This window comes from Streptomyces sp. NPDC036764, assembly GCF_055609385.1.
This window is the reverse complement of sequence record NZ_JBVJPT010000014.1, coordinates 224,665-280,753: the sequence shown is the minus strand read 5'-3', so window position 1 is coordinate 280,753 and position 56,089 is coordinate 224,665. Positions and strand designations below refer to the sequence as shown.

Annotated in this window: 48 protein-coding genes and 2 pseudogenes (2 of these 50 running past the window's edge); 19 read left to right on the top strand and 31 right to left on the bottom strand. The window is 71.7% G+C overall.

All coding sequences use genetic code 11. From position 1 onward, the window contains the following. The 3 genes in view from ACZ69Q_RS36995 to ACZ69Q_RS36985 are tightly spaced (at most 9 nt apart) and all read right to left on the bottom strand, a layout consistent with a single transcriptional unit that may run on beyond the window. A protein-coding gene (locus ACZ69Q_RS36995; protein WP_471050853.1) for a DUF742 domain-containing protein crosses the window boundary here: on the bottom strand, nt 1-224 show its 5' portion. The gene continues 172 nt to the left of window position 1, outside the view; only the first 224 of its 396 coding nucleotides appear in the window; the start codon lies at nt 222-224; the stop codon falls past the left edge of the window. Between the two features lie 9 nt (nt 225-233). Further along, on the bottom strand, nt 234-671 hold the full coding sequence (locus tag ACZ69Q_RS36990) for a roadblock/LC7 domain-containing protein (RefSeq protein ID WP_471050850.1): 438 nt from the start codon (nt 669-671) through the stop codon (nt 234-236). Then, complete coding sequence (locus tag ACZ69Q_RS36985; protein WP_471050847.1) at nt 668-3,511, bottom strand: nitrate- and nitrite sensing domain-containing protein; 2,844 nt, start codon at nt 3,509-3,511, stop codon at nt 668-670. The genes ACZ69Q_RS36990 and ACZ69Q_RS36985 overlap by 4 nt, the downstream gene beginning before the upstream one ends. 422 nt (nt 3,512-3,933) lie before the next feature. Here ACZ69Q_RS36985 and ACZ69Q_RS36980 point away from each other — a divergent pair, with 422 nt between their 5' ends. From ACZ69Q_RS36980 to ACZ69Q_RS36970, 3 genes and pseudogenes are all read left to right on the top strand, one after another. Beyond that, the gene (locus ACZ69Q_RS36980) at nt 3,934-4,524 is read left to right on the top strand and encodes a hypothetical protein (RefSeq protein ID WP_471050907.1); all 591 of its coding nucleotides are present in this window, start codon (nt 3,934-3,936) and stop codon (nt 4,522-4,524) included. Nucleotides 4,525-4,700: 176 nt separating this feature from the next. After that, nucleotides 4,701-5,861, top strand: coding sequence for an N-methyl-L-tryptophan oxidase (gene solA / locus ACZ69Q_RS36975; protein WP_471050845.1), 1,161 nt, complete (start codon nt 4,701-4,703; stop codon nt 5,859-5,861). Between the two features lie 68 nt (nt 5,862-5,929). Then, nucleotides 5,930-6,733, top strand: a pseudogene (locus ACZ69Q_RS36970) (APC family permease); the annotation flags it as partial. 141 nt (nt 6,734-6,874) lie between these two features. On the opposite strand, the gene ACZ69Q_RS36965 reads toward ACZ69Q_RS36970, so the two are convergent. The 4 genes from ACZ69Q_RS36965 to ACZ69Q_RS36950 all read right to left on the bottom strand — a co-directional run bounded on the left by ACZ69Q_RS36965 (nt 6,875) and on the right by ACZ69Q_RS36950 (nt 14,866). Further along, entirely contained in the window at nt 6,875-11,518 is a 4,644-nt protein-coding gene (locus ACZ69Q_RS36965; protein ID WP_471050842.1) for a hypothetical protein, read from the bottom strand. A 56-nt stretch (nt 11,519-11,574) separates the two neighbouring features. Then, nucleotides 11,575-12,456, bottom strand: coding sequence for a hypothetical protein (locus ACZ69Q_RS36960; protein WP_471050839.1), 882 nt, complete (start codon nt 12,454-12,456; stop codon nt 11,575-11,577). Between the two features lie 61 nt (nt 12,457-12,517). Continuing rightward, nucleotides 12,518-14,044 (bottom strand): hypothetical protein, encoded by a 1,527-nt coding sequence (locus tag ACZ69Q_RS36955; protein WP_471050836.1) that lies wholly within the window; start codon nt 14,042-14,044, stop codon nt 12,518-12,520. A gap of 126 nt (nt 14,045-14,170) precedes the next feature. Then, entirely contained in the window at nt 14,171-14,866 is a 696-nt protein-coding gene (locus ACZ69Q_RS36950) for a GntR family transcriptional regulator (protein WP_471050833.1), read from the bottom strand. Nucleotides 14,867-15,000: 134 nt separating this feature from the next. Between ACZ69Q_RS36950 and ACZ69Q_RS36945 the strand changes: the two genes are divergently transcribed. The 5 genes from ACZ69Q_RS36945 to ACZ69Q_RS36925 are packed head-to-tail and all read left to right on the top strand — an operon-like array spanning nt 15,001 to nt 19,396. After that, on the top strand, nt 15,001-16,293 hold the full coding sequence (locus ACZ69Q_RS36945; RefSeq protein WP_471050830.1) for an MFS transporter: 1,293 nt from the start codon (nt 15,001-15,003) through the stop codon (nt 16,291-16,293). Next, on the top strand, nt 16,290-17,129 hold the full coding sequence (locus tag ACZ69Q_RS36940; RefSeq protein ID WP_471050827.1) for a putative hydro-lyase: 840 nt from the start codon (nt 16,290-16,292) through the stop codon (nt 17,127-17,129). The genes ACZ69Q_RS36945 and ACZ69Q_RS36940 overlap by 4 nt, the downstream gene beginning before the upstream one ends. A 28-nt stretch (nt 17,130-17,157) precedes the next feature. Continuing rightward, complete coding sequence (locus ACZ69Q_RS36935) at nt 17,158-17,916, top strand: LamB/YcsF family protein (RefSeq protein ID WP_471050826.1); 759 nt, start codon at nt 17,158-17,160, stop codon at nt 17,914-17,916. Then, complete coding sequence (locus ACZ69Q_RS36930; protein ID WP_471050823.1) at nt 17,913-18,530, top strand: 5-oxoprolinase subunit B family protein; 618 nt, start codon at nt 17,913-17,915, stop codon at nt 18,528-18,530. Before ACZ69Q_RS36935 ends, ACZ69Q_RS36930 begins: the two co-directional genes overlap by 4 nt. Beyond that, entirely contained in the window at nt 18,527-19,396 is an 870-nt protein-coding gene (locus tag ACZ69Q_RS36925) for a 5-oxoprolinase subunit C family protein (protein WP_471050820.1), read from the top strand. Before ACZ69Q_RS36930 ends, ACZ69Q_RS36925 begins: the two co-directional genes overlap by 4 nt. Nucleotides 19,397-19,652: 256 nt before the next feature. Here ACZ69Q_RS36925 and ACZ69Q_RS36920 read toward each other — a convergent pair. The 3 genes and pseudogenes from ACZ69Q_RS36920 to ACZ69Q_RS36910 form a co-directional block, all read right to left on the bottom strand. After that, a pseudogene (locus tag ACZ69Q_RS36920) lies at nt 19,653-20,483 on the bottom strand (SGNH/GDSL hydrolase family protein); the annotation flags it as partial. Further along, complete coding sequence (locus tag ACZ69Q_RS36915; RefSeq protein WP_471050817.1) at nt 20,480-21,640, bottom strand: glycosyltransferase; 1,161 nt, start codon at nt 21,638-21,640, stop codon at nt 20,480-20,482. The pseudogene ACZ69Q_RS36920 and the gene ACZ69Q_RS36915, both read right to left, overlap by 4 nt. Continuing rightward, a complete protein-coding gene (locus tag ACZ69Q_RS36910) occupies nt 21,637-22,767 on the bottom strand; it encodes a glycosyltransferase family 4 protein (protein ID WP_471050815.1) in 1,131 nt (376 codons plus the stop codon). Before ACZ69Q_RS36910 ends, ACZ69Q_RS36915 begins: the two co-directional genes overlap by 4 nt. Here ACZ69Q_RS36910 and ACZ69Q_RS36905 point away from each other — a divergent pair. Beyond that, nucleotides 22,669-22,887: a hypothetical protein gene (locus ACZ69Q_RS36905; protein WP_471050914.1), complete on the top strand. Its 219-nt coding sequence runs from the start codon at nt 22,669-22,671 to the stop codon at nt 22,885-22,887. The genes ACZ69Q_RS36910 and ACZ69Q_RS36905 overlap by 99 nt on opposite strands. Before the next feature lie 78 nt (nt 22,888-22,965). Here the strand turns inward: ACZ69Q_RS36905 and ACZ69Q_RS36900 are convergent, their stop codons facing one another. Both ACZ69Q_RS36900 and ACZ69Q_RS36895 read right to left on the bottom strand, forming a co-directional pair. Next, on the bottom strand, nt 22,966-24,384 hold the full coding sequence (locus tag ACZ69Q_RS36900; RefSeq protein WP_471050812.1) for a HEAT repeat domain-containing protein: 1,419 nt from the start codon (nt 24,382-24,384) through the stop codon (nt 22,966-22,968). A gap of 299 nt (nt 24,385-24,683) precedes the next feature. After that, nucleotides 24,684-25,076 carry an ankyrin repeat domain-containing protein gene (locus ACZ69Q_RS36895; protein ID WP_471050810.1) on the bottom strand — a complete coding sequence of 131 codons (393 nt, stop codon included), beginning with the start codon at nt 25,074-25,076 and terminating at the stop codon, nt 24,684-24,686. Nucleotides 25,077-25,394: 318 nt separating this feature from the next. Between ACZ69Q_RS36895 and ACZ69Q_RS36890 the strand changes: the two genes are divergently transcribed. Next, nucleotides 25,395-25,589, top strand: a complete 195-nt coding sequence (locus tag ACZ69Q_RS36890; RefSeq protein ID WP_004002760.1) for a hypothetical protein — start codon at nt 25,395-25,397, stop codon at nt 25,587-25,589. A 40-nt stretch (nt 25,590-25,629) separates the two neighbouring features. Further along, on the top strand, nt 25,630-27,258 hold the full coding sequence (locus ACZ69Q_RS36885) for an ATP-binding protein (protein WP_471050807.1): 1,629 nt from the start codon (nt 25,630-25,632) through the stop codon (nt 27,256-27,258). 235 nt (nt 27,259-27,493) lie between these two features. On the opposite strand, the gene ACZ69Q_RS36880 is transcribed toward ACZ69Q_RS36885, so the two are convergent. Further along, nucleotides 27,494-29,002: an SCO1417 family PLP biosynthesis transcription factor gene (locus tag ACZ69Q_RS36880; protein ID WP_471050804.1), complete on the bottom strand. Its 1,509-nt coding sequence runs from the start codon at nt 29,000-29,002 to the stop codon at nt 27,494-27,496. 64 nt (nt 29,003-29,066) lie between these two features. Here ACZ69Q_RS36880 and yczE point away from each other — a divergent pair, with 64 nt between their 5' ends. The 4 genes from yczE (at nt 29,067) to ACZ69Q_RS36860 (ending at nt 32,622) form a co-directional block, all read left to right on the top strand. After that, nucleotides 29,067-29,783, top strand: coding sequence for a membrane protein YczE (gene yczE, locus ACZ69Q_RS36875; RefSeq protein ID WP_471050801.1), 717 nt, complete (start codon nt 29,067-29,069; stop codon nt 29,781-29,783). Then, nucleotides 29,780-30,550, top strand: coding sequence for a glycerophosphodiester phosphodiesterase (locus ACZ69Q_RS36870; RefSeq protein ID WP_471050798.1), 771 nt, complete (start codon nt 29,780-29,782; stop codon nt 30,548-30,550). Before yczE ends, ACZ69Q_RS36870 begins: the two co-directional genes overlap by 4 nt. Nucleotides 30,551-30,610: 60 nt before the next feature. Beyond that, nucleotides 30,611-31,969 (top strand): MFS transporter, encoded by a 1,359-nt coding sequence (locus tag ACZ69Q_RS36865; RefSeq protein ID WP_471050795.1) that lies wholly within the window; start codon nt 30,611-30,613, stop codon nt 31,967-31,969. Nucleotides 31,970-32,247: 278 nt separating this feature from the next. Further along, on the top strand, nt 32,248-32,622 hold the full coding sequence (locus ACZ69Q_RS36860; RefSeq protein WP_003977404.1) for an RNA polymerase-binding protein RbpA: 375 nt from the start codon (nt 32,248-32,250) through the stop codon (nt 32,620-32,622). Between the two features lie 186 nt (nt 32,623-32,808). Here ACZ69Q_RS36860 and fxsA read toward each other — a convergent pair whose 3' ends face one another. The 4 genes from fxsA to ACZ69Q_RS36840 form a co-directional block, all read right to left on the bottom strand. Next, entirely contained in the window at nt 32,809-33,363 is a 555-nt protein-coding gene (fxsA, locus tag ACZ69Q_RS36855) for an FxsA family membrane protein (protein WP_471050792.1), read from the bottom strand. 131 nt (nt 33,364-33,494) lie between these two features. Beyond that, nucleotides 33,495-34,334, bottom strand: coding sequence for a polyprenol monophosphomannose synthase (locus tag ACZ69Q_RS36850; protein ID WP_471050789.1), 840 nt, complete (start codon nt 34,332-34,334; stop codon nt 33,495-33,497). Between the two features lie 554 nt (nt 34,335-34,888). Further along, entirely contained in the window at nt 34,889-36,493 is a 1,605-nt protein-coding gene (locus ACZ69Q_RS36845) for an amidohydrolase (protein WP_471050786.1), read from the bottom strand. A 133-nt stretch (nt 36,494-36,626) separates the two neighbouring features. Then, entirely contained in the window at nt 36,627-37,067 is a 441-nt protein-coding gene (locus ACZ69Q_RS36840) for an Lrp/AsnC ligand binding domain-containing protein (protein ID WP_132853528.1), read from the bottom strand. Between the two features lie 268 nt (nt 37,068-37,335). Between ACZ69Q_RS36840 and ACZ69Q_RS36835 the strand changes: the two genes are divergently transcribed. Beyond that, nucleotides 37,336-37,776, top strand: coding sequence for a hypothetical protein (locus ACZ69Q_RS36835; protein WP_471050783.1), 441 nt, complete (start codon nt 37,336-37,338; stop codon nt 37,774-37,776). Between the two features lie 28 nt (nt 37,777-37,804). On the opposite strand, the gene ACZ69Q_RS36830 is transcribed toward ACZ69Q_RS36835, so the two are convergent. The 3 genes from ACZ69Q_RS36830 to ACZ69Q_RS36820 all read right to left on the bottom strand — a co-directional run bounded on the left by ACZ69Q_RS36830 (nt 37,805) and on the right by ACZ69Q_RS36820 (nt 41,579). Continuing rightward, nucleotides 37,805-38,935, bottom strand: coding sequence for a phosphotransferase family protein (locus tag ACZ69Q_RS36830; protein WP_471050781.1), 1,131 nt, complete (start codon nt 38,933-38,935; stop codon nt 37,805-37,807). Nucleotides 38,936-38,948: 13 nt separating this feature from the next. Next, nucleotides 38,949-39,989: an Rv3169 family protein gene (locus ACZ69Q_RS36825; protein WP_471050906.1), complete on the bottom strand. Its 1,041-nt coding sequence runs from the start codon at nt 39,987-39,989 to the stop codon at nt 38,949-38,951. 417 nt (nt 39,990-40,406) lie between these two features. After that, nucleotides 40,407-41,579: an acyl-CoA dehydrogenase family protein gene (locus ACZ69Q_RS36820; RefSeq protein ID WP_471050778.1), complete on the bottom strand. Its 1,173-nt coding sequence runs from the start codon at nt 41,577-41,579 to the stop codon at nt 40,407-40,409. Between the two features lie 334 nt (nt 41,580-41,913). Between ACZ69Q_RS36820 and ACZ69Q_RS36815 the strand changes: the two genes are divergently transcribed. Then, nucleotides 41,914-43,164 carry a glycoside hydrolase family 18 protein gene (locus ACZ69Q_RS36815; RefSeq protein WP_471050775.1) on the top strand — a complete coding sequence of 417 codons (1,251 nt, stop codon included), beginning with the start codon at nt 41,914-41,916 and terminating at the stop codon, nt 43,162-43,164. A gap of 64 nt (nt 43,165-43,228) precedes the next feature. Here the strand turns inward: ACZ69Q_RS36815 and ACZ69Q_RS36810 are convergent, their stop codons facing one another. The 5 genes from ACZ69Q_RS36810 to ACZ69Q_RS36790 all read right to left on the bottom strand — a co-directional run bounded on the left by ACZ69Q_RS36810 (nt 43,229) and on the right by ACZ69Q_RS36790 (nt 48,377). Next, a complete protein-coding gene (locus ACZ69Q_RS36810; protein WP_471050772.1) occupies nt 43,229-43,888 on the bottom strand; it encodes a TetR/AcrR family transcriptional regulator in 660 nt (219 codons plus the stop codon). Between the two features lie 146 nt (nt 43,889-44,034). Continuing rightward, a complete protein-coding gene (locus tag ACZ69Q_RS36805) occupies nt 44,035-44,178 on the bottom strand; it encodes an SCO1431 family membrane protein (protein WP_471050769.1) in 144 nt (47 codons plus the stop codon). 46 nt (nt 44,179-44,224) lie between these two features. Further along, entirely contained in the window at nt 44,225-45,598 is a 1,374-nt protein-coding gene (locus ACZ69Q_RS36800) for a peptidase C39 family protein (RefSeq protein WP_471050766.1), read from the bottom strand. Nucleotides 45,599-45,844: 246 nt separating this feature from the next. After that, nucleotides 45,845-47,386, bottom strand: coding sequence for an amino acid permease (locus ACZ69Q_RS36795; RefSeq protein ID WP_471050763.1), 1,542 nt, complete (start codon nt 47,384-47,386; stop codon nt 45,845-45,847). A gap of 37 nt (nt 47,387-47,423) precedes the next feature. After that, a complete protein-coding gene (locus tag ACZ69Q_RS36790; RefSeq protein ID WP_471050761.1) occupies nt 47,424-48,377 on the bottom strand; it encodes a hypothetical protein in 954 nt (317 codons plus the stop codon). Between the two features lie 194 nt (nt 48,378-48,571). Between ACZ69Q_RS36790 and ACZ69Q_RS36785 the strand changes: the two genes are divergently transcribed. Beyond that, on the top strand, nt 48,572-49,240 hold the full coding sequence (locus tag ACZ69Q_RS36785) for a uridine kinase family protein (RefSeq protein ID WP_471050758.1): 669 nt from the start codon (nt 48,572-48,574) through the stop codon (nt 49,238-49,240). Between the two features lie 439 nt (nt 49,241-49,679). Further along, nucleotides 49,680-51,536, top strand: a complete 1,857-nt coding sequence (locus ACZ69Q_RS36780) for an AAA family ATPase (protein ID WP_471050755.1) — start codon at nt 49,680-49,682, stop codon at nt 51,534-51,536. 25 nt (nt 51,537-51,561) lie between these two features. On the opposite strand, the gene ACZ69Q_RS36775 is transcribed toward ACZ69Q_RS36780, so the two are convergent. From ACZ69Q_RS36775 to ribH, 6 genes are all read right to left on the bottom strand, one after another. Further along, nucleotides 51,562-52,650 carry a hemolysin family protein gene (locus tag ACZ69Q_RS36775; RefSeq protein ID WP_471050753.1) on the bottom strand — a complete coding sequence of 363 codons (1,089 nt, stop codon included), beginning with the start codon at nt 52,648-52,650 and terminating at the stop codon, nt 51,562-51,564. Then, nucleotides 52,647-53,972: a hemolysin family protein gene (locus ACZ69Q_RS36770; protein ID WP_471050750.1), complete on the bottom strand. Its 1,326-nt coding sequence runs from the start codon at nt 53,970-53,972 to the stop codon at nt 52,647-52,649. The genes ACZ69Q_RS36775 and ACZ69Q_RS36770 overlap by 4 nt, the downstream gene beginning before the upstream one ends. Nucleotides 53,973-54,174: 202 nt before the next feature. Next, nucleotides 54,175-54,630 (bottom strand): PH domain-containing protein, encoded by a 456-nt coding sequence (locus tag ACZ69Q_RS36765; RefSeq protein ID WP_471050748.1) that lies wholly within the window; start codon nt 54,628-54,630, stop codon nt 54,175-54,177. Nucleotides 54,631-54,641: 11 nt separating this feature from the next. Continuing rightward, complete coding sequence (hisG, locus tag ACZ69Q_RS36760; RefSeq protein WP_471050746.1) at nt 54,642-55,502, bottom strand: ATP phosphoribosyltransferase; 861 nt, start codon at nt 55,500-55,502, stop codon at nt 54,642-54,644. Between the two features lie 50 nt (nt 55,503-55,552). Further along, the gene (locus ACZ69Q_RS36755; RefSeq protein ID WP_471050745.1) at nt 55,553-55,825 is read right to left on the bottom strand and encodes a phosphoribosyl-ATP diphosphatase; all 273 of its coding nucleotides are present in this window, start codon (nt 55,823-55,825) and stop codon (nt 55,553-55,555) included. A gap of 34 nt (nt 55,826-55,859) precedes the next feature. Then, a protein-coding gene (ribH, locus tag ACZ69Q_RS36750; protein ID WP_381640676.1) for a 6,7-dimethyl-8-ribityllumazine synthase crosses the window boundary here: on the bottom strand, nt 55,860-56,089 show its 3' portion. It continues 256 nt past the right edge of the window; the window shows 230 of its 486 coding nt (coding positions 257-486); the start codon falls outside the window, past its right edge; the stop codon is at nt 55,860-55,862.

The window sequence follows — 56,089 nt, the reverse complement described above, 5'->3', positions numbered from 1 at the left end:
TGCGGGGCGTCACGGCACAGCTCCACGATGTCCACGTGTTCCGGGGACAGTGTCGAATCGGCATCCGGATCATCCGCGTGCGATTCCACGACGACCACCGCGATCAGGTCGAGGCGGTGCTGGGCCGCACTGGTGGTGCGGCCCCGCGTCATGGCGTACGGACGGACGACCGGTCCGGCTTCGTCGTCGAACCAGTGGCTTCTTCCCTGACCGTCAGCGCTCATGCCATCCCACTACCCGCCCGAGGGCAGATCGGTGCGCGGAGCGGAGGCCAGATGTACGCCGACCCGCTTGACGAGGAGCGTCATCTCGTACGCGACCTGGCCGACGTCGGAGTCGGCGTCCGAGAGCACCGCGAGGCAGCTTCCGTCACCCGCCGCCGTCACGAACAGGAAGGCTTCGTCCAGCTCGACGACCGTCTGCCGGACGCTGCCCGCCTCGAAATGGCGGCCCACGCCCTTGGCGAGGCTGTGGAACCCGGACGCGACGGCGGCGAGGTGCTCGCTGTCCTCACGGGTCAGGTCCTTGGACACACCCGTCGGCAGGCCGTCGCCGGAGAGCACGAGGGCCTTGCGGATGCTGGCGACGCGGTCCACGAGGTCGTCGAGGAGCCAGTTGAGCTCCCTCGACGAGTCGGTCGCGGTGTGGCCGGTCGCCTTTGGTGCGGTCATCGACCGTCCCCCTTAGTCGTTCGTTGTGGTGCTGTGCCGCTGTGGGCGTCGTCGCCCGCGGCGTTCTCCGTGCGGCCGCGCTGCCAGCCGCGTTGGAGTGAGGCCATTCGGCTGCGTACCTCGTCCGCGTCCCGCTCGACGGGCTCCGGATTGTCCTCGGTGCGCCGTGCGGGGCCCTGCCTGAGCTGGGGAGCCAGATTGGCCTGCCGGACGCGTCGGGGCAGCGCGCCCGATCCGGAGCCGGCCGGCGGTTGCTCGGCGGCCGGGCTCGGTGCGGAGTCGTCGGGGCCGCTCGACGCGATCGCGGGGCGGTGTGCACGCCTGGGCAGCGCCGGTGGCTCCGGCTGCTCACCGCGGTCACGCCCGGACGGGATCCCGGGGCGCTCCTCGATGTGCTCGGGTCCGTCGGCCGCTCCGCCTCGGGGTCCCGTGCCTCGGCGGCGGGTCGGCAGTGGAGCGAGGCCGTTCGGCTGCGGACGCGGGCCCGCCGAGGGCTCCGGGTCCGGCTTGTCCCGCCGGGAGCGCTGCTCCGTGACGGGGCGCCCGTGCGAGCTGACCAGCTTGGGTGTACCGCGCCGGGGCAGCGGCACCGGGGCGCTCACATGGTCGTCGGGACCGGCCTGGTCCGGGCCGCCGGGGATGCCGGAGACCGGGTGCTGCTCGCCGAGCGGGCCGGTCGCCTCGGTCTCCGTCGGGCCGAGGGCGCGGCGCGGGCGGAAGAGACCGCCGCGATCGCCGTCCTCGTCGTCGAGGGGGTCCGGGAAGCCACCGAGCGCGTCGAGGTCGACGGGGGCCTCCAGTTCGACCGGGCCGTCCAGGAGCGAGGTGGGCAGGCCGGGCACGCGGACCGGTACCTGGGAGAGGGCGGCCCGGCGCGCCTCCTCCAGCTCGGCTTCCTTGGAGGGTGTGGGCCGGTCGAGACGGAACCCGAGACCGTTGGTGTCGGGCACGTCGTCGGTGAGGAGCGCGTCGGGGATGAAGACGACGGCGGTGGTGCCGCCGTAGGGCGACGGCTGCAGGGAGACGCGGACGTTCTGGCGCTGGGCGAGCCGGCTGACCACGAAGAGGCCGAGCCGGTCGGTGTCGGACAGTTCGAACTCGGGCGTCTCGGCGAGCCGGAGGTTGGCGTCCAGGAGGGCCTCGGCGGCCATGCCCAGGCCGCGGTCGTGGATCTCCAGGGTGAAGCCGTTGGCGACCCGCTCGCCCAGAACCTGGACGGCGGTGTGCGGCGGGGAGAACACCGTGGCGTTCTCCAGGAGTTCGGCGACGAGGTGGGTGATGTCCGCGACGGCCGGCCCGGTGACGGCGACGCGGGGCAGGCGGCGCACCTCGATCCGCTCGTAGTCCTCGACCTCGGCGACCGCGGCGCGCACGACGTCCATGAGCTGGACGGGCTTGCGCCACTGCCGGGAGGGGGCGGCGCCGGAGAGGATCACCAGGCCTTCGGCGTGGCGGCGCATACGGGTGGTCAGGTGGTCCAGGCGGAAGAGGTCGGCCAGTTCGTCGGTGTCCTCGGTCCGGCGCTCCATGGTGTCGAGGAGGGTGAGCTGCTTGTGCAGGAGGACCTGGCTGCGGCGGGCGAGGTTCACGAAGACCTCGGAGACGCCGGCACGCAGTTCGGCCTGTTTGACGGCGGCCTCGACGGCGGCGCGCTGGAGGGTGTTGAGGGCCTGGCCGACTTCGCCGATCTCGTTCTTGTCGTACTCCAGGCGCGGGACCTCGGTCTCCACGTCGACCTGTTCACCCGCGGAGAGGCGGCGCATCACGCTGGGCAGTCGTACGCCGGACGCCTCATGGGCCTCCAGGCGCAGTTGCCGCAGGTCGCGGATGAGGCTGCGGCCGATACGCACGGACAGGACGAGCGACAGCAGCAGGGCGACCAAGCCGAGGACGCCGGCGATGGCGGCCTTGACGATGACGCCCATCGCGACGGGCTGGACGCGCTCCTGATAGCGGGTGCCCGCCTCGTCGTTGAGTCTGCTGAGCTCTTCGAGGACGCTGCCGGCCGCGGTGTCCCAGCTCTTGGCGTCCACGTTGCTGGGCCTGCCGGGCTGGGCGAAGATGACGGCCTGTTCGGCGACGCGCAGCGGGGCGGTGGAGGCGTTTCTCCAGAAGCGTTCGTAGCGCTCGCGCTCCGAGGACGGCAGGTCCGTCAGGCTGATGTCGTACATGACGGTGCGCTGGGCCACGAGGTCGGAGACGTCGCGGGCCTCTTCGCGGGTGAGCTTGCCGACCACGAGGGCGGAGCTGAGCAGCGCGTCCTCACGGGAGAGCAGTTCGCGGGCGCGGGTGACGTTCAGCAGGGCGCGGGCCTGTTTGTCCATCACGACGCTGTCGACGCCGTCGAGGGAACCCAGCAGCGCGTAACAGGGGTCGACCAGGCGGTTGTAGAGGTCGAGGGCCTGGGAGCGGGTCACCGTCCCGTCCTCGACGCTGCGGCGCAGGGAGTTGATGCCGTCGAAGGCATCCAGGACGGCCGTGAGGCGTTCTTCGTCGCCCTCGTCCATCCCGTCACGGACGTCGGGGTCCTTGGCGTTCTTGCGGATCTCGGAGACGGCGGCGTCGGTGGCGCTCCGGGTGACGCGCAGCGCCGTCAGCGCGTCCGAGGCCCGCGGGTCGGCGAGATAGACCAGCGCCTGCCGGCGTTCCTGCTGGAGAACGCGGACGGCGTCCTCGGTGGAGTAACCGATCTTCTCGACGAGGGACGACACCGTGAACAACTGGGCCACGCCTCGCCCCGTGAGTACCGTGGCGAAACCCCAGATCGCGGTCAGGGACACCAGCGGCACGAGAAGCAGCGCCACCATCTTCCGGCGGATCGACTTCCCGCGAAAGCGCATGGCCTCCCCCAGCTCAAACCCCCCAGCGGTCAGGGGGGTACACCTGTGCGTCAACAGTCGGCGCGAGCCTACTACCGACGCACAGTTAACTCGAAGAGCCGTCCGGAACCTGAACTTCCGCACCGGCGGCGAGACATGTGGAGTTGTCCCGTCATTGCGGGAGATTGCCTACCGCGATCCCGCGACACCTCCAGGGAGGGAACCAGCCGGTTTCTCTGGCCAGTTGGCCGGATTTTTATCATTCTCGGGAATCTTCGGGCCGCGTCGTTCGTCCTTCTGTACGGGAAATGGGGGCGGAATGGGCCACAGGAGCCGCATCCTGCCCCTGGGCGGCGTAATACAGCGCAAGCCGGGCAGCCACAGGGGAGCCAGGTCTTCAGAGACGGGCAAGCGGTCTGCCGGCGGTGGGGAGTGACACGGTGATGGGCACGGCGGAGCAGCGTGAGGCGCCCAAGGAAGGCGCTACGGCGCACGAAAGGCAGGGGCGCGGTCCCGAAGGGCTGGATCGCGACATTCCGGCGGGCGCGCGCACGCAGACGTTGAGCCGCGAGGTTCCGGAGGGCACACGCGTGGTGATGACGGACGAAGCCGAGGGTGACCAGACGTTCCGGGGCTGGGCGGGCTACCGGCCCTTGTGGGTCGAGGAGCCCGCGCGGCGGCGCCGGATGCCCGATCCGGTGCGCAGGTCGGCGGTGCGGGCCGTGCTGATCATCGCGCTGACGCTGATACAGGCGATGGTGGCCTTCCTGTGCACGCTGGCGGGATCGTGGCTGGCGTTCCCCATGGTGATCAGCAGCGTCGTCAGCACCATCGTGGCCACCTGGGGCGCCCTCGACGTCTGGGTGACCCGCCAGGTGTGGAACCAGCGCAACGGCGTGGTCTCGGCACCGAGCAGCACAGCACGCTCCCTGCGACGCGAGCGGCGCCGAGCGCGGCAGCAGGCACGGGAGGCCAAGCGTGCGCAGGAGCGAATACGCCGACGGGGTGGGGCCGGGCAGTTGTCGCACTCCTGAGTGCGGTCGACCGGCACCCGGTCGGACAGGGGAGTCTCGTCGTACGGTTACTGATGGCCGCAAGGCCCCCGGTCACGGCCGTCGATGAAGTGAACGAAGGGGCATTCGCCGAAGTGGCGCCTCTCGACTCCAGGTCGGCCGGGAGACGACCCGCATCCGCCGACAGGAGGCGCCCCATGTCCCCCAGCCACGATGTGATCGTCATCGGCCTCGGCGGCATGGGCAGCGCGGCGGCCCACCATCTGTCCGCGCGCGGCGCCCGTGTGCTGGGTCTGGAGAAGTTCGGCCCTGCGCACGACCGCGGCTCCAGCCATGGCGGCTCGCGGATCACCCGGCAGTCGTACTTCGAGGACTCGGCGTACGTCCCACTGCTGCTGCGCGCCTACGAGCTGTACGACGACTTGGAGCGGGCCACCGGCCAGGACATCGCCACCCTCTGCGGTGGCGTGATGGTCGGACTGCCCGACTCACGCACCGTCGCCGGTTCGCTGCGTTCGGCGCTGGAGTGGGATCTGCCGCACGAGATGCTCGACGCGAAGGAGATCCGCCGCCGCTTCCCGACGCTCGCGCCGAAGGACGACGAGGTGGCGCTGTACGAGAGGAGAGCCGGTTTCCTGCGGCCGGAGAACACCGTCGCCGCGCATCTCCAGCTCGCCGCCCGGCAGGGCGCCGACCTGCACTTCGACGAGCCGATGACGCGCTGGGAGCCGTACCGGGACGGCGTACGCGTGCACACGGCCGAGAACACCTACACCGCCGGGCAGTTGGTGATCTGCCCGGGTGCGTGGGCGCCGCAACTGCTGGCCGATCTGGGGGTGCCGTTCTCCGTCGAGCGGCAGGTCATGTACTGGTTCCAGCCGAAGCGGGGCACCGATCCGTTCCTTCCCGCGCACCACCCCGTCTACATCTGGGAGGACACGGCCGGAGTCCATGTCTACGGGTTCCCCGCCATCGACGGACCCGGTTCGGGAGCCAAGGTCGCCTTCTTCCACAAGGGCCAGGTCACGACACCGGAGACGATCGACCGGACCGTCCACGAGGACGAGATCCGTGCCATGTCGGACCATCTGTCCGGCTGCGTCCCGGATCTGCCCGGCTCCCTGCTCAAGGCCGTTACCTGCATGTTCTCCAACACCGCCGACGAGCACTTTGTGATCGCCCGGCACCCGGCGCACCCGGAGTCGGTCACGGTGGCCTGCGGGTTCTCCGGGCACGGTTTCAAGTTCGTGCCCGTCGTCGGCGAGATCCTCGCCGATCTCGCCCTGACCGGCGGCACCGAGCACCCCATCGGCCTGTTCGACCCGGCTCGCCTCATTGGCATTGTCCGGCCGCACTGACACTGTCCTTGATCCACGCAGCCGCCCGAGCCGCTCCCTCCCCCACCCGGCCCATGAGGAGTCCGCTCATGTCGACAACGGAGCAACCAGCCGGTCCGCGAAGTCACGACGACACCGAACTCGCCGAATTCGGCTACAAACCCGAGCTCAAGCGCACCCTCGGCAACTTCCACACCTTCGCCGCCGGGATCAGCTACATATCGATCCTGACCGGCACGTTCCAGCTTTCTACTTCGGCTACGCCAGTGGCGGCCCGGCCTACTGGTGGTCGTGGCCGATGGTGTTCGTCGGCCAGTTCATGGTCGCCCTCTGCTTCGCGGAGCTCGCCGCCCGCTATCCCGTGGCGGGCTCGGTCTACAACTGGTCGAAGAAGATCGGGAATCCGCATCTGGGCTGGCTCGCCGGCTGGATGATGCTGGTCGCCTCCATCGTGTCGATCTCGGCGGTGGCGCTGGCCTACCAGTTGACGCTCCCTCAGATCTCGTCGGTGTTCCCGATCGTGGGAGACGGCACCGGCAAGTACGACGTGGCGACCAACGCGGTCATCCTGGCCGCGGTGCTGATCCTGTTCACCACCGTGGTGAACGCCTTGGGCGTCAAGCTGATGGCGAGGATCAACACGGCGGGCGTTCATCGGGTTGATCGCCACCGTCGTACTGATCGTCCTGTTCGCCGTTCACATCACGCGCGGCCCCCAGGTCGTGCTGGACATGAACGGGACCGGCGCGGACTACGGCACGGGGTACCTGGGCGCGTTCCTCGTCGCCTCGCTGGCGTCGGCGTATGTGACGTACGGCTTCGAAACGGCCTCCTCGCTCGGTTCGTCCAGCGGCACCGGACGGGCGTCCTCGCCGAGCACAGCCTGGCGAGCACGGCCACGCCGAACGCCACGACCGCACCGACCCCACCGGGCGACGGTCCTGTCGCCTCTCCGGCGGCGGACTGAGCGGCCCCGTCGTTCAGTTCACCGCCCGCCTCAGGGCCCGGACCGCCTCCTCAGCGCGTCGACCCGCTCAGGGCGTCGTCGGTGCCGGGCGCTTGAACATCCGGGTCGCCGTGATCTCGCTGTGCACCGTCTCCCCCGCCTGGGGCTGCTGAGGAAGCCCCGGGCGGAGGTGTTCCTCGACGCTGATGTACTTCAGGCCCGCCCGCAGGTCGGCGTCGTTGCGCAGGCGGATGACCAGCGGGAACTCGGCGAGCGCGGTCGTGTCGAACAGGCCCGTGGTGTACAGGAGCTGGACGCCGAGCGCGTCCGACACGGCACGCTGAAGCTCCAGCAGATAGGTCGCGTTGGCGCGGCCGATGGGGTTGTCGAGGAACAGCGTGCCCGCGTGCCGGTGCTTGTCACGGCCTCGGTCGTTGCTCCTGAGCGCGGCCATCGTGCAGTACAGCGCGATGGCTGCCGTGAGCAACTGACCGCCCGAGAACACGTCGCCCATCTGCCCCACGGGCACACGCTCGGCGCGCAGTACGGCGTCCGGCTTGAGGATCTCGACGGCGACGCCCTTGGGCTGGAGCGCTGCCGCGACTCCCCTCAGCAGCAGCGACATTCCGTCGCGCCTCAGGTCGGAGTTCTTCTTGACGGCCGCGCGCGTCGCCTCGTCGACGACCTCGCCGAGCCGTTCGGTGAGCGTGGCCTGGTCCGGCTCCTCGAAGCGGATGCGCAGGAACTCCTGCCCGGACCACTCGCCGAGCCCTTCGGGCAGCCGGGACAGCCGCTGGGCGGACCGCAGGGTGGCCAGCGCGGACTCCACCAGGCCACGGAGCCGGTCCACGATCGAGTCGCGGTTGCGCTCGAGCTGCGCCAACTCGTCGGTGAGCACCCGGAGTCGGGGCGCGAAGGCGTCCGCCCACTTCTGCGCGTGCTCTGGCAGTGAGGAGGCCGGCAGTTCACGGATCTGCTGGCGGGCAGGCGTGCGGACCTGCTCGTAGCGGGTGGAGTTTGCGTGCCGTACGAGCACGTCACTCGCCTCACGCACGGCGGCCTCCGCTGTGGAGAGGTCGGCCGCGCAGCCGCGCAGCGACCGGCGGGCCTCCGCGGCGGAGTGCCGGGCCTCCTCGGGGCTGCCGGGGTAGGCCTCAGGCTCCTCCTGCTCCTCCTCGGAGGCATGCTCGCGCAGCAGGTCGCGCAGCATCGCGGCGATCTCGTCGAAGCCACCGGCCGCGTCCTCGGCGGCGCGGTGGGCTTCCAGGAGCTCGGCGTGCGCCTCGCCGGCCTGCGTCAACGCCTCGGTGCGGGAGGCGAGTTCGGCGGTCGCGGTGCGCAGCAGCGCCTGCGCGTGGTCGGCGTCGCGCGGCTTGAGTTCCTCGGACAGCTCGGTGTGCGCCTCACCGTCTTCCGGAGCGTGCCGCTCGGCCTCGCCGCGCAGCCGGCCGAGCTGTTCGCTCGCGCTGGACATGCGGGTCTCCAGGAGCTGCACCAGCTCCTCCGCCCGCGCGGCGGCCGCCTGCCGGGAGGGTCCGTCGGAGCCGTCCGTCGATTGCAGCAGTTGCTCGGCCCGGGTGCGGACCTTGTTGCTCAGCCGGTCCAGCTCGGCGCGCGCCGCGCTCTCGTCGCTCTCCGCGCGGGCCTGCTCGGCCCGCAGGTCGGCGCCCACACCGACCTTCTCGTACACCTGGGATGCGGCCCGGTACGCCTCGCGCAGCGCGGGCAGGGACGCCTTCGGGGCGTCCGCGTCCGTCTCGGGTAGGTCATCGGGGGCGCCCGCGATCTCCGCGCGCTCGGCGCGCAGGGCACGCGCGGTGCGGCGCGCGTCGTCGGCCGCGCGCTGGGCGGCGCGGCGGTCCTCGTCCGCGGCGCGGGCACGCTCCAGGCAGGTCTGGGCGCGGGCCTCGGACTCGACGGCCTCGTCCGCGAGTTCGCGCAGCTTGACCTGCCAGCCCGCCCGCTCACGCAGCCGGAACGCCAGTCCGGCCAGGGCGTCGGCGGAGCGCCGGGCCTTCTGCGCGGCCTCCTGCCGCTCGTCGCGGACCTGGGCCGCCTCGGCGGCGGCTTCGTCGGCCTCGGCCCGCACGGTCCGCGCCTCGGTGAGTTCGGCCTCGGACTCCTCGGCGAACGCGCGCGCCTCTCCGGCCGTCTGTGCCAGCTCCACCAGCCGGCCGTCCGGGCAGCCGGTCCGCCACGAGGCGAGTCGTGCCGCCAGCTCACGGTCCTTGCCGAGCCGTGCGGCGAGGCCGCGGATCTCCTCGTCCCGCTCGGTCGCCCGCGCGCGCAGCGCCTGGCGCTCCTCGTCGGCGGCGAACTCGTCGTGCATGGCGGGGTTCGGAGGTACGAGGAAGACGTCACCGTCAGGCGTGTCGGCGGCCGGGGTCGGGGCGAGCAGGGCGGCTGCCGTGCCCACCGCGACGGCGGACCGGGGCAGCAGGGCCGCGTCGCCCAGCACTTCGCGGGCACGCGCGTGCGTGTCGGGGTCGGTGATGATCACGCCGTCGACCAGTTCGGGCCGGGCGGCCAGCACGCGCGCGTGGTCGGCGGGGTCGACGGCCTGGGCGAGGTAGCGCCAGCCGGGCAGCGCCGGGATGCCCTGTTCACCGAGGAACTCCACGGTGGCCAGCACGTCCGGGCCGGGCGGCAGCAGCCCGCCGTCACCGAGCGCGCCCAGGATCCGGGCGTCGTCGGCGGCGGCCGTACGCAGCTCGAAGAGCTGGCGCTCGGCGGCGGAGACGGCGTCGTCGAGCAGTTCACGCAGTTCGCCGGCGAACCGGTCCAGCTCCTCCGGCGTGAGGGCGAGGTCTCCGACAGCCGCCGGGCTGCGTTTGCCGTCGTCTCCGGTGCGCGGAGCAGGTACGGACCCGCGCTTCACCCCCGGCTCACCGGTCAGGCTGAGCAGTTCGGCGAGCCGCTCCTCCGCCGCCAGCCCCTCGGCGAGCCGCCGCTCGGCGTCGTACGCACGCTCCGCCGCGGTCGCGGCGTCCGCCGCGCGGGCCGCCGTCAGTTCCGCGCGGGACTCGGTCGAGGCCGCCTCGCGCGCGTGCTCCGAGGCCCGCCGCGAGGCCTCGCGGGCGGTGTCCCAGGCGGCGACGGCGCTCTTCTCCGCGTCGCTGGCCGCGAGGGCGGCGCGGGCCGGGTCGGCGTCGGGCGCGCTGTCGTCGAGCCAGCCCGCGCGTACGGCCTCGGCGGTCTCCTGCTCGACCTCGGACAGCCGCTGCCGCAGATGCCCGGTCTCGCTGCGGGCGCGCTGCGCGTCGGTGGCTGCGGCGGTGGAGTCGGCGTAGGCCGACTCGCTGACCTCCTGGAGTGCGGCGGAGCGCTCCTCCCCCTCGTTGGCGAGGGTCTCGGCGCTCTCCACCGCGGCGTGCAGGGCTCGCACGAGATCGACGGCGGCCTTGGCGCGGGCGGCCAGCGCCGGTGCCGCGTCCCGCTCGGCTTCCTGGATGGCGGCGGCCACGCGCGCGACGCGGTCGGAAGCGGCGCGGTGCCGCAGAACCGCCTCCGCGGCCTGCCAGGCGGAGTGCAGGGTGCGCGCGTCGGCCAGCTCGCGCTTCTGGGCGGCCGCCGACTTCTCGGCCGCGGCGAGTGCCAAGGAGGCGTGCCGGAATGCCAGTTCGGCGGCGATCAGCGCACTGCGCTCACGGGCCGCCTCGGCGTGGGTGACGGCGTACGCGGCGGCGGTCACCCGCTGGGCGAGGTCGGCGGCCCGCACCCGCTCCTGGACGCCCCGCGCGGACAGCCGCCGGGCCAGGGTGCGGGTGCGCCGCTCGGCGCCGGCGTGGATGTCACGCGCGCGTGAGCGCGTGTCGGCGGCCTCGACGATCCGCCCGAGCAGGTCGACGGACCCGGCGGTGAAGTCCCGCTCCGCGATCAGCTCGGCGCGCCGGCCCAGCTTGTTGCCGAAGCCGCCGACCAGGTCGGCGAGGCCGTCGGTGTCGCGCGTGTCGGTCACGGCCCGCAGCAGCAGGTCGGTGAAGTCGGAGTCCTTCTTGACCGCGAAGAGGCCGGCCGCCTCGCCCTCGTCGGCGTTCATCTCGCGCTGGTAGCGGAAGAGTTCGGGGTCGAGGCCGAGGTCGCCGAGGTGCTCGATCCAGCGGTCGTGGATCTCCTCCCAGTGCACCTCCAGATGCGGGTACGCCTTGCCCGCCTCCGTGATCGCGTCGCGGAAGCCCTTCATGGTGCGGCGGCGGCCCTGTGCGCCGGACTGGCCCTCGACGGGCGGCCGTACGGCGGTGGCCTCGGCGACGGGCAGGTTGTCCAGGGACAGCCCGGGTCCGGGCCGGAAGGAGTACCAGGCCTCAGCGAACTTCCGCGGGTCGTTGGAGACCTGGCGCCCGCGCCACTCGCTCACCTTGCCGACCACGACGCACTCGCCGGTGAGCGTGTGCTGCCACTCCAGCGCGACATGCCCGCAGTCGTCGGCGAGCAGGAACTTCCGCAGCACGCCGGAGCTGGCGCCGCCGAGGGTGTTGCGGTGGCCCGGCAGCATCACCGAGAAGATCAGTTTGAGCAGGACCGATTTGCCGCCGCCGTTCTCCAGGAAGAGCACGCCTGCCGGGGCGGGCCGACGCGGCGGGCCGACGGGCTCCTCCTCGAAGAACTCCGCCTGCGTTGGCGCGGGGTCGGGCACCGGCTCGCCCACACCGCGCAGGTCAAGCACGGTGTCGGCGTAGCGTGCACCGGCCGGTCCGATGGAGTAGAGACGGACCCGGGACAGCTCGTACATGGCGGACTCTCGTAAGTCTTCGGCAGATCAGGGAAGTTCGGGGAAGCGCGTGGGCTTCAGGCGGAGTGGAACGGCAATCCGGCGTCGGCCACCAGCTCCAGGTCGTCCGTCTGCTCCGCGGGCAGCAGGGTCGGCGTGCCGTCGGTGACCGGGACCACGCCCAGCTCCAGCAGCTCGGCCATGGCGGCGCTGCCGGCCATGTCCCGCACCTGGAGCTGGTAACGAGCGGTGGTCCGATAGGTGCCGCCGTTGTCGTCGCCGGTCCGCTGGAGGAACCCGGAGTCGGTGAGGAAGGCCGCGGCCTTGCCGACGATGCCGGTGGTGGAGCCGGCGAGCCGACGCGCGTCCTTGGTGGCGCCGGTCGCGCTGCGTCTCACCCAGGTCCGCCAGGCGGCCTCCAGGCCGGGCGCGTCCGTGGCGGGGTCGGTGTTCTCCCCCTGCTCGTCGGCACGCTCCTCCAGCCGACGGCAGGCCTGCCGGACGAAGGCGTCGACGCCGTTGACGGTGACGCGCCCGATGTAGCCGTCGTCGGCGAGGTCCTCGGGCCGCGGGAACGCCATGGCGGCCACGGCGAGATGGGCCAGCCCGTGCAGGAAACGGTCGCTGCCGTCGGCGGACGTACGACGCGCGTAGTCGCCCATGCGGACGGCGAACACGGAGTCCTCGGCGGCGGTCACCGCCATCCCCGCGCGCGGGGACACCTCCAGTACGACCAGCCCGAGTCCCGCGGCCACGGCGTCCGCGAGCCGCGCGAACGGCGGGTCCTCGCGGTACCGGCGCAGCAGGTCGGTGTACTCCTGGTCCCGCGCGGGCTGCAGCTTGGGCTGGAGCCCGAAGGCGACGAGCCGCGCCGCGTCGGCGGCGTCGGCAGGGGTGACGGCGGCGGTCGCCGACGGGGCGGCGGCCTCCGGCTCACTCCGATCGACGTGCTCGGTCACGGTTTCGGCTCCTCAATGTGCTGCTGGTGGTTCCTGCGGTGCATGCGGTGCTCGAAGCGGCTCATGCTGCTTCCGTTCTGCCGGCCGCCATTCCCACGGCGTCCAGCAGGGCCGTGCCGACGATGAGGTCGGCGCCGCCGAACTCGGGGTCGTCCAGTTCGGTCCCGTCGTCGACGGCGAACAGCAGCTTCTCCTCGCCCTGCCGATAGGCCGTGCCCACCGGCGGACTGGCCGCGTGCACGGCCAGCAGCGCGACCAGGTAGGGCAGATCGGGATCCTTCCGGCGTGCCTCGGCCAACAGGCCCGAGAGCCGGCGAGGCGCGTCGGCCGGCAGGTCGAGCAGGACCATCGCCGCGGCCAACTGCTCCTCGCTGAACCGGCTGTCGTCCGGCGTCGCGATGAGGTCGGGCTCGGGCATCTCGGCGCCCAGATGCTCCCGCTCCACGGGTGGGGTCAGCAGTATGTCGACGAGATCGGCCACCCGGACCGACACCGGCGTGCGCAGCCCCGTCCCGCGCGCGAAGAAGGCGTCCGTGACCCGGACGGCCTGCTCCAGCGGCAGCGGCAGCACCGGCGCGACGAGATGCCCGTACAGGTCGATCCCCGACGTGGTCATCGGCGTCGCGAAGGCCTGCCGGTCCTGCTCGGCGCGGAACAGGGGGCCGGCCTCCAGCAGGCGGGACTGCAACTGGGTGTGCCGTCGGATGCAGTCCTTGACGATGTCGACCAGCTCGGCCGCGCGGCGCTTGTGCTCGGGGTCCTCGGTCTCGTCGCGTGCCTTGCGGATGTTCGTGAGGATCGCGTTCTCGTGGCGGTACCGGTCGGCGACGTGGTCGAGGGCCTCGGCGATCATGTCCGGCACGGAGTTCAGCCAGTCGACCGCCCGGACGTTGCGACGGGTCGCGTCCAGGGCCCGGCGGAGCGTCTCGGAGTACTGCACGGTGCGGTACCGGGCCTGCTCGGCGGCCAACTGCGCGTCGGCGAGGCGGCCGCGGTTGATCAGCACCTCCAGCTTGACCTCGGCGGCGATCTGCGCGCTGGTCACGTCGGTGTCGAGGGCGCCGACGAGGACGTTGACCGCCTCGTCGGTCGTGCGGAGATACACGGTGCCGCCCGGGCCCGGCACCTCCTCGATCAGCTTGAAGTCGTAGTCACGGCGGACATAGCTGCCGTCCGGCGCGAACGTGCCGTACACGGCCCGGAAGCCGCGGTCCACGCTGCCGACGTTGATCAGGTTCTCCAGGACCCAGCGGGCCACCCGCTCGTGCTCGGCGACGGGGCGGCGCGGGGCCTGGGCGGAGATGCGGGGGATGAGGCGGGCGACTATCTGGTCGTGGTCGGCGCCCGTGTCGAAGTCCATGTTGAGTGTGACGAGGTCGATCGCGGCGAGGGCCACCTCGGCCATGCCGTACACCGAGTACTCGCCGGCGAGGTTGGCCTTGCGCGTGTCGAGGTCGTGCAGCGGCGCGGTGCAGGCGAGCGCGCGCAGCCGCCGCGCCAGCCCCTCGTCGGCGGCCGGGCCCGGAGCCGGGCGCGGCCCCGCGCTGAGCTGGGGCGGAACACGGTCCGTCGATGCAGGCGAAGTCACGGTGCACAGACTAGGTCCTAGGTCTGACAACGAACCAAACGACGACGCTCGGCCGGTTGAGCCGATAACCGGGTCGTTTTTCGTGTGCGGGGCGGCCGTGGTTGCTCGCGCAGTTCCCCGCGCCCCTTATGGGGCGCTCGATACCCGGCGTCGATAGACCTCCACGACCCGCTCCAACGAGTCCTCCAGATAGACCGCGAGCAGCTTCTCCGCCCCGCCCTTGTCGCCCGCCTCCAGGGCCTGCAGGATCTGCCGGTTGCGCGCGAGGTAGGGCTCGTGCAGTCGCCTCGGGTCGTCCACGACGTGGAAGGCCAGCCGCAGCTCGGCGAAGACGCTGCGCATCAGCTCGTCGGTGCGGGCGCTTCCCGCGAGGGCGACCAGCTCGCGGTGGAAGTGGATGTTGGCGGTACCCACTGCTTTCCAGTCACCTTCGCGCGCCGCCCGCTGCCCCACCTCGACCGCCTCGGACAGCGCGTCGAGGCCGTGCGGGGGCGCCCCGAGCCCCCGTACGACGGCGCACTCGACGAGGCCGCGGGTGCGGTAGATGTCCTCGACGTCCTCGACGGTCAGGACCCGGACGAAGACCCCCCGGTTCAGCTCGTGCACGAGCAGACGTTCGTGTGTGAGCAGCCGGAACGCCTCGCGCAGGGTGTTGCGGGAGACGCCGAGCGCGCCGCCGATGCTGTCCTCCGACAGGCGGGTGCCGGGTGGGAAGAACCCTTCGGCGATCCGGCTCCTGAGGATGTCGGAGACCCGCTCCGCGGTGCTCGTACGGCCAAGGAGCGCGCGGTCCTCGGACAGTGAGGTCAGGTGCTCGTCCATGCCGGAATTCAATCGCAGACCACAAGAACGAAACAACATGGGTATTGAGGGATCGTTGAACGATCCTCTACGGTACTTCGCACCGGCACGGCTCACCCCCCATGCACCCTCCGTCCCCTCACTGCGAGGTGCCCATGAGCACGACCCCTCCACCGCAGGCTTTGACCCACCCCACCGCCGACGAACGCGCCGACGACGACGGCGCGTTCGGCTGGCTGCGCGCCCTGGGGCCGCGTGGCCGCCGCGCCTTCGCGGGCGCTTTCGGCGGGTATGCCCTGGATTCGTACGACTACTTCACGCTGCCGCTGAGCATGGTCGCGCTGGCGGCGTACTTCGGCCTGGACAGCGGCCAGACCGGTCTCTTCACCACCGTCACGCTCGTCGTCTCGGCGATCGGCGGCGCTCTCGCCGGGGTGCTGGCCGACCGGATCGGCCGGGTCAAGGCGCTGATGATCACCGTGGTCACCTACGCGGTCTTCACCGTCGCCTGCGGTTTCGCGCCCAACTACGAGACGCTGCTGGTCTTCCGCGCCCTCCAGGGCCTCGGCTTCGGCGGCGAGTGGGCGGTCGGCGCGATCCTCGTCGCCGAGTACGCGAGCGCCAAGCACCGGGGCCGCACGCTCGGCGCGATCCAGAGCTCGTGGGCCGTCGGCTGGGCGCTGGCCGCGATCATGTACACCATCGTCTTCTCGGTCGCCGGCGACGACCTGGCCTGGCGCGTGATGTTCTGGACCGGCGCGCTGCCCGCGCTGCTCGTCATCTGGATGCGGCGCCGGGTGCACGACGCCCCCCAGGCCGTGGCCGTGCGTGAACGGAGCACCGAGAAGGGCTCGTTCACGGCGATCTTCAAACCCGGCCTGCTGCGCACGACGATCTTCGCGGGGCTGCTCTCGACCGGTGTCCAGGGCGGCTACTACACCCTCGCCACCTGGGTGCCGACCTACCTCAAGACCGAGCGCGGACTGTCGGTCGTCGGCACCGGCGGCTATCTGACGTTCCTGATCTCGGGCGCCTTCATCGGCTATCTGACCGGCGGTTACCTCACCGACCGGCTGGGCCGGCGGCGCAACATCTGGCTGTTCGCGCTGCTGTCGGCGCTCTGCATCCTGGCGTACGCGAACATCCCGAGCGGCGCCAACACCCTGCTCCTGATACTCGGATTCCCGCTCGGGTTCTGCATGTCGGCGATCTTCAGCGGCTTCGGGTCCTACCTCAGCGAGCTGTACCCGACGGCGGTACGCGGCACGGGGCAGGGCTTCACGTACAACACCGGCCGCGCGGTGGGTGCCGTCTTCCCGACCACGGTCGGCTTCCTGGCGGACAGTTGGGGCGTGGGCGGCGCGCTGGTCTTCGGCGCGATCGGCTACGGCATCGCGGCGCTGGCCCTGTTCGGACTGCCGGAGACGCGCGGGAAGGAGCTGGCGTGAACCGTCCGGTCACCGTCGCGACGGCGGACCAGCCCGTAACCGCCGTCGACGAGCTCGCGCACGCGTGGAGCCCGAGAGCCGCCCGCACCCGGTTCCGGGAGGGGCTCACGGGCCCCACGGCCGGGGTCGCGGCGGGTCACACCCAGGCCAATCTGATCTCGGTGCCCGCCGACTGGGCGTACGACATGCTGCTGTTCTGCCAGCGCAACCCCAAGCCCTGTCCGGTCCTCGACGTGACGGACGCCGGTTCCTGGACGACCGTCCTCGCCGACGGCGCCGACCTGCGCACCGATCTGCCGCGCTACCGGGTGTGGCGGGACGGCGAGTTGGTGGACGAGCCGACGGACGTGCGGGCGCACTGGCGGGGCGATCTGGTGTCGTTCCTGATCGGGTGCAGCTTCACCTTCGAATCGGCGCTGGCCGGGGCGGGCGTCCCGATCCGCCATGTCGAGCAGGGCCGCAACGTCCCGATGTACGTGACCGGCCGGCCGTGCCGTCCGGCGGGGCGGCTGCACGGACCGATGGTGGTGTCCATGCGCCCGGTGCCGCCGCAGCACGTGGCGGCGGCACTGCGGGAGACCGGCCTCCTTCCGGCGGTGCACGGCGGCCCCGTGCACTGCGGCGATCCCTCGGCGCTGGGCATCGCGGACCTCGGCCGGCCCGACTTCGGCGACCCGGTGGAGATGGAGCCGGACGACATCCCGATGTTCTGGGCCTGCGGAGTGACCCCGCAGGCCGCCGTGATGGCCTCACGCCCTCCGTTCGCCATCACCCACGCACCGGGCCAGATGTTCCTGACCGACGCCCGCGACGAGCAGTACCGCATCGTCGCCTGACCACCGGACTGAGGAAACGACGCAACTCATGACCTCGATCGATCTGAACGCCGACCTCGGCGAGGGCTTCGGCCGCTGGCAGCTCACCGACGACGAACGGCTGCTGTCCGTCGTCACCAGCGCCAACGTGGCCTGCGGCTTCCACGCCGGGGACGCGGCCACCATGCGGCGGGTGTGCGAGCAGGCGGCCGAGCGCGGGGTCCGGATCGGCGCCCAGGTCTCCTACCGGGACCTGGCGGGGTTCGGGCGGCGCGCGATGGACGTGCCGCCCGCCGAGCTGGCGGCCGAAGTGGCCTACCAGATCGGTGCCCTGGAGGTCTTCGCACGGGCGGCGGGCACGCGCGTGTCGTACGTCAAGCCGCACGGCGCGCTCTACAACCGCGTCGTGCACGACGAGGAGCAGGCCGGCGCGGTCGTCGAGGGCGTGCTCCTGGCGGACGCCACGCTGCCCGTGCTCGGCCTGCCCGGCTCACGGGTGCTGGAACTGGCCGCCAAGGCCGGACTCCCGGCCGTCACGGAGGCGTTCGCGGACCGCGCGTACACCGAGCGGGGCACGCTCGTGCCGCGCGGCCAGGACGGTGCCGTGCTCACCGATCCGGAGGCCGTCGTGGAGCGCTCGGTGGGCCTGGCCCGCTCGGGCACGGTCACCTCGCACCGCGGGGTCCCGGTCGAGGTACGCGCGCGTTCCCTGTGCCTGCACGGGGACACGCCCGGCGCCGTCGAGCTGGCCCGCCGGGTGCGGGCGCGTCTTGAGGAGTCGGGGATCCTGGTGGAGGCCTTCGCATGAGGGCGCTGCCCGTCGGTGACGACGCCCTGCTCGTCGAGGTGTCCTCGGGCGAGGAGGCCCGGGCGCTGCACGCGGAGCTGCTGCGGCGCCGCGCGCACGGCGCGCTGTCGGTCCGCGAGATCGTTCCCGCGGCCCGGACGGTCCTGCTGGACGGCCTCACCGACCCGGCCCGCCTCGCCACCGAACTGACCACCTCCGACGTACCGCCCGCTCCCCCACGCGCGCGTGAGACCGTCGAACTGCCGGTGCGCTACGACGGCCCGGACCTGGCCGACGTCGCCGCGCACTGGGGCGTGTCCCCCGAGGAGGCCGCCCGGATCCACGCGGGCACCGAATTCAGCGTCGCCTTCTGCGGCTTCGCCCCCGGCTTCGGCTATCTCACCGGCCTTCCGCCGCGCTACGACGTACCGCGCCGGGCCACCCCGCGCACCGCCGTGCCCGCCGGTGCGGTGGCGCTGGCGGGCCCGTACACGGGCGTGTACCCGCGCTCGTCGCCGGGCGGCTGGCAGTTGATCGGCACCACGGACACCGTGCTGTGGGATCACACGCGCGTGCCGGCCGCGCTGCTGTCACCGGGCACGCGCGTGCGCTTCGTTCCCGTGGGGAGCTCATGAGCGACCACGCGCTGTCCGTCGTACGGGCCGGGGCGCTCACCACCGTGCAGGACCTCGGCCGTCCCGGGCACGCCCACCTCGGCGTGCCCCGCTCCGGGGCGCTGGACCGGCCGGCGGCGGCGCTGGTCAACCGGCTGGTCGGCAACCCGCCCGAGGCGGCGGTGCTGGAGACCACGCTCAACGGCTGCACGCTGCGGCCCCGTTCAGCGGTCACCGTGGCTGTCGCCGGTGCGCCCTGCCGGGTCACGGTGGACGGACGCCCGGTCGCCTGGGGCGCCCCGGTGCACGTGCCCGCGGGTGCGCTCCTGGATGTCGGCGCGGCCAGTTCGGGCGTACGCGGCTATGTGGGCGTGTGCGGCGGCATCGCCGTCGAGCCGGTCCTCGGCAGCCGCTCCACGGACCTGCTGTCCGGCCTCGGTCCACCGCCCCTCACGGACGGCGCGGTGCTGCCCCTGGGCTCACCGACGCGGCCCCACGCACGCGTGGACTTCGCCCCGCAGCCGGCGCCCCCCGCCGAGCTGGTGCTGCGCGTGACCCTGGGCCCGCGCGACGACTGGTTCACGGCGGCGGCCGTGCGTGCCTTCACCTCTCGCGTGTACCGCGTCTCCGCCGCGAGCAACCGCATCGGGCTGCGCACCGAGGGCCCCGCCCTGGAACGGGCGCTCACTCGCGAACTCCCCAGCGAGGGCGTGGTCCTGGGCGCGGTCCAGGTCCCGCCCGACGGCAGGCCGGTCGTGTTCCTGGCCGACCACCCGACGACGGGCGGATACCCGGTGATCGCCGTCGTCCGCGCGGCCGGCCTCCCGGCCGCCGCACAGGCCGTACCGGGCACGCCGGTCCGCTTCGTGGCGGTACGCCGTCGCTGACCGCTGTGCGATCCCTTCCCCGCTATGCCGCCTCCGGTTCGGGCTGGGGCTCCTGGACCGACCGCTGTCCGGGCACGGGCACCGACAGCCCCTCCGGCAGGGACAGGTGCTCAGGGACCAGCCGGTGGTCGGACACGGACAGCCCTTCCGACAGGGACAGGTGCTCGGGCAACCCCATCGGCTCATGCATCCGCCGCTGCTCGGGCAGCCCATCCAGCTCCGGCACCCGCCGCTGTTCGGGCGCCGGCCCCGTCGGCTCGGGCGCCGACAGCGCGGCCAGGGCCCTGGACACCGAGTGTGCCGCTCGCAGGTCGAGCCGGTCGCTGGTGCCCCGCGCGCGGTGCCGCATCTCGACGACGGCGAGGCGCACCAGTTGCGGCAGCAGGTCGTTGCAGCGCCGGATCATCCAGGCGGTACCCGCGGTTGCCAGCCACAGCAGGCTCGCCGACTTGGTGGGCGGCGGAAACTCGGGCTCGGGCGAGGGCGCCGTCTGCGTCGCGATGCCCCGGTGCCTGAGCATCGCGTGGAAGCGCAGCGCGATCTGCCGGTGCCCGCGCTCCCCCGGATGCAGCCGGTCCGAGCTCCACATCGCGCGGTCCATGATCCAGGGGTCGTCGACGGCGTGCAGATGCACCGCCCCGTACCGCTCGGACAGCGTGTGGACCACCGTGTTGACCGCCCGCTGCCTGCGGGCCAGCGGATTGCCCAGCACCCCCGGCAGACCCAGCATCGTGCCCGGGTCGGGCAGACAGGCCGTGAGCACGGCCGTGCCCTGACGGGTGAACGACTCGTAGACCTTGTCGAGGCGCTGGGCGATCTTCTCGATGTCGAAGGTGCTGCGCAGGGTGTCGTTGACGCCCACCAGGACGGACGCGACGTCCGGGCGCAGTTCCAGCGCGGCCGGTAGCTGGGTCTCCAGCACGTCCCGCGTCTGTGCCCCGCTGACCGCGAGGTTGGTGAACTCGGCGGACGGTTCGGACAGCCCGCCGGCGAGCAGCGCTGCCCAGCCGCGCCACGTGTTTCCCACGCGATCGCCGACCCCCTCGGTCAGGGAGTCCCCGAGAGCGACGTAACGGAGCGGTCTCATGCTGCGCCCTCCGCACGCACGAAGGGACGCGCCGGCAGAGCGGCGTCGTGCGCGGTGAGGAAGGCGTCAACCGCCGTGCCCCAGCCGAAGCACTCCGCACGCGCGCGTGCCGCCTCCCGGCGCTCACGCTCGGGACGGTCGAGGATCATCTCCACGGCGTCCGCGAAGGCGTCCCCGTTGTCCGCGGCGGTGGCCCCGGCGGAACCGATCACCTCCGGCAGCGCGGAGGACGCGCTCGCCACGACGGGTGTACCGCAGGCCATGGCCTCCAGCGCGGCCAGCCCGAACGTCTCGGCGGGCCCGGGGGCCAGCGCGACGTCGGCGGAGGCCTGGAGCGCGCCCAGCAGACTCCGGTCGGCGACGTGGCCGAGGAACGTGACCGGCAGGTCCCGCTCCTGCGCCCGCTTCTCAAGCCCCGCGCGCAGCGGGCCGTTCCCCGCCACCACCAGCACGGCGCGCACTCCACGCCGGCGCAGCGACTCCAGGGCGTCGAGGGCGGTGCCGGGCCGCTTCTCCACGGAGAGCCGGGAGCACATCACCAGCAGCGTCTCGTCCGCCCGCGCGTGGGTGGTGCGCAGCGCGGCGTCGCGCAGGGTGGGGCGCCGGTTCATCAGGTCGACGCCCAGCGGAGCCCGTACGACGTTGCGGGCGCCGATCCGCACGAACTCCCGCTCGGCGAACTCGGTGGTGCACACGACCCTCGAGTACGTGTGGGCGGTACGGACGTTGAGGGCGTCGGCGGCACGCCGGGACATGTTCTCCGACAGGCCCCAGGTGCGCAGCACGCCGTCGGCGGTCTCGTGGGAGACCATCACGGCGGGCACCCGGGCGCGGCGGGCCCACTTGCCGGTCCAGCGCAGCGTGGTGCGGTCGGAGACCTCCAGGCGGTCGGGTGCGAGTTCCTCCAGGAGGGAGGCGACCCGCCGCTTGTCGATGAGAACGCGGTAGCCGCCGGTGCCGGGCAGCATCGGGCCGGGCAGGGTGATCACCCGCCCCTGCTCGGTCTCGCAGTCGCTGTACTTCTCACCGGGCACGATCAGGACGGGGTCGTGGCCCGCCAGCTTGAAGCCCTTGCCCAGCTCGCGCAGTGCGGTGCGCAGCCCCCCGGAGGCGGGCGCGACGAAGTTCGCGAGCCGGACGATCCGCAGGCCGGTCATGCCGCCACCACCGCCCGGCGGGCGGCGAGCACATCGGCGTAGTGGCCGATCAGTTGGTCGCCGATGGCCGCCCAGGTGCGGCCGTTCACCGTGGCGTGTCCGGCGGCGCCGTACGCGGCCCGCAGCGCCGGGTCGGCGACGAGGGACCGCACGGCGTTCCGTACGGCGTCGGCGTCCCGCGGCGGCACCAGCAGGCCGGTACGGCCGTGGTCGACCAGGTCGAGCGGACCGCCCGCGGCGGGCGCGACGACGGGCACACCGCTGGCCATGGCCTCCTGCACGGTCTGGCAGAAGGTCTCGAACGGACCGGTGTGGGCGAAGATGTCGAACGAGGCGAAGATCCGGGCGAGGTCGTCTCCGCCGCGGCGGCCCAGGAAGACCGCGCCGGGCAGCGCCTCGGCGAGCGCGGGCTGGCTCGGCCCGTCACCGACGATGACGACCTTGACGCCGGCCAGGCCGCACACCCCGGAGAGCAGCTCGATGTGCTTCTCCGGGGCGAGCCGCCCGACGTAGCCGACGATGACCTCGCCGTTCGGGGCGATTTCGCGGCGCAGCTTCTCGTCGCGGAGCTCGGGTCGGAAGCGGGCGGTGTCCACGCCGCGTGCCCACAGCTTGAGCCGGGGCACTCCGTGGGCCTCCAGGTCGTTCATGGACGCGCTGGAGGGGACGAGGGTGAGGTCGGCGGCGGAGTGGACGGACCGTATGCGCCGCCAGGCGGCGGCCTCGCCGGCGCCCATGTAGGTGCGGGCGTATCCGGCCAGGTCGGTCTGGTAGACGGCGACGGCGGGGATGCCGAGCCGGGCGGCGGCGGCCATGCCGCGCACACCGAGGACGAAGGGGCTGGCCAGGTGCACGACGTCGGGCCGGTGCTGGATCAGCGCGGCGGCGAGGCGCCGGCTGGGGAGCGCGACCCTGACCTGGGGATAGCCGGGGAGCGGGAGGGAGGGGACATGGACGACGGGGCAGGGCGCCATGGAGGCGGCTGCCTTGTTCCCGGGAGCGGGAGCCGGTGCGACGACGAGGGGCACGTGACCGCGATCGACGAGGTGTCGGGCGGTCTGGAGCGCGCAGTGGGCCACGCCGTTCACATCGGGGGGAAAGGATTCGGTCACGATGACGACACGCATACCCGTGTTGTCGCCGTGCTGGACGTGGCCGCGTCAAAGTGGATCTTTCCGAACGACAAACGTCCCATGAGCGTTCCGCTGCGCACCCGAGCGGGTCAGGTCACGTCCATGCGTGCCTGACCCGCTGGTCATCCGGAGTTCACCCGGCGGGCGGATCTCCCTGAAATTCACAGGGTGGACACATGTCCCGCCCGTCGGTCAGCCGGCGGTCGGGTCGGGCCCGATCCGGCTGCGTACGGCGGTCTGGACCTCGGCCTCCTCGGCCGGATCGGCGGCGAGCCGGCGCAGTCGCTCGACGACGCGCGTGTCCCCGGTCTCGGCGTGCCGGGCGGCGATCTCGCGGGTGGTCTCCTCGCAATCCCAGAGGCATTCGACGGCGAATCCGGACGGGAAGGAGGGGTCGGTGGCGGCGAGGGCACGGGCGGTGCGGCCGCGCAGGTGGGACGAGGCGGTCTCGCGATAGATGTGGCGCAGCACGGGGGCTGCGCAGGCGATGCCGAGCCGTCCGGTGCCGTCGACGAGGGTCCACAGCGTCGGGGCGTCGGGGCCCTCGCCGCGTACGGCTTCTCGTAGCGCGGCCAGGACGAGGTCCTTGTCCTCGGCTCCGCCCCGGCAGGAGAGCATGCGTCCGGCGGCGGCACCGAGCGGATCGGGCCGTCGGGCCCAGCCGCGCGCCCGGTCGACGGCGGCGACGCTGCGCATGCGCTCGAAGGCGTCGACGGCGGCCTCCACGACGGCGGGTGTGCCGGTGACCACGGCCGCCTCGATCAGGTCGAGGGCGTCCGGGTCGTTGCTGTCGGCGAGGTAACGCAGGGCGGTACAGCGGGCTCCGTCGAAGCCGTCCTCGGCGGCGGCGACGATCTCGGGCCGGTCCTCGGGGCCCGCGACGGCCATGAGGCACCGGGCGGCCGGCACATGGAGCGCGGCACCACGTTCCATGCCCTGCTGGGCCCACTCGAAGACCGCCTGCACGCTCCACCCCGGACGGGGCCCGGTAGGTCGCATCTGGCGCTGCCAGCGGTCGAAACAGCCGGCCTCCTGAGCGGCACGCACGCGCGTGGCGATCGATTCGCGCGGATCCTTTGCCCACAGCCGCCACGGCCGCGGCTCGAAGGCGTCGCGTACGGCGGAGGCCAGCTCGGCCTCGCCCTCGGGATCGGCCGGGAAACGCGCGAGCACGGGCGCGGCCAGGGCGCGCAGCCCGGTGTCGTCGTCCCTGAGCGCGAGTTCGTCCAGCGCCCAGGCCCAGTTGGAGCCCGAGGCGGCGTACCTGCGCAGCAGTTGCAGGGCGTCCCGCCTGCCGTAGGACGCGAGGTGGCCGAGTACGGCGAGGGCCAGCCCCGTGCGGGACTCCTCGGTGTCGAGGGCGTCCTCGACGTCGAAGAGATGGGCCTCGATCTCGTCCAGCTCGCCGTTCAGGTCGAGGTAGAGACGGGCGTAGTACAGGGAGCGGTTCTCCACCTGCCAGTCGTGGCGGGGGTCCCGCAGCACGCAGTGGTTCAGGGCCGCGAGCGCCTCGGCCCGCGGGGCGGTGAGCGCGTGCAGTGTGCCGTCGCCGCGGCCCCGCTGGAGCAGGCCGAGCAGCGTTCCGCTGGGCGCTATGACCGGTTCGAACATGGGAAACAGCCTCACATCAAGCGTCGACGCAACCGGGGTTCTTGCTTCACCTGGCCGCGTGACAACACGTCGGGGCGCCCGCCGTTTCCTGCTTGCTGTAGACCATCTTCCTCTGCCTCTCGTCGGTGGCCCATGCGGACCGATCACGGCCCGCGCGGTGCGGCAACACCTGCCCAGCCATCGCGTCCGTGAATCACGACGTCATGATGACTCGGCACTTCCATCTGCCGCGACCGAAATTTCGGCGGCCCTGTACCGCCTCCCCCGTTTTCTGTGTTCTAGCTGGTCAGCGCTTCGGCTCAGTGAGCCCCGAATAGTTCGAGCAGCTCGGCCTTGGCGAACATGCGGGCGGTGTCGACCGCCGACGGCGTGCCCTCGGCCGGGTCGGCACCGCTCTCCAGAAGGACCTTGATCACTTCCGTCTCACCCTTGAAGACGGCACCGGCGAGTGGCGTCTGGCCTCGGTCGTTGACACGGTTCGCCTCGGCGCCCCGGGCGAGCAGGGCGCGCACCGCGTCCGCGTGGCCGTGATAGGCGGCGAGCATCACGAGGGAGTCGCCGCGGTCGTTGGTGAGGTTGGCCGGAACGCCGGCGTCGACGTACGCCACGAGCGCCTCGGTCTGCCCCTGCCGGGCCAGATCGAAGATCTTGGTCGCCAGCTCCACGACCTCGGGGTCGGGGGCATCAGTCATCGGCCGGACCGCCTCTCACTACGTACACGGGGACTGCAGGCTGCTGTGGGGAGCAAGGGTACGGCCGGCGAGCGGTGCTCGGCCGTACGAGTGATTCGCCAGCGTACTGGCTAGCGCGGCACATGACCCGGTGCGCCCGAGGCAAAGATCATCGCAGACACAGCCGGACGCGACACCCAAGCTCATCCGGTCAAGGACACTCCGCCACCCGGGGGAAATCTGCCGAATTTCACCCAGTTGCACCTTTTATCGTATGGATACATCCTGTGAGCCTGGAAGTACTCATGGTGACTGTCCCCACAATCCAGGAGCACTCACATGATCCTCTCCATCTCAGGCGTCGTTCTGCTCGGCATCGTCGTCTTCATCTTCTTCCGCAAGGACGGGCTGAAGGCGTCGCACGCCCTGATCTCGGCCCTGTTCGGCTTCTATCTGGCAAGCACGGCGATCGCCCCGAGCATCAAGGCCGGCGGCGAGAGCCTCGCGAGCCTCCTGGGCGGCATCCAGTTCTGACGCCGCCCCACCCGCCCGTACGCACCTGTAGGAGACAGCAGTGGCCCGCCGCCCCCTCCCCCGCATCCTGAGCACAGGCAGCGCGCAGATCGCCCGGAGCCGGGATCTGGCCCGGGCGCAGTTCGCCCGAAGCCGGGAGCTGGCCCGGACGGCCGGCGACAGCGCCTCTGACGTCCTCCATCCACTGATCACGATCACCCGTGGTCTGCGCCGGCTGGCCTCGGCCGGGCGGCGCAGATGGGCCGAGACCCCCAAGGACAGGCGCGGAGCGCTGCTGTTCATGGTGGCCTCGGTGATCCTGGTCGTGGCGCTCGTGCCGTACGGGCCGCTGCTCGCCGTCATCACCGTGATGGCGGCGGCAGCCTGGCAGGGCCGGGACCGCCGGCCGGCGACGCCGGACGGCCCCGACGAGTCCCAGCGGGAGCGACTGCAGGCGCTGTACGAGGCGCTGGTCCCGTACTTCTCCGCGGCCGACGACCCGGCCCCGCTGTACACCCACGGCGGCGAGTGGGAGAAGGCCTTCCCGGAGTTCGACTTCGACGGCACCGGGCGCGTCAGCCGGCTCCTCGTGCGCTACCCGGCCTACTTCACCGACGGCGAGGCCCAGGCCCGCGCTCGGATCGAGCATCTGCTGACGACGAAGTCCGGCCGCGGCCGGGAGTACCACTTCGACTGGGACGAGGAGGGCAACGAGCTCACCGTCACCGTCCTCGCCCCGCTGCCCACCGACATCGCCGCCCAGCGTTTCGTCACGGCCCCCGGCGAGACCGTCCTCGGCTTCACCGACCCCAGCGCGGTCCAGCGGACGCTTCCCCTGACCCATGGCGCCCAGCAGCGCGACGTGCCGCCGGTCGTCTGGCGCACCGGCATCCGCTCCACCGAGCCGCACCTGCTGGTCGTCGGCCAGCCGGGCAGCGGCACCTCGACCCTGCTGCGCTCCATCGCGCTCCAGGCCCTCCAGTACGGCGATGTCGTCATCGTCGAGGGCGGCAGCACCGGCGAGTACGCCTGCCTGACCGGACGGGACGGCGTCCTGGCCGTCGAGTGCGGGCTGGCCGGGGCTCTTGCCAGCATGGAGTGGGCCGCGACGGAGACGGAGCGGCGCCTGATCGCCGTGAACCGGGCCCGGCAGGCCGGCAACCCCCCGCCGGACGACACCAAGCGTCCGCTGTGGCTCCTGCTGGACCGCCCGACCGCGTTCACCCACCTCGCCTCCGCGGACGGCCGCAGGGACCCGCAGTCCCTGCTCCAGGTGCCCCTGCGGCACGGCCGCGCGGCGAGCGTCACGGTGGTCGTGGCCGAGCAGTGGGACACCATGGACGCCCTGTCCGACGCGGTACGGCAGCACACACGCGCGCGTGTCGTGCTCGGCCCCGCGACGGCCCCGCAACTGGAGTCGGCCCTGGGCGCCCCTCCGCACACCACGCCGGTCGCCGACGTCCCGCCCGGTCGCGGCTACGCCCGTCTGGGCACCGGCCCCGTCCATCGCCTCCAGGTCCCGGCGACCCCCGACCCCTACGACGACGCGACGAGCGACGCCCACCGCCAGGCGGTGCTGGAGCTGCTGCCGGAGCGGACGGCGCCGGTGGAGGCGGAGCGGTTGACCGACCTGGAGAAGGCCGAACCGGAGCCGGTCCCCGCGGACGCCGTGGTCGCGGAGACGACCTGACCGCCCTCGGCCGAGGGGGGTCCTGCCGAGACGGCAGCGCCCGGCCAAGGGCGGCCCTGACGACAAGGCGGCACTCGGCCGAGGGCGGCCCTGACGAGACGGCAGCGCCCGGCCAAAGGCGGCCCTGACGAGACGGCAGCGCCCGGCCAAAGGCGGCCCTGACGACAAGGCAGCGCCCGGCCAAGGGCGGCCCTGACGACAAGGCAGCGCGTGCCTGCGTCGGCCCCCTCGCCGCTCAGGCGACGAACGGCCGTACCGACTCCCCCGCTCCGCTGACCCCGCTCACGCCGCTCTCCACCAGCCGGGCCGCCGCGGCGAGCCTGACCGCGGCCTCCTCGGCCACCGCGCCCCCCACGGTGAACGGCAGCCGCACATACCCCTCGAAGGCCCCGTCCACCCCGAACCGGGGCCCGGACGGCACCCGTACTCCGACCCGCTCGCCCGCCTCCGCGAGCCGCGACCCGGACAGGCCCCCGGTGCGGACCCACAGCGTGAGCCCGCCCCCGGGCACCTCGAACTCCCACTCGGGCAGCTCCCGCCGCACCGCCGCGACCAGCGCGTCCCGGTTCTCCCGGGCCTGCCCCCGCCGCACGTCCACGGCCTGCTCCCAACCCCCGGTGCCGAACAGCCAGTTCACAGCGAGCTGCTCCAGCACGGGCGTGCCCAGATCGGCGTAGGCGCGTGCGGCCACGAGGCTGCGGATCACATCCGGAGCCGCCCGCACCCAGCCGATCCGCATGCCCGCCCAGAAGGCCTTGCTGGCCGACCCGACGGTGATCACGGTCGAGCCGGCGGGGTCGAAGGCGCAGACGGGCCGCGGCATCTCGATGTCCGGGTCGAGCCAGAGCTCGCTCATCGTCTCGTCGGCGACCAGCACCGTCCCGGCCGAGCGCGCCGTGTCGACCAGCCGCCGCCGCTGGTCGTCGTCGGCCAGCGCCCCGGTCGGGTTGTGGAAGTCGGCGACGACATAGGCGATCCGCGGCGCCGCCTCCCGCAGCACCTGCCGCCACCGGTCGATGTCCCAGCCGGCCAACCCCTCGGCCATGGCCACGGGCACCAGCCGCGCCCCGGCCTCCCGCATGAGCTGCAGGATGTTCGCGTACGACGGCGACTCGACCGCGATCCGCTCACCGCGGCCCGCGAACAGATGGCAGATCGCGTCGATCGCGCCCATCGCCCCGGTCGTCACCATGATCTGCTCGGGCATGGTCGGAATTCCGCGCTCGGTGTACCGCTCGGCGATCATCGACCGCAGCGCGGGCAGCCCGGCCGGATAGTCGCCGTGGGTGTGGGCGTACGGCGGCAGTTCCTCCAGGGCGCCCTGGACGGCACGGGTCAGCCATGGCTCGGGTGCGGGCAGCGCCGCGCAGCCCAGGTCGATGATGGAGCCGAGCGCCTCCGGCGGCAGCGGCTCAAGGCCGCGCGCGGGCAGCGGGTTCCCGGCCGGTACGGCCGTCCAGCTCCCGGCCCCGCGCCGCGACTCCAGGAAACCCTCGCTGCGCAGCGCCTCGTAGGCGGCGGCCACGGTCGTACGGCTCACGGACAGCGCGAGGGCCAGCTCACGCTCGGCGGGCAGCCGCGCGGCGACCGGAACGCGGCCCTCCAGGACGAGCAGCCGGATGCCGTCGGCCAGCGCCCGATACGCGGGCGGACGTTTGCTGCCCGGCCCCGCGGGGCGATCCTGCTGGGAGGTGAGGAGCCGGGCGAGCTGCGCGGCGCCCACCGCGGAAGTCCACTGCGCCATGATTTCCAGTCCACCTTCTCCGAATTGGCCATGGATGGCGTTACATCCCAAGCCACAGGGTGTCATGCATCAGGCCACTACCACCACAGGGGGGCACGTCTTGTCCACGCAGGGGCATGTCACACAGCGGCTCACGCAGGGGCATCTCGTACGACGGCTGTCGCAGCTCTACATCGGGCTCGCGCTGTACGGCGTGAGCTCGGCACTGCTCGTCGAGGCGGGCCTCGGCCTGGAGCCCTGGAACGTGCTGCACCAGGGCCTCGCCGAGCTGACCGGCCTCACCATCGGCGTCGTCTCGATCGTCGTCGGAGCGGCGGTGCTGCTGCTGTGGATCCCGCTGCGGCAGCGCCCGGGCCTCGGCACGGTCTCCAACGTCTTCGTGGTCGGCATCGCCATGGACACCACGCTCGCCCTGACCCCCGAGGCGCACACCCTGGCCGTCCGGATCCCCCTTCTCCTGGCCGGCATCCTGCTCAACGGCGTCGCCACCGGCCTCTACATCGCCGCCCGCTTCGGCCCCGGCCCCCGGGACGGCCTGATGACCGGCCTGCACCGGCGCACCGGCCGCTCGATCCGCCTGATGCGCACGGCCGTCGAGATCGCGGTCGTGGTGACCGGCTTCGCCCTCGGCGGCACCGTGGGCATCGGCACCCTCCTGTACGCCCTGTCGATCGGCCCGCTCGCCCAGTTCTTCCTGCGGATGTTCGCCGTCCCCACGGCATCCGACGGCAGCACGGTCGTTGCCACCGGGCAACCCCGGGGAGCGATACTGCGTCCGTGAGCACCACGCGGATACGCCACCCCTACCTCGACCACCCCGGCCCGATCCCCTTCGCCCATCGGGGCGGGGCGGCGGACGGCCTGGAGAACACCGAGTTCCAGTTCCGGCGCGCGGTCGAAGCGGGCTACCGGTACATCGAGACCGACGTCCACACCACGCGCGACGGCAAGCTCGTCGCGTTCCACGACTCGACCCTGGACCGGGTGACGGACGGGGCGGGCCGGATCGCCGACCTGCCCTGGGCCGACGTACGGCAGGCGCGCGTGGCCGGCAAGGAGCCGGTGCCCCTGTTCGAGCAGTTGCTGGAGACCTTTCCCGACGTCCGCTGGAACGTCGACCTCAAGGCGGAGCCGGCGCTTCACCCCTTCCTGGAGCTCATCGAACGCACCAACGCCTGGGACCGCATCTGCGTCGGCTCCTTCTCCGAGGCCCGTGTCGTCCGCGCCCAGCGACTGGCCGGCCCCCGCCTCGCGACGTCGTACGGCACCCGGGGCGTTCTGAACCTGCGGCTGCGCTCCTGGGGAGTGCCGGCGGCGCTGCGCGGTTCGGCGGTCGCCGCCCAGGTGCCCGAGACGCAGTCCGGCATCCAGGTGGTGGACCACCGCTTCGTGCGCACCGCCCACGCGCGCGGGCTCCAGGTGCACGTGTGGACCATCAATGATCCCGATGTGATGCACCGGCTCCTGGACCTGGGAGTCGATGGCATCATGACCGATCACATCGACACGTTGCGCAAGGTCATGGAGGACCGGGGCGTCTGGGTCTGACCCGGTCCGCGGCTCGCTCCGCCCTCGCGCGGGATCATCACGGGGAAGCGAGGGCACGGGGTGGGCACCGATACCGTGCGAACCGACGCGGCGGACGAGGCCGCGGGACGGCGGCGCGAGCAGCGCGGCTGGTACTTCTACGACTGGGCGTGCTCCGTCTACTCGACGAGCGTGCTCACCGTGTTCCTCGGCCCCTATCTGACGTCGGTCGCCGAGGAGGCGGCGGACGCGGACGGGTTCGTCCACCCTCTGGGCATCCCGGTGCGTGCGGGCTCCTTCTTCGCGTACTCGGTGTCCCTGTCGGTCATCGTGGCCGTCCTGGTGATGCCCCTGGTGGGCGCTGCCGCCGACCGCAGCGGCCGCAAGAAGCCCCTGCTCGCGGTCGCCGCCTACGTGGGAGCGGCCGCCACCACGGCCATGTTCTTCCTGGGCGGCGAGCGCTATCTGCTCGGCGGATTCCTGCTGGTGGTGGCGAACGCGGCCCAGTCGGTCGCGATGCTGCTCTACAACTCCTACCTCCCGCAGATCGCCCCGCCGGAGGAACGCGACGCGGTCTCCTCGCGCGGCTGGGCCTTCGGCTACGCGTCGGGCTCGCTGATGCTGGTCGTGAACCTGGTCCTGTACCTGGCGCACGACTCCTTCGGCGTCTCGGAGAGCACGGCCGTCCGCATCTGTCTGGCCTCGGCCGGCCTGTGGTGGGGCGCCTGGGCGCTCATCCCGCTACGGCGACTGCGCGACCGCCGCTCCACCGGCGACCCCGGGACCAGGAAGTCGGGCGCGATGGGTTTCCGGCAGCTCGCCGCGACGATCCGCGACATGCGCCGCCACCCGCTGACGCTCGCCTTCCTGCTCGCCTACCTGATCTACAACGACGGCATCCAGACGGTGATCTCCCAGGCGTCGATCTACGGCTCCGAGGAACTGGGCCTCGGGCAGTCAACCCTCATCGGCGCCGTGCTGCTGGTCCAGGTGCTGGCGGTGGCGGGGGCGCTGGGGATGGGACGGCTGGCCCGGATCTACGGGGCGAAGCGGACGATCCTCGGCTCACTCGTCGCGTGGACGGTGACATTGGCCGCCGGGTACTTCCTGCCGGCCGGGGCGCCGGTGTGGTTCTTCGTCCTCGCGGCCGGCATCGGGCTGGTCCTGGGCGGCAGCCAGGCCCTGTCCCGGTCCCTGTTCTCGCATCTCGTCCCGCCGGGGAAGGAGGCCGAGTACTTCTCCGCGTACGAGCTCAGCGACCGCGGCATGAGCTGGCTGGGCCCACTTCTGTTCGGGCTCACCTACCAGCTCACCGGAAGTTACCGGGACGCGATCATCTCCCTGGTGGCCTTCTTCATACTCGGATTCGTCCTGCTCGCGAGGGTTCCGGTACGCAGGGCGATCGGCGACGCGGGCAACCCGGTGCCGACGACGATTTAGCGTTCCGAGTGAAAGGGCGGTAGTGTACGCGTTTGGCCTGCCAGGCGTACCGTTACTGCGCGTCAAAGATGCCGAAACGCTGGGTTACATCTGCTAGCAGATGTGACAAACCGGGCGCCGGTGGGTACGACATTGGTCAGCAAGGCTGCGGCTACGACGGCGACGCACGACCCGGAACGTGACGCGGAACGGGAATCTTTACCGCCGACCGGACGTTGACCGGATGACGACGACAGCGACACCTGTCCTGTGGGCGACAAGCCCGGGAGGCACGATTCATGAGTGAGCGAGCTCTTCGCGGCACGCGCCTCGTGGTGACCAGCTACGAGACGGACCGCGGCATCGACCTGGCCCCGCGCCAGGCCGTGGAGTACGCATGCGAGAAGGGGCACCGGTTTGAGATGCCCTTCTCGGTCGAGGCGGAGATCCCGCCGGAGTGGGAGTGCAAGGTCTGCGGGGCCCAGGCACTCCTCGTGGACGGCGACGGCCCTGAAGAGAAGAAGGCCAAGCCCGCGCGTACACATTGGGACATGCTGATGGAGCGGCGTACCCGCGAGGAACTCGAAGAGGTCCTCGAGGAACGTCTTGCGGTCCTGCGCTCCGGGGCGATGAACATCGCAGTTCACCCCCGGGACAGCCGCAAGTCCGCATAGTCCCTGCGCGGCTTGGATTTACCAGGTAACGCGTACAACCGCGGGCGCCGTACGTCTTGATGACGTACGGCGCCCGCGGTTTTCGTGTTTTTCGTGTGCCCGGTTTCGGGTGCGGGGCGACGAGTCGACGCGCATCAGTGGGATACGAGGGGACCGGGACCCGGCCCCGTCAGCCCCGTCGGCGGCTCAGCCGGTCAGCGGCGGCCGCGGCCCCTGCGGGGCGTCACCCGGCTCGTCCCGGATGACCTCACCCTGCACGACCTTGCCGTCGGGGCGGTGAATGCGAGCCTGCTGGAAGGCGTCACCGAACGAACCGGAGGTCGCCTCGCGCAGCTTGCGGTCGAAGGTCCGCTCGGCATAGCGGCTCAGGGCCTTCTGGACCGGCGGTATCAGCAGGACCAGGCCCAGCGCGTCCGAGATCAGGCCCGGCAGCATGATCAGCAGGCCGCCCAGCATCATCAGCCCGTTGCCACCGCCGTCGGCCGGGGTGCCGCCGCGCTGGAGCGCCTCGTTCAGCGCCTGGAAGGCGCGCCGGCCCGCCCGCTTGATCACCACCGAGCCGCGCACCAGACCGGCGACCAGCAGCAGGAACACCGCGAGCCCGCCGATCGCGTCCGCGACCACGGTCAGCAGCCAGATCTCCAGCACCAGCCACGCGGCGATGCCCAGCGGCAGGAAGGTGCGCAGCCGGGAACGCCGGGGCCGGGCGGGATACGTAGGGGTCGGTGCGCCAGTCGTCATGCGTCCAGTGTGCCTGGGCGCGGCTCAGAGCGGGATAAACGGACGGCGGCGCCTGCCGTACGGTCGCGGGACGCGGCCGGCGCGGCTTTCACCGACGCCGAGGCCCCGGTCGCGGAGCCGCGCCTAGTGCCCTACGCCTGCGACTGCGGGGGCTGCTTGGGCTGCGGCTGCTGCGGTGAGGCCGGCTTGGAGCGGCTCAGCAGCTTGCCCACCCGCTCCTGCGCTCCCCAGGTGGTGACCCGCCACAGCGCCTCGACCAGGATGTCGCGGCTCATCTTCGAGTCACCGAGCTCCCGCTCGACGAAGGTGATCGGCACCTCCACCACGTGGTAGCCGGCCTTGACCGCGCGGCGGGCGAGGTCGACCTGGAAGCAGTAGCCCTGGGAGGCGACGTCGTCCAGGCCGAGGCCCTCGAGCGTCTCGCGGCGGAAGGCCCGGTAGCCGCCGGTGATGTCGCGCAGCGGCAGGTCCAGGGCGACGCGGGAGTACAGGCTGCCGCCGCGGGAGATGAACTCCCGGGACTTGGGCCAGTTCACGACCCGGCCGCCCGGCACCCAGCGCGAGCCGAGCACGAGGTCGGCACCCTTGAGGGCGGTCAGCAGGCGGGGCAGCTCCTCGGGCTGGTGGGAGCCGTCGGCGTCCATCTCGATCAGGACGCCGTAGTCGTGCTCCATGCCCCAGCGGAAGCCCGCGAGGTAGGCCGCGCCGAGGCCCTCTTTGCCCTTACGGTGCAGGACCTGGACGTGGTCGTCCTCGGCGGCCAGCTCGTCCGCGAGCTTGCCGGTGCCGTCGGGGCTGTTGTCGTCGGCCACCAGAACATGCGCGTCCGGCACCGCCCCCCGGACCCGGCCGACGATGCTCTTGATGTTCTCCGCCTCGTTGTAGGTCGGAATGATCACCAACGCCGTGCCGAGCGGACCGAACCGCTTCCCCCGGTCCTGTGCCGCGAGGGTCCCGTCGCCGTCGTTCACTGCTGCCCCTTCATCTCTACGCAGAGGACCACCATAGTGGTCGCGGCCTGCGCTGACGTGACAGCACGTTCGTATGGCGGTGCCGATTGCGCAAGAGCGGGGTAAGTACGGGTTTCGCGCGGCCCGTGCTCCGGTGCACGCACGCTGCGGATGGGGGCCCGGCGCCCTTCGGGCCGACCTGGGACCCGCTGGCTGCGGGTCGACCGAAAGCCGTTGTCTACTGAGCGCCCGGGCCCCATCCGGGTCACACCTCCCCGACCGGCCGGAAAGTTCCGTCGTCGCCGCGCGAGCGCTGAGCCTGGCTCCCAGTGGCGGTGCCCGGTGCGGCACACCGTCCCTGACCCAGCGGCGTTGCGACGAGATCCCGGAAGTTCCGCGGTTGCCCGGTCGGGCGTCCGGTGGTGGACTCGGCCGAACCTACCGGCCTCGGGCCTGCGCCTGTCAACAGCCGTTTGACCTGCGGCTTTTAACCCATTTCGCTGGTCGAAGCAGAGGATGCGCAGGTCGCGCGACGGGGCGGCGCGCGGTGATCGGGTTCGCGCCACCCCGGGAGATCACTCGCCCGGCCGTACGAAGACCGTTCGTCCGCCCACCACCGTGCTCAGGCAGACCGGCAGGTCACGGCCCGGGGTCAGGTCGGGCAGGCCGGGGGTGCCGGAGCGCGGGTCGGTGGACCAGCGCGCGACCCGGTCGTCGGGTGCCTGGACCACCAGTTCTTCGGTGCGCCACACGGCGTAGTCGGCGGGCGCGCCCGGCACCAGGACGCCCGCGTCGTCGCGTCCGATCGCCCGCCAGCCGCCGCGCGTGTGCGCCGTGAACGCGGCGCGCACGGACACCCGGTGCTCGGGCGTGTGGTGGAAGGCCGCCGCGCGGACCGTGCCCCAGGGGTCGAGGGGCGTGACGGGGCTGTCGGAGCCGAAGGCGAGCGGGACGCCCGCGCGCAGCAGCGCCGCGAAGGGGTTCAGGGAGCGGGCGCGCTCGGCGCCGAGGCGCTGGGCGTACATCCCCTCCGCGCCGCCCCACAGCGCGTCGAAGGCCGGCTGCACCGAGGCCGTCAGGCCCAGCTCGGCGAAGGCGGCCACGGCCTCGGGGGTCAGCATCTCGGCGTGCTCGACCCGGTGCCGGGCGGCGCGGACGCGGGCGAGGCCGACCTTCTCGGCGGCGGCGCGCACGCCCTCCACGACGGCGGTCACGGCCGCGTCGCCGATCGCGTGGAAGCCCGCCTGGACGCCGGCCTCGGTGCAGGCGGCGACATGGGCGGCGACGGCGGCCGTGTCGAGGTAGGCGGTGCCGGTGTGGTCGGCGTCGGCGTACGGCTGGTGCAGACAGGCCGTGTGCGAGCCGAGGGCGCCGTCGACGAACAGGTCACCGGCCGCGCCGAGCGCGCCCAGCTCGCGCGCCTTGGCCACGTCCTGCTCGGCCCAGTAGCCGACGACCCGCGGCCCGGCCTCCTCGGCGGCGAGCCGGAGCAGCCCGGTGAAGTCGTCCTCGGAGGAGATGTCCGGCCCGCCGCACTCGTGGACCGTGCCGATCCCGAGGGAGGCGGCGTGCGCCAGGGCGGCACGCTGGGCCTCGACGCGCTGGGCCGGGGTGATGGAGGCCAGCGCGGTCGCGCGGACCTTGTGGTGGGCGTCGGCGACGAGCGGGCCGTCGACGGCTCCGAGGTCCCCGGGCGTCATGTCCAGCAAGGCCGTGGTGACGACGGCGGAGTGGACGTCGATGCGGGACAGGTACAGCGGGCGGCCGCCGGTGGCAGCGTCGAGCTCGGCGCGCGTCGGCGGGCGGCCACCGGGCCAGCGGGCGGCGTCCCAGCCGTGGCCGAGCAGGACCCGGTCGGCCGGGCGGGCGGCGGCGAAGTCCCGTACGAGGTCGAGAGCGGCCTGAAGGGACGGGGCGCCGGACAGGTCGAGGCCGGTCAGGGCGAGGCCCGTGGCGGTGGTGTGCACATGGGCGTCGGTGAACGCGGGGGTGACCAGGGCACCGTCCAGATCGACGACCTCGTCCACACCGCCCGCGAAGGCGTCGGCGGCTCCCTCGGACCCGACCCAGGCGACCTGGCCGCGCTCCACGACCATCGCGGTGGCGAAGGGGTCGGCGGGGCTGTGGACTTCTCCTCGGCGCAGGAGAACGGTCTGCGGCTGGGCGGTGGACTCAATCATGGGAAACAGTCTCGCGCCTCACCAGGGCCGCTCCGAACAGGGGGCCCTGCAACGCCCCCGAAGGGGCGCGGGGAACTGCGCGACCAGCCATCGGCAACCCGCAGCCAAAGACCAACCACCGCCCCAACGGCGATCAGATCTTTGGCGGCCGAGCTTCATACGGCGTCGACAGAACCACCGTCGTCCGCGTGGAAACCCCCGCGAGCGACCGCACCCGGGCCAGCAGCTCCTCCAGCTCGTGCGGCGTGGCCACCCGCACCTTCAGGATGTAGTTCTCGTCGCCCGCCACGCTGTGGCACGCCTCGATCTCGGGCACACCGGCGAGCCGGTCCGCGATGTCGTCGGGGGCGCTGGGATCGAACGGTTTCACCGAGATGAAGGCCGTCATGGGCAGCCCCACGGCCTCGGGGTCGACGACCGCGGCATAGCCACGGATGACGCCACGCTGCTCCAGCCGGCGCACCCGCTGGTGCACGGCCGACGTGGACAGGCCGGTGGCCTTGCCCAGGTCGGTGTAGCTCATCCGCCCGTCCTTGACGAGCAGCTGCACGATTTGTCGGTCCAGCTCCTCCATGGCGCAAGAACCTACAGTGCGGCTGATCTCCTCGGATACCTCAGCAGCCCAGGTCATGCCCGGTTTGTGATGTGGCGCGCGGTCGACCGTGAGCCGCCTGAGGGACAAACCGGCCGCCTCGGGCACCTGCGGGCGGCATGTGACGAAGGCCACAGGCCCCGAACAGGCTCCGTGATGTGCCCGTGATTAATGCCGAGACGAGGCGGGAAGTGCTTGCTGTGGTCGAGGCCGCAGTGCCGTCACGGCCCAGCCCGAGGGGGAGAATCCCATGCAGAGTCTTAAGCGCCCTGGTCGTACCACGCCCAAGCGGCCGCAACTGGTCGTCGAGCCCGCTCCGGAGGGCGTCGAACCCGACGCCCTGGAGGACGACGACGAACTCGACGCGTACGACACCTTCGAGATGTACCGGGTGATCTGCCCGGACTGCGCGCAGCCCATCGCCCTGCTGGCGGACGAGGAGATCCTGCCGGAGCACGCGCTGTGCGCCTCGCCGTGGAACCCGTTCGGCCTCACGGTCTGCGCCGGCACGGGCCGCCGGGCCGCCGAGGCCCGCTCCGCCGACGAGTCGGACGAGCCCCAGGAGCAGGACACCGCCCTGCTGTTGACGCTCCCTCAGGGGCTGGACTGGCGGACCCAGCCGTTCTCGCACGTCGGCGGCCCGGGCTCCCGCCCGATCAGGGTCCCGGCCATGCGGCGCCAGGCCGCCTGAGCGCGCACGCCGTTCTCTCGCGCCTCGCTCAATTCCAGTAGCTGCCCTGCACCATGGCTCGCAGGCTGCCGTGGTGCAGGATCAGTGTGTCCGGGTCCGCCGGGACGGCCACTTCGCCGAAGTGGGCCTGCCGGTAGGCGATGCGGAGCATGACGACGGCGTGCCGCAGCGCGGCGTACAGCGTGTAGAAGTCCATGTCGCGCGGCGTGTGGCCGGTGAGCTCGGCATAGCGGGCCTCGACCCGGTCGCGGCGCAGGAAGTCCGGCAGTCCGTGCTGCCCGAAGGCCGCCGTGAGGTCCTGGAAGAAGCGGTGCAGATAGACGGTCCAGCCGAGGTCGACCTCGCGCGGGGCCAGCGCCGCCATCTCCCAGTCCAGGACGGCCGCGGGGGCGAAACCGTCGTAGACGATGTTTCCGATGCGCGCGTCACCCCAGTTGAGGACGGGTGTGCCGGGATCGGCCGGCCAGAGGTCCTCCAGTCGGTCGAACGCGTCCTCGATCAGCGGTGAGCGGGCGAGTCCGTCAATCACCCATTCGTAGTACGTGCGTTGGGCCGTGACGTGCCGCCGCAGCGCGTCACCCTCACCCGGCAGGGCGAGGAACCCGGCCTCTCGCTGCGGTACTTGGTCGTGCAGGCGGGCCAACAGGGCGATCGTGTCCGCCTCCAGTCGCTCGCGCTCCTCGTCGCTCGCCGCGTGCAGCCAGTTGCCCTCGTAGGTGTACGGCATCACGTCCGGCGGCACTCGTCCCGCGACGCGCTCCATGACGAAGAAGGGCGCCCCGAGCGGACCGGGGTCCTCCTCCAGCCACAGCACCCTGGGCACGGGCAGATCGGTGTGTTCGGCGACGACGCGCATCGTGCGGTACTGGCGCGGCATGTCGTACACCGGGAAGACGGTGTACGCCGCCGGGTCGGCCGCGAGCCGCAACGCGCAGGCCGGGGGCACCTCCCGCTCGAGCGAAGCCGAGAGTGGGGGAGGGCGGTTCGGGTGTTCGATGTCGAAGAGCAGGGTCTCGCTGGACAGGCCGTTCGACTCGGGGACGGTGACGCCGACCGCCTCGGCGCCGGGCAGCCGGGTGCGGAGCCAGGCGTTGAGGCGGCGGGTGATCTCCTCCGGGTCGCGGGTGGTGGTGCGCGGGCGCGGTGCCGTGGCTGCCATGACGCGAAACCCCCTAGGGTGCGACCGACTTGAAGTCCGCGAAGCCGCTCGGGTCGTGCCGCCCGAACGAGCCGTGCTCGAAGATGCCGTGACCGATGCGGCCGTCCAACCGGAAGCGCGCGGCGTGGTCGGTGACGCCGTACCCGGCCATGGGGTGGGCCTCGGTGAGGTCGTAGGTGCGCCGGTCGGTCCAGCCGCGCCCGCGCCAGGTGCCGTGCTGCCAGTCGTCGGCGGGCGGGTAGCCGGCGCCGACGGCGAGCGGGGAGGAGGTGAGGACCTCCACCTCCAGTTCCTGCGGCTTGCGGAGGTCGCCGAGGTGGATGAGGGCGCGTTCGGGGTCGCGGGTGCCCGGGCGGTAGGTGATCTCGGCCTGGGGCCAGCCGAGTTGGGTGTCGCGCCGGCCGGGGCGAACCAGCGTCGCCTCGTTCAGCGAGCGGTGCCCGTCGGCGTCCTCCTGGAGGATCACCATCAGGAACCGGTCCTCGAAGCGGACCGGGCACCAGATCCAGTGGAAGCCCTCCGTCGGGTGCTCCTCGGCGAGCCGTCCGCCCTCCTCCCCCGGTATGGGCCGCACACCCCAGCTACGGTCCCGGGTGCCGGTCCACTCGGCAGCGGTGACCCGCAACTCCTCACCGCCGGCCCGGATCACCCCCGCCACGCTCCCCGCCTGCACGAAGCGGCGCCCTTCGAGGGTGAGCCTGTCGCCGCGGCGCTGGACGTGATGGGGTTCCCACAGGGCCGGGAAGTCGGCGGTCCAGGAGAGGTCGTACGACAGGGAGTCGTCGTCGCACACGAGGCGCAGCCGGCGCAGCGGCCTCTCGACCTCGATCCGCAGCGGCCCGACGGCGAGCCGCATCCGGTCCTCGCCGAGCGCATCCGAGGCCCGTACGGCGCGCAGGGTGTCCCCCACCCTCAGGGTCGCGTACGCGTCGATCACCCCGGCGTTCGGGTACACCCCGAGGCCGAGGATCAGCAGGGCACGTCCCCGGTGGTCGAGGACGTGGAAGATGCAGCGGTCGTAGGCGTTGCGGTCGCTGGTCGCGACGTGCTTCATGGACAGGGGCACCTGGTGCACCGGGTACTCGTCGAGCGGTACCGGGCGGTCGTCGTCGGCCACGGCAAACCTCCCTGGACTCGGGCTGGGCTGACGGTACGTCAGACAGCCTCGGGTGACCAGAGAGGGAACCGGACGCGGGTGAACTCACGCCCGATTCCGACGGGCGGTGACTTGTCCCGCCACCTCCGCGTTGCCCTGGTATGCCCCACACCTACTACGGGACCGGGCCCCAGCGCCGCGTCTTCGTCCCCCGGCCCGCAGGAACGCTTCAGCCGCCTGCGCCCCCGCAGCAGCAGGATCCGCCGATCTACCGCGATCTGATGCGGATGTGGGCGGACCGGGGCCGTACTCTGCCCGGGCGCCACGACCCGGAGTGGATCCGGCTCGCGGCGCCGCAGGTCAAGCACGGTCAGTTCAGCGTCCCTCGGGACCAGCTAGGTGACGGGCGATGACCATCCGCTGAATCTGGTTCGTGCCCTCGACGATCTGGAGGACCTTGGCCTCGCGCATGTAGCGCTCGGCCGGGAAGTCCGCGGTGTAGCCGTACCCGCCGAGGATCTGGACGGCGTCCGTGGTGACCTTCATCGCCGTGTCGGTGCAGTGCAGCTTGGCCATCGCGGCCTGCTTGGCGAACGGCCGGCCCGCGTCCCGCAGTCGCGCCGCCGCGAGATACAGCGCGCGGCCCGCCTCGATCTGGGTGGCCATGTCGGCCAGCATGAAGCGCAGCCCCTGGAAGTCGGCGATCGGCTTGCCGAACTGCCGGCGCTCGGTCGCGTAGGTCAACGCCTCGTCGAGCGCCGCCTGGGCGACGCCGATCGCGCAGGCCGCGATGCCGAGCCGGCCGGAGTCGAGCGCGGACAGGGCGATGGCGAAACCCTGGCCCTCGTCGCCGATGCGCCGCTCGTCGCCGACCCGGACGCCGTCGAAGTGGACCTGGGCGGTGGGCGATCCCTTCATGCCCATCTTCTTCTCGGGCGCCGCCGCACTCAGGCCGGCCGCGTCACCGGGCACCAGGAAGGCGCTGATCCCGCGCGGGCCGTCATCGCCGGTGCGGGCCATGACGGTGTAGAAGTCGGCGATGCCGCCGTGGGTGATCCACGCCTTGGTGCCGGTGATCACCCAGTCGTCGCCCTCGCGCACGGCCTTCGTCCGCAGCGAGGCGGCGTCGGATCCGGAAGCCGGCTCGGAGAGGCAGTACGCGCCGAGGAGCCCGCCGCCGAGCATCGCGGGGAGGTGCTCGACCTGCTGCTGCTTGGTGCCGTAGCTGGCGAGCGCGTAGGACGCCAGGGTGTGCACGCTGACGCCGAGGCCGACGGTGAGGCGGACCGCGGCGAGCTCTTCGAGGACCTGGAGGTAGACCTCGTACGGCTGGTCGCCGCCGCCGTACTCGGAGTCGTACGGCAGGCCGAGCAGTCCGGATTCGGAGAGCAGGGTGAAGACCTCGCGCGGGAAGCGTCCGGCGTCCTCCTCCTCGGCCGCCTTCGGGGCGATCTCGCGCTGCGCGATGTCGCGGACGAGCGAGATCAGATCCCGGGCCTCGTCCGTGGGCAGTTGACGGTCCACCGGCTGCGGGGCGCGGTCGGGCATGGCGACGATCCTCCCTGTCGGGCACGTCGGCGGACGTACGCCTTGGGTGGGGCGGCTCCGCCGGGTCTCACTGGTGCCGGGCCGATGCTCGCATTCCCGGGTCTCGGAAGCTGCTGACCAGCGGCTGTGCGCTGTGAGTATGCCCGATCGGAGGCATCGAGTCACCAGTTAACGACCGCTCACTTCAAGAAGTGTCCGACACGTCATCGACGCTTCCAAAATTGGTCCGAACCATTGACGTACTGGTCTAGTCCTCCTACGGTGACGGATCAACGCATCATCGCGTCCATGCCAATCGGCACATGCTCCCCTCTCCCCCACGAGGAGACACCCGATGCACCTCTCGCACCGCCCCCGCGCCCGGCTGATGGCGCTCGTGTCCGCCGCGTGCGCGGCCGTGCTCGGCGCCGGAATGCTCGCCGGCGCGGGCACCGCCACCGCAAAGCCGTCGAACGCCGCACAGCCCGCACCGAGGCCGGCCGCCGGCTCCAAGGTCGTCGGCTACTTCACCGAATGGGGCACCTACGACCGCAAGTACTACGTCAAGAACGTCGAGACCTCGGGCTCGGCGGCCAAGCTGACCCACATCAACTACGCCTTCGGCAACGTCACCGGCGGCAAGTGCGCGATCGGCGACTCCTACGCGGCGACCGAGCGCACCTACACCGCCGCCGAGTCCGTGGACGGCGTCGCCGACACCTGGGACCAGCCGCTGCGCGGCACGTTCAACCAGCTCCGCGAGCTGAAGAAGAAGCACCCCGGGCTGAAGGTCCTGTGGTCCTTCGGCGGCTGGACCTGGTCGACCGGCTTCGGCGAGGCCGCACGCAACCCGGCCGCGTTCGCCCAGTCCTGCTACGACCTGGTCGAGAACTCCAAGTGGGCGGATGTCTTCGACGGCATCGACATCGACTGGGAGTATCCGAACGCCTGCGGTGCCACCTGCGACACCAGCGGCCGGGAGGCCTTCAAGAACCTGATGTCCGCCGTGCGTGCCAAGTTCGGCTCCGGCAACCTGGTCACCGCCGCGATCACGGCCGACGCGACGAGCGGCGGCAAGATCGACGCGGCGAACTACGCGGGCGCCGCGCAGTACGTCGACTGGTACAACCCGATGACGTACGACTTCTTCGGCGCCTGGGACGCGACCGGTCCGACGGCTCCGCACTCCGCGCTGAACTCCTACTCCGGCATCCCGAAGGCGGGCTTCCACAGCTCGGCGACGATCGCCAAGCTCAAGGGCCTCGGCGTCCCGGCGTCCAAGCTGCTGCTCGGCATCGGCTTCTACGGCCGCGGCTGGACCGGCGTCACCCAGTCGGCGCCCGGCGGTACGGCGACCGGGGCGGCCGCCGGTACCTACGAGGCGGGCATCGAGGACTACAAGGTCCTCAAGTCCAAATGCCCGGCGACCGGCACGGTGGGCGGCACCGCGTACGCCAAGTGCGGGAGCAACTGGTGGAGTTACGACACCCCGGCGACCATCGCGACCAAGATGACGTACAAGAACCAGCAGGGGCTGGGCGGGACCTTCTTCTGGGAGCTGAGCGGGGACACGGCGAACGGTGAGCTGATCAAGGCGATCAACTAGCCGGTCCCACGGGGGGCTTGGGGCGGAGGACCACGAGACCTCCGCCCCATGCGCGTGCCCGGGGTCAGTCGTCCCGACGGGCCGGCTCCGGGGTCCGGTAGGTGGGGTCGAGCTCCTCGATGGAGCGCATGGCGCCGCCGAGCATCTTCACCAGCAGCTCGCGCATGGTGTCCCGGGGCAGCTCGGGGCGGTCTATCCAGTCGAGGGTGGCGCCCTCCACGCTGCACACCCAGGCGAGCAGGCCCATGCGGGCCAGCGGGGCGAGGTCGGTACGGCCGTACGCCCCCTCGGCGAGGGTCGCGACGATCGCCTCGCGCACGCCGTCCCGGATGGCGTGCACCTCGGCGTCGAAGCCGACGCCGCCGCTGACGATGGTGCGGTAGGCGGCCTGGTTGTGCTCGGCGTAGCGCAGATAGCTGTCGATGGTGCGGTGGACCCGGTCCGCCGGATTCAGTTCGATGCCGCTCGCCGCGTAGGTGACCAGGTCGGCGACGGAGTCCTGGATGATCGCCAGGTAGTAGCCGCGCTTGGACTGGAAGTAGTAGTAGATGAGCCCCTTGGCGACATGGGCCTGGCGTGCGATGTCGTCCATGGAGAGCGCGTCGTACGACGTGTCGGCGAACAGCTTCCGCCCGATGGCGATGAGTTCGGCACGGCGCGCCACCGAACGTTCGGTACCGCGGGCCCGGGGACGGGCCGCGTCGCGCTGTTGACTAATATTCAATTTAGACCCTGTTGTTCAACGGGCTGCGGGACATCGGCAGTATGCCAGACCTCCACCGGCCGCCCGTTCGAGTCTGAGCGACCCTGACGGACCCGATGACAACAGGGTCGATATATGTCCACACAAATGGTTCTGTGTGGGTCAGCTCACAGCAGACCGAGCTGGGTGACCAGCATCGCGACGACCACGACGAGGGTCCACCCGAGGGCGTGCTCGAGGATCTTCGGGCCGTCTTCCTTGGGGCCGCCGGTGCGGGCTCGGGCGGCGGCTGTGGCTGAGTGCGCGGTCATATGCCCACCTTGCCATCACAAGCGGCTTATGCGGCGGAGACCTTGCTCACAGGACGCCCACCGCCGCGAGCGCCGCGCGCTGGCGCGGGTTCGGACACGCGGGGAAGTAGAGATAGCAGACGCCGCCGGTGCCGGAGACGATCTTGCCGCTCGCGTTGTACCGCTTGGTCCGCAGCCAGATGTTCTCCCACTCGCGCCGCTTGTAGACGCGCCGCACCGCCTCGTTGCTCGCCGAGTTCGGGTCGTTGGCGATCACGTCCCCGTCGGCGGTGAAGCCGATGACCGTCATCAGATGGCCGGCGGTGCCGTACCCCGCCCCGGTCAGCTCCTCCTTCAGGAAGGACTGGGACGTTATGGCCGGGATGCCGGCCGCGATCAGCGTCTCCAGGTCGGTGAGCGAGCCGAGCCGGGTGACGACGCCCTGGAGGTCGTCGAAGGTGGCGGCGTAGGCGGCGTTGAACGGCCAGTTCCCGCAGCCCTCGTACTGGTAGTCGTAGGTGAACCGGGCCGCGTGGCAGACCTGCGGGTCGGCGAACGCCGGGTCGACCCAGGACACCTGCTCCGGGGTGAGACGGCCGCCCCAGTACTCGATGATCATCTGCGAGGAGGTGGGGCTGCACCAGGCCTCGCCGCCGTTGTCGTACTCCGGGTACTGGCCGACGTGGGTCTCCTGCGAGTAGCGCGGGACGATCAGCTCCTGGGCGAGGCCGGGGGTGGAGGCCGGGACGGTGAAGCGGTCGGGGACGTCGGAACCCATCGCGCCGACCCGCCAGACCTTGGGGGTGAGCCGGGTGCCGGGCCTGCGGTAGAGGGTCAGCCGCAACCGGTACTCGGTCAGGCGCAGCCCGGTCGCCGGGTCGTCGATCGCGAACGTGTCGGTCCAGACGCTGCTCCTGCCGTCGCTCTGGTCGTCGACCGAGGTCCGCCGGATGTCCTGGTCACCGGCCGCCCAGCGGCCGAGCACATACCAGGGAGTGGCCGTGCCGTCGGAGTACGTGCCTTCGAGTTCGATCTGCAGCCAGGTGCCCTCGGGGGTGTGCGCGCTCCAGGAGGCGATCACCTCGGTCGCCGGCACGCCGAGCCGGTGGACGGGGGAGGTCCAGGTCGCGTACTCCCAGCTCGCGGTGCGGCCGGTGTGGGGGTCCGTGTAGTCGAAGGTGCCGACGGGAGCGGTGATCACGACGCCGGGGCGGCGGCCGGCGAGGGCCCGGGTGCCCTGGGCGGTGCCGCAGCGCCAGTCGCGGTACGTGGTCCAGGCGCGGTTGTCGACGGTGCCGGCCCGGGCGTCGGCGGGGGGCGGGGCATCCGCGGCGGTCTCGGCGGCGCCGTCGGCGGCGGCCGGGCCCGCGCCGCCGGCGACGGCTGCGGCGACCGCGGCGGCGAGGACGGTTCTGCGGGAGGGCTGTTCGGCTCTGCTCATGGGCGGATGACCCCCAGGTGTCCGAGTCGGGCGGATCCTTCGCACGGTTGTCCGCCAACTATGAACGCCGGAGGCGGCCTCGGCCAGCACTTCGGTCCCTGGCGTGGCTACGAATATTGGTGTCGACCATTGGCATGACCCGAGCAACGCTGGCGACCCAATCCCCTTGCACACAGGGGGAGATGAGGAACCGGCTGCCCGGTGCACGCCGCCGCGACGGCGTGCACCGGGACCGATGACGATTCGTCAGACCAGGTCCATCGCCGCCACCTCGTCGGGCCGGCCGTAGCTGACCGGGCCGCGGAAGCGGCGGCGGGCGCTGGTGAACCACCACACCGTGGCCACGGCCAGGACGCCGGCCAGGGCGACCGGCGCGTAATTGAAGGAGTCGGCGGTGACCGGCGCGGCCTGCGGCAGCATGAACAGGACACTGCTGACCAGGATCCAGGTCACCGCGACGATCCCGACCGGCCTTCCCCAGCGGCCCAGATGCCAGGGGCCCGGCTGGAACTCGTCGCCGAGCCGCAGCCTGAGCAGGATCGGGACGGCGTAGGCGAGGAAGAGCCCGACGACGTTGACGCTGACGATGGCCGTGAACGCGGTGTGCGACCACCAGCCGGGCAGCACGAGCGTCAGCGAGCAGCCGACCGCCAGCCAGACCGCCTTGACGGGGGTACGGGTGCGCGGCGAGACCGAGTGCCACCAGCGCGAACCCGGCATCGCGCCGTCCCGGGAGAAGGCGAAGATCTGCCGGGTGTTGCTGGTGAGATTGGCCAGGCCGCAGAAGAGCATCGCGCCGATCACGATCAACAGCAGCGCCTTCGCACCGCCGAGCCCGAGTCCGTCGATCAGAATCTGCACCGGGGGTGCGTCGGCGCCCGCGACCCGGTCGTAGTCACGAATGCTGTAGACCAGTGCCAGCATCAGCAGCAGTCCCGCGATTGCCGAGTATGCGATCGCCCGCGTGATGCCCTTCGGGGCGTTGACCGTGGCCCGGACCGTTTCCTCGGACATGTGGAAGCTGCCGTCGAAGCCGGTGAAGGTCCAGCTCGTGACGAGCAGTCCGAGCATGCCGCCGTAAAGGCCGCTCGTGAAGCCGGTGTTGTTCGCGAAATGCGTGACATACGAGGCCGGCTGATGGTGATCGGGAATGACGATCAGCGCCGTCACGATGACCACGAGTCCGCTGAGCAGCCACCAGACGGAGATCCTGTTCAGTACGGCGACGAGCTGAACGGTGTAGGTGTTGGCGAGCCCCTGGAGCACGATGATCAGGGCCGTGATCAGCACAGTGCGGTGGCCGGTCGGCTCGTACGCGGGCCACTGGAGGGCGATGAGGGCCTGGATGAAGGTGGCCGCGGCGTACCCGGTGGCGGCCGTTCCGCCGACCTGGCCCACGAAGTTCAGCCAGCCGGTGTACCAGGACCAGGCGCCCTTGTGGCGTTTGGCGAGTTTCCCGGCGGAGAAATACAGCGCACCGCTCGTCGGATAGGCGGAGGCGACTTCCGCCATCGCTGCTCCCACGAAGAGCACCATGACGGATACGCCTATCCAGCCGAAGACCAGAATGCTCGGGCCGCCCGCGTTCAGACCGAACCCGAATCCCGAGAAGATACCCGAGATGATGTTGATGATGGTGAACGAGATGGCGAAATTGTCGAACGCCTGAAAGCGTCGCGTGAGTTTTCTCGGATAACCCATCGCATGCAGTGTGGCGTCGTCGTCGAGCGCGTGCGGATCCGCTTCACCACGCGCTCGGGCACGCGGGGCGGATATCCGGTGTGACACGGGCCGGACCTTTCTCTCGGTGGGGGGTGGTGGCACGTCAGGCGCCCGGCACGGGCAGCCCGCAGGCGCGGCGCGCCCGGGAGAGCTGCTCGGCCGGGTCGCCGAAGACGGACCAGGGCATGCGCGAGGCGTAGGGGCCCATCGCCGTGAAGACGGCGCGTGCCGACGCCTCGCACCCGGCCATGACCAGGGCGTGTGCGAGGTAGGCCAGGTCGAGGACCGGAGTGAAGGGGGTGCCGGCCACCACGGGCAGCCAGCTCTGGTGGATCTCCAGGGCGGTCGAGCGCCACTGCGGCTGCTCCCAGACGCGGTCGGCGAGCAGTTGGGTGGGGTCGTAGCACTCGACCAGGGCGACCAGCGGCAGCAGCCGCAGCGGCGAGTCGGCGGGCGCCCGCTGGCCGAGGAAGGCGGCGACGTCCCAGGCGGCCGTCACGGAGCCGCCGTAGCGGGGGAAGAAGCAGGCCAGAAAGCGGTGGTGGGCCTCGCGGTGCCAGGGGTCGAGGGACAGGACGTGCGCGAACAGGCGCCACGGCCCGGGCGGCGCGGTGAGCAGACCGCGCGGTGCCTGGTCGCGCAGCCGGTGCAGCCGGGCCATGGCCAGTTTGGCCACCCAGGGCGTGGGATCGGCGGGGTCGGTGGTCGCGGCCCGCTCGCAGGCGGCCAGCGCTATCCGCTCCAGCGCCTCGGTGCGCGGGTCGCGGGCGTCGGCCGCGCGCAACGCCCGCAGCACGGCGACCCGCGCCCACATCAGGGCGGCCTCGGGACCCGGTTCCTCGGTCAGCCAGCGCTCGACGAGGTCGGAGCCGGCGGCCTCCGAGGCGAGCACGAGGGAGCGGTGGGCACGCAGGGCGAAGTCACCGCGAGTTTCGGCCAGGGCGTCGCGGGAGCTCAGATAGCGACCGGCCCGGACATCGACGCACACGCTCGCCAGCACGCGGTCATCGGCCGCCGGATGCCAGACATACTGCCCTTCGAATAACCCCGCGGCCATGTGTCCCAGCCCATCCCCGTTACGTCACCTCACAGTTGCACAACTGGCACCCTACTCAGCGTGGGCCCCAACCGGAACGCGGATTTCGCTGTGGTGGCCGGAGTTTTTCGGCGGCATTGCCGACATCCGCCGGCTAGTTCAAAGTGACACCTTTTCTCATCCCGCCGGCCCATCCGCTTTCACCCGCTACTAGAATGTTCCAACGAAATATGCCCTGCCCCGACCAGGTTTCAGGAAAAACGATTCACGAGCTCGCCGCGCAACTGCGCCGCCTCCCCCCGTCCTGCGGCCCCGTCCGCCTCATCGGCGTCGACGGGCACGCCGGCTCCGGAAAGTCCACGTTCGCCGGACGGTTGGCCCGGGAGTTGGACGACGCCCCGGTGTTGCACCTCGACGACATCGCCAGCCACGACGAGCTGTTCGAGTGGACGGAGCGCCTGCTGGCCCAGGTGATCGCACCGCTCGCCCAGGGCCGGACCGCCCACTACACCCCTTACGACTGGCGGGCCCGGCGCTTCGGCGCGCCGCTCGCCCTGCCGCCCGCCCCGGTGATCGTCGTCGAGGGCGTCGGCGCCGGCCGCCGCGCCCTGCGCCCGCACCTCGCCCAACTGCTGTGGATGGACGTGCCGCACGAGGAGTCGTGGACACGAGGTCGCTCACGGGACGGCGAGGAACAGCGGGAGTTCTGGGAGGGGTGGGTCACGGCGGAGCTGAGTCACTTCGCCGAGGACCCTTCGCGGCCCTTCGCCGACCTTCTGGTTCGTCAGTGCGGCAAGGGATATGAGGTGGTTCCTGGGCCTGCCGGGACTGCTGGACCGGACCGGTCCATCACAGACGGTGACGACCCATCGGCAATGTGCTGAACTTGTGAAGAGCCCCGTCGGACAAGTTCCCGGAGTGCTTCAACTCGGCTTGACCCGGGGGCCGTACAGGACTTACGTTCTGAATGTGCGGTCATTCGAGACCGCCCCGCAGTCGCGAAGCCCCCGGTTGTTCCCCCGTGATCGGGGGCTTCGTTCTGCCCTGACTTCACTTTTCGGGCGCCGAGAGGCGTGATTTGCTCACCCTCGGTCACCGCCCGCCCTCCCCCCGATCTGCTCCCACCTCGCCAAACGGCCGGTGCGGCACCCTGGGGCGGGCCATGCCCTCGCAGGTACGATGCCCTCGGTGCGACGTTCGGACGGCTGCTCTGCGCACCGTTGCAACTCCGGTCCGCGGTAAGGCGGTTCGATCCACCTGATCAAGGCGGCCGGCGGGCGAGCGGCCTGCCAACCGACGGGGGCACGGTTTGTGGGGGACGTGATGGACTTCGGCACGCAGGGCCCCGAGGCCCCGGCCGACCTCGCCTGGTTGCGAGGTGTGGATGCCTACACGATGGGGGCGTATCCACAGGCGGAGGAGGAGTTCCGCACAGCGGTGCGGATCGATCCCGGGATGGCAGACGGCTGGCTCGGGCTGCACGCGCTGCGCGTCGACACGACGACCGCGCTGCTGCGGATGTTCCGGCACCGGGACCGCTTCGGGGAACAGCGCGCCCGGCACCGCCGCACGCTCAACTCCTGGTACTGGCTGGGCTGGTGGGTGCAGCCGGTCCTGGAAAGCCCCCGGGACCTGCTGCTGGCGCACACCTCGCACTGGCTGGACGGCCGGCACGTCCCGGAACTGGACCGGGCGCTCGCCGGGCTCCCGCCGGTGGACACCGACCACCAGGTCCGTTTCCTGCACGCCTGCCGCGCCTATCTGGTGAAGGACTGGGAGCAGCTCGTCCGGCACACCGAACCGCTGCTCGACGATCCGATGCTCGGCATCGAGGCGGGCCTGTTCGGCGGCATGGCGCGGGTACGGCTGGAGATGTACGGGCAGGCCGAACCGCTGCTGTCGGCCGCGCTGATGCGCTGCCGCAGCGAGCAGCCGCAGCGCAAGGAGCTGCGCTACTGGCTGGCCCGGGCGCACGAGGGCACGGGCCGCTCCGCTGCCGCGCTCCCCCTCTACCGCGCCGTGCACCGCGTCGACCCCGCCTTCATGGACACCTCGGCCCGGCTCGCGGCCATCGCCGAGGGCGACGGGTACGAGGACCCGACCGACCTCGCGGCGATCACGCTCACCGGCTTCGGACAGGACGTGGCCGACGGGCTCGACCCGCTCTTCGGCACCGAGGGACGGGACCTGAAGCTGTCGGACCCCGACCTGCCGCCCACGGGCTCGCTGCCGTCGGTGGTGGATCCCGCGGTGCGCGAGAGGACCACGGTGTCCGCGCAGTCGCTGCCCGCCGGGCCGACCGACCCCGCGTTACTCGAGGAGGCGCTCGCCGAGCTCGAGCGCATGGTGGGGCTCGAGCCCGTCAAGCGCCAGGTCAAGGCGCTGTCCGCCCAGTTGAACATGGCCCGGCTGCGCGCCGGGCAGGGGCTGCCGGTGCAGCCGCCGAAACGGCACTTCGTCTTCTCCGGCCCCTCGGGCACCGGCAAGACCACCGTCGCCCGCATCCTGGGCCGCGTCTTCTACGCCCTCGGACTCCTCGGCGGCGACCATCTCGTGGAGGCCCAGCGCGCCGATCTGGTCGGCGAGTATCTGGGCCAGACGGCCGTGAAGGCCAATGAGCTCATCGACTCAGCGCTCGGCGGGGTCCTCTTCGTGGACGAGGCCTACTCCCTGTCGAACACCGGCTACGGCAAGGGCGACGCCTACGGCGACGAGGCCCTGCAAGTGCTGCTGAAGCGGGCGGAGGACAACCGGGACCACCTGGTCGTGATCCTCGCCGGCTACCCCGAGGGCATGGACCGGCTGCTGGCCGCGAACCCCGGACTGTCCTCACGCTTCACGACCCGCGTCGACTTCCCCTCGTACCGCCCCCTCGAACTGACCTCGATCGGCGAGGTCCTCGCCGCCGAGAACGGCGACGTGTGGGACGAGGAGGCACTGGACGAGCTGCGGTCGATCGCCGGGCACGTGGTCGACCAGGGGTGGATCGACGAGCTGGGCAACGGACGGTTCCTGCGGACGCTGTACGAGAAGAGCTGCGCGTACCGGGATCTGCGGCTGACGACCTACCCGGGGGCGCTGACGCGGGACGAGCTGTCCACGCTCCGGCTGCCGGATCTGATGCAGGCGTACGGCGAAGTGCTGTCGGGACGGGGCCCGCAGGATCCGTCGGCCATGTGACGGATCCCGCGGTCCCGCATCCCGGTCAGCCGGCCAGTGCCTCTTCCGGCTCCCCGCTGCTCACCCGCGGCCCCGTGACCCGCACCTCGGGCACCTCCCGGTGCGCCGGGTCCCGTACCTCGCCCACCAGGAGCTCCAGTACGTCCTCCAGTGCGACGAGGCCGAGGACCCGGCCGGAGGAGTCGGCCACCTGGGCGAGGTGCGTCGCCGCGCGGCGCATGACCGTGAGGGCGTCGTCCAGGGGCAGTTCCGAGCGCAGGGTCGTCATCGGATGCCACACCTGCTGCGGCACCGCCCGCTCCGACTCCTCCAGGTCCAGTACGTCCTTCACATGCAGATAGCCCATGAAGGCGCCGGTCTCCGCCGCGACCGGGAAGCGGGAGTACCCGGTGCGGGCGGTGAGCGCGACGATCTGGCCGGGGGTGACCGACGGGCTGACGGTGACGAGGGACTCACGCTTGAGCAGGACGTCCGTCACCGGGCGCGAGCCCAGCTCCAGGGCGTCCTCGAGGCGCTCCTGCTCCTCGGGATCGAGCAGGCCGGCCTGGCCGGAGTCCTCGACGAGCCGGTTGAGCTGCTCGCTGGTGAAGACCGCCTCGATCTCGTCCTTGGGCTCGACGCGGAACAGCCGCAGGATGGCCTGCGCGACCGCGCCGAGGGCGACGGTGATCGGCTTGCAGAAGCGGGCGAACCACACCAGCCCGGGGCTGAGCCACAGCGCGACCCTCTCCGGTGCGGCCATCGCCAGGTTCTTCGGCAGCATCTCGCCGATGACCAGATGGAAGAAGACCACCGCGGCGAGCGCGATGACATAGGTGAGCGGGTGGATCACGCCGGCCGGCAGATGGACCCACTCGAACACCGGCTCCAGCAGATGCGCCACCGTCGGTTCGGCGACCGCGCCGAGCGTCAGCGAGCAGACGGTGATGCCGAACTGGGCCGCCGCCATCATCTGCGGCAGCCGCTCCAGGCCGTACAGCACCTGACGGGCGCGTGCCGTGCCCAGCGGTTCGATCTGGCTGCGGCGCACCGAGACCAGGGCGAACTCGGCGCCGACGAAGAAGCCGTTGGCGAGCACGAGCAGCGCGGCGAAGACGAGTTGGAGCACGCTCATCGGGCGACCTCCACCACGGCCCCGGTCCGCACCAGACGGACGCGCTCGGCGCGGTAGTGGCCGACCCGGCGCACCGACAGCCGCCAGCCCGGCAGCTCTGCCCGGTCGCCGACGGCCGGGATGCGCCCGAGCAGGTCGGCGACGAGCCCGGCGACGGTCTCGTACGGCCCCTCGGGCACGTCGAGGCCTATGCGCTGGAGGATGTCGACCCGGCAGCTCCCGTCGGCGTCCCAGGCGGGACGGCCGTCCTCCGGCGGGGCGGCGGCGAGTTCGGGCAGGTCCTGGCCGTCGTGCTCGTCGCGGACCTCGCCGACGATCTCCTCGACGATGTCCTCCAGCGTGACCACGCCGGCCGTGCCGCCGTACTCGTCGACGACGACCGCGATGGGCTGCTCGCTGCGCAACTGGGCCAGCAGGGGCTGGACCGGCAGGGTCTCGGGGACGAGCAGCGCCGGGCGGGCGATGCGGCCGACCGGTGTGCGCAGCCGCTCACTCGAACGGATCGCCAGCGCGTCTTTCAGATGGACCATGCCGACGATCTCGTCGATCCTCTCCCGGTAGACCGGGAAGCGGGACAGACCGGTGGCGCGGGTGAGGTTGACCACGTCCTCGGCGGTCGCCGACGACTGGAGCGCGCTCACCTTCACGCGCGGGGTCATGACGTGCTGCGCGGTGAGCTCACCGAGCGACAGGGTCCGTACGAAGAGGTCCGCGGTGTCCTGTTCCAGGGTGCCCGCCTGGGCGGAGTGCCGGGCCAGGGAGACGAGTTCGCCGGGGGTTCGGGCGGAGGCCAGCTCCGCGGCGGGCTCGATGCCCAGCGCGCGCACGAGACGGTTCGCGACGGCGTTCAGCGCGGCGATCACCGGGCGGAACAGGCGCGCGAAGACGTTCTGCGGGCCGGCGACGAAGCGCGCGACCTGCATCGGCCGGGACACCGCCCAGTTCTTGGGCACGAGCTCGCCGATCACCATCTGCACGGCCGAGGCCAGCAGCATGCCGACGACCACGGCCACGCCGGACACCGCGCCCTCGGGGATGCCGATCGCGGTGAAGGGGCCGCCCAGCAGCTCCGCGAGCGCCGGTTCGGCGAGCATGCCGACGACGAGGGAGGTGATGGTGATGCCGAGCTGGGTGCCGGAGAGCTGGAAGGACAGTTCCTTGAGCGACTCGACGACCCGGTGGGCTCGGCGGTCACCCTCGGCGGCGGCCTTCTCGGCGTCCGTCGCCTCGACCGTGACCAGGCCGAACTCGGCCGCCACGAAGAAGCCGTTGGCGAGGATCAGCAGGAACGCGGCTGCGAGAAGCAGCAAGGGGATGCTCATGACGCGGCCGCCCCGGTATGTCGGGTGGGGGCGGCGCAGGTACTACAGGACGATCCGTCCATCGCTGGAGGGAATCACTCCTCGGGTAGCAGGGGGCCTCTGAAGACCGTCGGGCACATCAGTGGCGGAGGCGTCACGAAAACGCCTCCGCCAACAGATTAATCAAGACATCGCGATTTACGGCAGGGTGGACGCCACCGAGTCAGCCCTCACGGTCCTCGGGCTCCTTGATGGCGTGGGCCTCGGCGAGGGCCCGCAGGGCGCGCGCGTCGGCGATGGCGTGCTGTTTGGCGATGCCCGGCTGGATGCCGAGCGCGGGCAGGCTGGTGCCGTCGCTGAGGTTGAGGAACACCCAGGGGTCGCCCGGACGGAGGTTCACCTGAAGGATCTCGGCCCAGTCCAGCCGGCGCCTGGTGGCGATGTTCACCACGGTGACGCCGGACTCGTCGGCGACGACCTTCACGCGCGCGAGCATCGCCAGCACGCAGAACATGAGCGCGCCGGTGAGGATGAAGCTGAGGCGCTCCCCCGGGCCGAGCTTCTCCAGGAGCAGCGCGACGGCCGTGATGACGACGAAGATCGCGATGCCCGCGGTGAGCAGGACGGCCCGGGTGCGGCCCGGCCGGAACGTGACGGGAAGAGCAGGCAGTTCGGACATCTCTGTGTTCTCTACAGGCGGCAGGCGTGGATGGCCGTGGTCAGGATGGCCCGCGCGCCGATGTCGTACAGGTCGTCCATGATGCGCTGGGCTTCCTTGGCCGGGACCATCGCGCGGACGGCGACCCAGCCCTCGTTGTGCAGTGGCGACACGGTCGGCGACTCCAGACCCGGGGTGAGGGCGACGGCCTTCTCGAGCTGCTCGACGCGGCAGTCGTAGTCCATCATCACGTAGGTCCGGGCGACCAGGACGCCCTGGAGGCGGCGCAGGAACTGCTGAACCTTCGACTCGACGGCCTCTTCGGCGTCGGCGCCGACGCGGCGGATGACGACGGCCTCGGACTTCATGATCGGCTCGCCGACGACCTCGAGACCGGCGTTGCGCAGTGAGGTGCCGGTCTCGACGACGTCCGCGATGACCTGGGCGACACCGAGCTGGATCGCGGTCTCGACGGCGCCGTCGAGGTGGACGACCGAGGCGTCGATGCCGTTGTCGGAGAGGTGCTTGGCGACGATGCCCTCGTAGGAGGTGGCGACCGTCTTGCCCTTCAGGTCCGCGAGGTCGTCGCCGACGGTGCCGGGCTTGGTGGCGAAGCGGAAGGTGGAGCGGGCGAAGCCCAGCGGCAGGATCTCCTCGGCATCGGCGTCCGAGTCGATCAGCAGGTCACGGCCGGTGATGCCGATGTCGAGCTGGCCGGAGGCGACGTAGATGGCGATGTCGCGGGGGCGCAGGTAGAAGAACTCGACGTCGTTGCCGGGGTCGACGATCCGCAGTTCCTTGGATTCGCGCCGCTGCAGGTAGCCGGCCTCATGCAGCATCTCCGCCGCAGGGCCGGACAGGGAACCCTTGTTGGGGACGGCGATGCGCAGCATGAGGTCGGCTTCCTTCGTTCGCTGTTGTGGGTGTGCTTGATCTCTGGTGCTCAGAGGTGGGCGTAGACGTCGTCCAGGGAGATGCCGCGCGCGACCATCATCACCTGGACGTGGTAAAGCAACTGCGAGATCTCCTCGGCTGCCGCTTCCTTGCCCTCGTACTCGGCGGCCATCCAGACCTCGGCGGCCTCCTCGACGACCTTCTTGCCGATGGCGTGGACGCCCTTCTCGACGAGTTCTGCGGTACGGGAGATGGCGGGATCGCCGTGGGCGGCCTTGTGCTGGAGCTCGGTGAAGAGCTCCTCGAACGTCTTCTTGGACATGGTGACGCTCAGCCTATGCCACATACGCCTTTCGTCAGCGCCAGGGTTCAGATACTGAGCGGAGGGTCGCCGCCGTGGCCACGGCGGCCGTCACCGCCTCGTGCCCCTTGTCCTCGTTGGAGCCCTCGATACCCGCCCGGTCCAGGGCCTGCTCCTCGGTGTCGCAGGTCAGCACGCCGAAGCCGACGGGGACGCCGGTCTCGACGGAGACCTGGGTGAGGCCGTGGGTCACGCCCTGGCACACGTACTCGAAGTGGGGGGTGC

Bases quoted from the DNA above. Each gene is read 5' to 3' on its own strand.
- ACZ69Q_RS36820 (WP_471050778.1), bottom strand. From the start codon at position 41,579: ATGCCCGACCGCGCCCCGCAGCCGGTGGACCGTCAACTGCCCACGGAC.
- hisG (WP_471050746.1), bottom strand. From the start codon at position 55,502: ATGCTGCGCATCGCCGTCCCCAACAAGGGTTCCCTGTCCGGCCCTGCG.
- ACZ69Q_RS36835 (WP_471050783.1), top strand. From the start codon at position 37,336: ATGCAGAGTCTTAAGCGCCCTGGTCGTACCACGCCCAAGCGGCCGCAA.
- ACZ69Q_RS36985 (WP_471050847.1), bottom strand. From the start codon at position 3,511: ATGCGCTTTCGCGGGAAGTCGATCCGCCGGAAGATGGTGGCGCTGCTT.
- ACZ69Q_RS36900 (WP_471050812.1), bottom strand. From the start codon at position 24,384: ATGTTCGAACCGGTCATAGCGCCCAGCGGAACGCTGCTCGGCCTGCTC.
- ACZ69Q_RS36895 (WP_471050810.1), bottom strand. From the start codon at position 25,076: ATGACTGATGCCCCCGACCCCGAGGTCGTGGAGCTGGCGACCAAGATC.
- ACZ69Q_RS36770 (WP_471050750.1), bottom strand. From the start codon at position 53,972: ATGAGCATCCCCTTGCTGCTTCTCGCAGCCGCGTTCCTGCTGATCCTC.
- ACZ69Q_RS36755 (WP_471050745.1), bottom strand. From the start codon at position 55,825: ATGTCCAAGAAGACGTTCGAGGAGCTCTTCACCGAGCTCCAGCACAAG.
- ACZ69Q_RS36785 (WP_471050758.1), top strand. From the start codon at position 48,572: ATGTTCCAACGAAATATGCCCTGCCCCGACCAGGTTTCAGGAAAAACG.
- ACZ69Q_RS36930 (WP_471050823.1), top strand. From the start codon at position 17,913: ATGAGGGCGCTGCCCGTCGGTGACGACGCCCTGCTCGTCGAGGTGTCC.
- solA (WP_471050845.1), top strand. From the start codon at position 4,701: ATGTCCCCCAGCCACGATGTGATCGTCATCGGCCTCGGCGGCATGGGC.
- ACZ69Q_RS36775 (WP_471050753.1), bottom strand. From the start codon at position 52,650: ATGAGCGTGCTCCAACTCGTCTTCGCCGCGCTGCTCGTGCTCGCCAAC.
- ACZ69Q_RS36945 (WP_471050830.1), top strand. From the start codon at position 15,001: ATGAGCACGACCCCTCCACCGCAGGCTTTGACCCACCCCACCGCCGAC.
- ACZ69Q_RS36790 (WP_471050761.1), bottom strand. From the start codon at position 48,377: ATGGCCGCGGGGTTATTCGAAGGGCAGTATGTCTGGCATCCGGCGGCC.
- ACZ69Q_RS36860 (WP_003977404.1), top strand. From the start codon at position 32,248: ATGAGTGAGCGAGCTCTTCGCGGCACGCGCCTCGTGGTGACCAGCTAC.
- ACZ69Q_RS36880 (WP_471050804.1), bottom strand. From the start codon at position 29,002: ATGGCGCAGTGGACTTCCGCGGTGGGCGCCGCGCAGCTCGCCCGGCTC.
- ACZ69Q_RS36980 (WP_471050907.1), top strand. From the start codon at position 3,934: ATGGGCACGGCGGAGCAGCGTGAGGCGCCCAAGGAAGGCGCTACGGCG.
- ACZ69Q_RS36915 (WP_471050817.1), bottom strand. From the start codon at position 21,640: ATGACCGGCCTGCGGATCGTCCGGCTCGCGAACTTCGTCGCGCCCGCC.
- ACZ69Q_RS36890 (WP_004002760.1), top strand. From the start codon at position 25,395: ATGATCCTCTCCATCTCAGGCGTCGTTCTGCTCGGCATCGTCGTCTTC.
- ACZ69Q_RS36840 (WP_132853528.1), bottom strand. From the start codon at position 37,067: ATGGAGGAGCTGGACCGACAAATCGTGCAGCTGCTCGTCAAGGACGGG.
- ACZ69Q_RS36950 (WP_471050833.1), bottom strand. From the start codon at position 14,866: ATGGACGAGCACCTGACCTCACTGTCCGAGGACCGCGCGCTCCTTGGC.
- ACZ69Q_RS36845 (WP_471050786.1), bottom strand. From the start codon at position 36,493: ATGATTGAGTCCACCGCCCAGCCGCAGACCGTTCTCCTGCGCCGAGGA.
- ACZ69Q_RS36800 (WP_471050766.1), bottom strand. From the start codon at position 45,598: ATGAGCAGAGCCGAACAGCCCTCCCGCAGAACCGTCCTCGCCGCCGCG.
- ACZ69Q_RS36780 (WP_471050755.1), top strand. From the start codon at position 49,680: ATGGACTTCGGCACGCAGGGCCCCGAGGCCCCGGCCGACCTCGCCTGG.
- ACZ69Q_RS36765 (WP_471050748.1), bottom strand. From the start codon at position 54,630: ATGTCCGAACTGCCTGCTCTTCCCGTCACGTTCCGGCCGGGCCGCACC.
- ACZ69Q_RS36935 (WP_471050826.1), top strand. From the start codon at position 17,158: ATGACCTCGATCGATCTGAACGCCGACCTCGGCGAGGGCTTCGGCCGC.
- ACZ69Q_RS36830 (WP_471050781.1), bottom strand. From the start codon at position 38,935: ATGGCAGCCACGGCACCGCGCCCGCGCACCACCACCCGCGACCCGGAG.
- ACZ69Q_RS36825 (WP_471050906.1), bottom strand. From the start codon at position 39,989: ATGAAGCACGTCGCGACCAGCGACCGCAACGCCTACGACCGCTGCATC.
- ACZ69Q_RS36965 (WP_471050842.1), bottom strand. From the start codon at position 11,518: ATGTACGAGCTGTCCCGGGTCCGTCTCTACTCCATCGGACCGGCCGGT.
- fxsA (WP_471050792.1), bottom strand. From the start codon at position 33,363: ATGACGACTGGCGCACCGACCCCTACGTATCCCGCCCGGCCCCGGCGT.
- yczE (WP_471050801.1), top strand. From the start codon at position 29,067: ATGCATCAGGCCACTACCACCACAGGGGGGCACGTCTTGTCCACGCAG.
- ACZ69Q_RS36990 (WP_471050850.1), bottom strand. From the start codon at position 671: ATGACCGCACCAAAGGCGACCGGCCACACCGCGACCGACTCGTCGAGG.
- ACZ69Q_RS36815 (WP_471050775.1), top strand. From the start codon at position 41,914: ATGCACCTCTCGCACCGCCCCCGCGCCCGGCTGATGGCGCTCGTGTCC.
- ACZ69Q_RS36805 (WP_471050769.1), bottom strand. From the start codon at position 44,178: ATGACCGCGCACTCAGCCACAGCCGCCGCCCGAGCCCGCACCGGCGGC.
- ACZ69Q_RS36910 (WP_471050815.1), bottom strand. From the start codon at position 22,767: ATGCGTGTCGTCATCGTGACCGAATCCTTTCCCCCCGATGTGAACGGC.
- ACZ69Q_RS36925 (WP_471050820.1), top strand. From the start codon at position 18,527: ATGAGCGACCACGCGCTGTCCGTCGTACGGGCCGGGGCGCTCACCACC.